The organism is Streptomyces sp. NPDC091287, from assembly GCF_044768525.1.
Taxonomy (GTDB): domain Bacteria; phylum Actinomycetota; class Actinomycetes; order Streptomycetales; family Streptomycetaceae; genus Streptomyces.
In genome coordinates, this window is sequence record NZ_JBIVUV010000032.1 from 1 (window position 1) to 57,671 (window position 57,671).

The window sequence follows — 57,671 nt, forward strand, 5'->3', positions numbered from 1 at the left end:
ACCCGGAAGCTAAGCCTTTCAGCGCCGATGGTACTGCAGGGGGGACCCTGTGGGAGAGTAGGACGCCGCCGAACAATTTTTCCGGGAAAGCCCCGTGCCTTGTGGCACGGGGCTTTCCTGCGTTCACGACTCGACCGGCACCTGCGCCGAGGAGAATCAGGAGAACGCGAGCTGGAGCAGGCAGGTCCCCGGATACTCCTCGACCGCAGAGTCGGCAGGGCAGGGCGTTGCGCTCTCCGTCAGAGACGGCCTGCGGCCTTCAGGGCCAAGTACGTATCGGCAAGCGTGGGAGCGAGACTCTCCGGAGTGGCGTCCACGACGACAACGCCGTGGCGGCGGAGCCTGTCGGCAGTGCGGCCACGGTCGGCCTGGGCCTGGCCGGCGGCTGCCGCGTCGTACACCGAGTCCACGGTTCCCCGGGCGTGCGCCATTTCCTCGATCCGAGGGTCGGAGACCGCGGCCAGCAGAACGGTGTGGCGCTGGGTGAGTTGGGGCAGCACCGGGAGAAGCCCCTCCTCGATGGGGGCGGCCTCCAACGTCGTGAGGAGGACGATCAGTGAGCCGCGAGGGGCGTCGGTGAGGGCGGCGTTACTCAGGCCGCGGGCGTCCGTCTCGATGAGCTCGGGTCCCAGCGTAGCCAGGGTGTTGATGACGGTGGACAGAATGTTTCCCGTTGCCGTCCGTCCTTGGACCCGGGCTCGGACCTGGCGGTCGTAGGCGAGGAGGCTTACACGGTCGCCCGCCCGGGTGGCGAGCGCGGTGAGAAGGAGTGTGGCGTCCATCGAGGCGTCCAGGCGGGGGACGTCACCCACTCGGCCCGCTGACGTGCGGCCGGTGTCGAGGACGATCAGAATGTGCCGGTCACGCTCGGGACGCCATGTTCGGACCGCTACGGCGGACTGGCGTGCGGTGGCCCGCCAGTCGATGGAGCGGGTGTCGTCCCCGGGCACGTAGGCCCGCAGACTGTCGAACTCCGTGCCTTCACCGCGGGTCAGAACGCTGGTGCGGCCGTCGAGTTCCCGAAGTCGGGCGAGCCGGGAAGGCAGATGCTTGCGGCTGGTGAACGGTGGCAGGACCCGTACGGTCCACGGCGCCCGGTGCTGTCCTTGGCGTGCGGCGAGACCCAGCGGGCCGTACGAGCGGATGGTGATGCGTTCGGCCTGTCGATCGCCGCGACGGGTCGGGCGCAGAACAGTGACCAGACGTCGCTGTTCCCCGGCGGGAATCGCCAGTGTGTGGCGGGAAGCGCGACGTTCGGAGCCCGAGGTCCAGCTGCTGGGGGGCCACGCGTCCCGCAGCTGGGCGCGCAGACGCCGACGCGAGGTGTTGGTCACCGTCAGTTGCACTTCGGCCGCGTCACCGAGTCGAACAGATGTGTCACCGGATCGAGTGAATCGGAGCGTGCGCACTGGCGCGGCCAGGGCGTAGTCACACAGAATTGCCAGTGAGAGCGGTGCGTTGACCGCAAGTATCCCGGCCCAGCTGGGAGCGAGGATGCCTACGGGGAGTGACCCCAGGGCGGCCAGCAACGCGGTACGTCCGGTGAGGGCCATGGTCACCGCCTCATCGGGGTACGGGGACGTGGGCGAGCACTGAGGCGATGACGGAGTCGGGGGTGACTCCTTCCATTTCCGCCTCGGGCCGCAGGTGGATGCGATGACGGAGCGTGGGGAGCGCCAAGGCCTTCACATCGTCCGGGGTGACATAGTCCCGGCCGGTCAGCCAGGCCCAGGCGCGGGCGGTCGACAGCAGTGCGGTGGTGCCTCGGGGGGAGACGCCGAGGGAGAGCGAGGGGGAATCGCGCGTGGCACGGCAGATATCCACTACATAGCCGGCGATCTCGGGGGAGACGGTCGTCTTCGCGACGGCTTCGCGTGCTGCTTCCAGATCGGCGGGCCCGGCGACGGGTCGTATCCCCGCGGCCTTCAGGTCGCGCGGGTTGAAGCCGTCGGCGTGACGCGTGAGGACGTCTATCTCGTCCTGCCGCGAAGGGAGCGGAACCGTCAGTTTGAGCAGGAAGCGGTCCAGTTGGGCTTCGGGGAGGGGATAGGTGCCTTCGTACTCGACGGGGTTCTGGGTCGCGGCGACGAGGAAGGGGTCAGGCAGTGGCCGTGGCGTCCCGTCCACGGTGACCTGCCTTTCCTCCATCGCTTCGAGGAGGGAGGACTGGGTCTTGGGAGGAGTGCGGTTGATCTCGTCGGCGATCAGCAGGTTGGTGAAGACGGGGCCTGGCTGGAACGAGAACTCGGCGGTGCGCGCGTCGTAGACCAGTGAGCCCGTGACGTCGCTGGGCATCAGGTCGGGGGTGAACTGGACGCGCTTCGTGTCGAGTTCGAGTGATGCGGCAAGTGCACGGACCAGCAGCGTCTTGGCTACGCCGGGTACGCCTTCGAGGAGTACGTGTCCCCGGCAGAGCAGCGCGACGACGAGCCCGGTGACGGCGGGGTCCTGGCCGACGACGGCCTTGGCGATCTCGGAGCGCAGAGCCTCCAAGGACGCGCGGGCGCTGTCGGACGGCTCCGGTTCCGCGGGCCTCACGGGGGCCGCTGCGGGCACCGTGGGCTCGGCCGGCTCGGGGGTCGGGGCGCTCATGAAGTGCGTACCTCTCTTTCGAGGGCGTCGAGTTGATCGGCGAGGAGGACCAGGGCGGCGTCGGTGGAGGGAGCCGTACCGAAGAGCAGGGTGCTGAGGTCGTGGTCCGGGGTGGTGATGCGCGCGGACACGGCGGCGAGGAGGGCGTCAGGGGTGTGTGCATCACGGGCGGGCACCCCGGCGAGGGGCGCGATACGTGTGCGGGTGGCGGCTCGGAGGGCGTCGGCGGCACGGTCGCGGGCGTTGACCTTGCGGTAGAGGAGCGCGCGGCCTTCGGCCGATTCGGATGCGCGGATGGCCACCGGCAGGCGTTCCGTCACCAGGGGGCCGAGTCGGCGGGCTCGCCAGACGGCGGCAAGGACTGCGGCAAGGGCGAGTTGGAGCGTTCCCCACAGCCAGCCGGAGGGGACGAGGTCGAGGAAGCTGCTCTCGTCGGACGCGTCGTCACTCGCTCTGTCCTTTGATTGGTCTTCGTTTCCGTCGTCGGGGGAGTCGTCATCGGTTGTCGCGGATGGATCTGTGAGAGAGGGGAGGTACCAGACGAGATGGGGGCGGGAGCCGAGGAGTTGCAGGGCGAGCGAGGCGTTGCCCTGCTGGTCGAGACGCTCGTTGTGGAGGAGGTCGGGGGAGCCGAGGATGACGGTGTCGCCGCCTTCTCCGGTCGGGAGGACGACCAGACTGGGGAGGCCTGCGGCCGGGTAGCAGGTGACGGCGCTGGGGTCCTGTGTCGTGTACCGGGTACCGCCCATGTCCGCTGTGCCGGCCTGCCGGGCGGCGGGGAGCTCGCACGACGGGGCGAGCGCACTGACGGCCTGGTGTGGCTCGGCGTGGACGCCGGGGGCGAGTCGAGCCGTGGCTCCCGGTCCCGGGGCGATCAGCAGGGTGCGTCCTGCGGAGGCGGAGGCCGCCGCGTCCAGTCGGAGCTGCTGCGACCGGGTCAGGAGATTGGGGCTGGCGACGAGGAGCGTGGTGTCGGGGCCGGTCGTGTCGGTGACTTCGTCGAGGGTGGTGGCGACGGTGACGGAGACGCCGCGAGCCTTGAGGAGTTCGGCCACGGCGCGGCTCCCCTTGGGGTCCGTCGAGCGGGGGTCGAGCTGTCCGTGGTTCGTTCCGGAACGTACGACGGCGAACGTGATGCCGGCGACGACGAGGATGAGGGCGACGGCCAGGATGCCTCGGGCGCGGGTCCAGACCTGGCCGGGGGTGGGCGCTGTCGAGGTGGGGGAAGCGGTGGTCGCCGTGGTCATCCGGCGGCTCCTCGGGAGGTTCCGGGCAGCAGCGGTTTTGCCTCGTCGAGTTCGAGGTCGAGGGTGCGCAGGGACAGGTATGTCGGCTGGTCCGCGGTGCGGCCCCCGTACGTCACGTCGTCGAAGGCCCGGGCGGCGGTGCGCAGCCGGGCCGTGTGCTCGGGCAGGGCACGGCCGGCTTCGGCTGCGGCTTCGTCCGCTGTGCGGCCGGGGCGCGGGTCGAGCAGGGCACGTTCCTCTAGGGACCGGACGATGGCACGCATGCGTTCCTGGACGGCCTCGGTCCAGCGCAGAGCCGTGGCGTGTGACTCGGCGGTGGCGCGGTGCTGGGCCGCGCTGCGGGGGCCGTCGTTGTCGAAGAGAGCGTCCGGGCTCCGGGAGGAGCGTTGCGGGGTGCCGAGCCGCCACCAGAGGGCGGCGGCAAGGCCGATGACGAGGACGACCAGGACGACGAGTCCGGCCGGGCCGCCGGGCGCGGCGCCCGCGGCGGCGTCGAATACCCCGGCGACCCAGTCCCAGAACTGGTTCAGGGCGCGCTGGAGGAAGTTGGGGTCGTTCTCGTGGTACATCGGCTTGGACAGCTCGCTCTCCGCCGCCTCCCGTGCGGGGAGACGCGGAGTGTCCACGGGTATGTCGCCCGCTGCCGTGTCCCGCCGTGCTGTGGTGATGCCCCCCGCCCCCGACACCGCATCAGCTCCTGGGGGTGTCGGCGCCGTAGCCGGGCAGACCCGCGGCCCGTGCGAGGTCGAGGTCCAGTGCTTCGCGGCGGATGCGCTGGTCCACGTAGAGGAGGGCCATCACACCGGCGACGAAGGGGTAGATCAGTGTCGAAACGATCACTTCACCGATGCCGGTGACGATCAGGAACGGCCAGCCGAAGGAAGGGGCGGTGCCGCTGAAGAATTCGCTGACGTCGGTTCCGTCGGCGATCACCGCGATGATGCCGAACGGGATGGAGACGAGGAACGTCAGCAGGAAGGTCAGCAGCCAGGTCAGGGCGAGGATCCCGAAGGTGCGCCACCAGGCGCCGCGGACCAGCTTCGCCGACCTGCGCAGCGCGGCGACGACGCTCTGTCGTTCCAGCATCAGGGCTGGGGCGGCGAGCGCGAAGCTGACGTTCAGCCAGAGCATCACGACGCAGGCGGCGGCGAAGCCCAGGAAGGCGAGTGCCGCTCCCGCCTCGGAGCCCAGCAGCAGGCCGGGGCCGATGCCCACGGTCATGATCGCGGCCATGATCAGGGCCACCAGCAAGGTCAGCCCGAGCAGCGGGAGGACCCGGGGGCGGGCTTCTGCCCAGGTGTCGGAGAGTGTGGTGGGACGGCCCAGTACCGAGCGGCTGATGACCACGGTGATGATCGACGCGGTGAAGAGCGTGGCGATCATCATGACGAGGGAGGCCGGGGCCAGGGAGATCAGAGTCGACCGGGCGGAGTCGGTGGCCTGGCGGAGGGCCTCGGTGCCGGTGGCGTTCGGGTCGACGGAGGTCGGTTCCGGCAGCAGATAGCGCTGCATGAGGATGACGGCGATCTGGGTGACCACCGAGACCGCGAGGCTGAAGCCGAGTGCGGTACGCCAGTGGGCGCGCAGGGCGGAGACGGAGCCGTCGAGGATTTCGCCGAGGCCCAGGGGACGCAGCGGGATGACGCCGGGCTTCGCGGCCGGGGGCGGTCCTGCCCAGCCCTGTCGCTGAGGGCCACTGCCCCACCCGGGGGCGGGAGGCCGTGCTCCGGGACCGCTGCCGGGGTTGCTCGGTGGGGACCACTGCCCGGGGGGCGGCTGCTCGGGGGACCACTGTCCCGACGGGCCGCTTCCGTCCTGAGGTTCGGAGGGGCGGGGAATCGCCGTCTCCTTGCCGTCGGAGGGGGCAGATCCGGGCGACGCCCAGCCCGGAGAGTCGTTCATTCTCGCTCCTTCACCGTCCTGACCGCTCATCGGGGCGGCAGGTTGGCAGCCATCGTGCCACGCGTGGGTCCGGGGTGGACCAGCCGCTCTGTCTCCTTGGTGCCTTCAGGTACGGGCGGCTCACCGGGCAGACTGGACGGATGGCTGATCAGGACGCGCAATCGACGGCGGGCTTCGAGCCTCCCGCGCTTTCCGTACTTCGCTGGGACGAGCCCCCGGAGGGTCCCGTGCTGGTGCTTCTCGACCAGACACGGCTGCCCGCCGAGGAGGTCGAGCTGGTGTGCACCGATGTGCCCGCGCTGGTGCGGGCGATCCGGACTCTGGCGGTGCGAGGGGCCCCGCTGCTCGGGATCGCCGGGGGTTACGGGGTGGCGCTCGCGGCGGCGCGGGGCCATGACGTCGCGGAGGCGGCCGGTCTGCTGGAGCGGGCGCGGCCCACCGCGGTGAACCTCGGCTACGGGGTGCGGCGGGTGGCGGCCGCCTACGGGGAAGCCGTCGGCAAGGGGGCGGGCGACGAGGCGGCCGCCGCGGCGGCGCTGGCCGCGGCGCGGACCCTGCACCGGGAGGATGCCCAGGCCAGCGGGCGTATGGCGGAGTACGGCGAGGCGTTGCTGGAGGAGCTGATCCAGGGCCGCGGGTATCAGCTGCTGACCCACTGCAACACCGGGGCGCTGGTCTCCGGGGGCGAGGGGACGGCGTTCGCTGTGGCGTTGCGGGTGCACCGGAAGGGGCGGCTGCGACGGTTGTGGGTGGACGAGACGCGGCCGCTGCTCCAGGGGGCCCGACTGACCGCGTACGAGGCTGCGCGCAACGGTCTGGCGTACAGCCTGCTCACGGACAATGCGGCGGGTTCCCTGTTCGCGGCCGGGGAGGTCGATGCGGTGCTCATAGGGGCGGACCGCATCGCCGCCGACGGTTCGGTGGCGAACAAGGTGGGGAGCTATCCGCTGGCCGTGCTCGCGAAGTATCACCACGTGCCCTTCATCGTGGTGGCGCCGACGACGACCGTGGATCTGGAGACCCCGGACGGCACATCGATCATCGTTGAGCAGCGCCCCGGGCAAGAAGTGACGGAGCTCACATCGTGGCAGGGTGTATCGGCCGACGGTGAAGGCGGGATGGTCGTCGCACCCCTCGGGGCCCCGGCGTACAACCCGGCCTTCGACGTCACACCGCCCGAACTGATCACGGCGATCGTCACCGAGGAGGGCGCTGTTTCGCCGGTCACAGGGGTCGGACTGGCAGAGCTGTGTGCCAGGTCATCGCAGGTAACGATTAGCTAATGGGATGATGTCGATTATGAAGGGACGCGTCCTTGTCGTCGACGACGACACCGCACTGGCCGAGATGCTCGGGATTGTGCTGCGTGGAGAAGGTTTCGAGCCGTCGTTCGTAGCGGACGGCGACAAGGCACTGGCCGCATTTCGTGAGGCCAAGCCGGACCTGGTGCTGCTCGACCTCATGCTGCCCGGAAGGGACGGCATCGAGGTGTGCAGGCTGATCAGGGCCGAGTCCGGTGTGCCGATCGTCATGCTCACTGCCAAGAGCGACACCGTCGATGTGGTGGTGGGCCTGGAATCAGGGGCCGACGACTACATCGTCAAGCCGTTCAAACCTAAGGAGTTGGTTGCCCGGATCAGGGCACGTCTGCGGCGGTCCGAAGAGCCCGCGCCGGAACAGCTGACCATCGGTGACCTGGTCATCGACGTGGCGGGCCACTCCGTGAAGCGGGAGGGGCAGTCCATCGCCCTGACCCCGCTGGAGTTCGACCTGCTGGTCGCGCTCGCCCGCAAGCCGTGGCAGGTCTTCACCCGTGAGGTCCTGCTGGAACAGGTGTGGGGTTACCGCCACGCGGCCGACACCCGCCTGGTGAATGTGCATGTCCAGCGTCTGCGTTCCAAGGTCGAGAAGGACCCGGAACGGCCGGAGATCGTCGTGACGGTCCGAGGCGTCGGCTACAAGGCCGGACCGAGCTGAGATGCCTCGAGGCAGCGCTGCTCCGGGGCCCGGCGAGCCGGGAGTCCGTACGGAGCGGGCTGCCGGCCCGGGACGGAAGGCGTCACGTATGAGCCGTTTCCTGCAGGGCGGTCGGCTGTTCGAGGACCGGACGCCCGGCGGGCCCGTACCGCGGTTGCTGATGCGGTGGGTACGCCGCCCGTTGCTGCCCGCCGTCCGGTTGTGGCGGCGCAATCTGCAGCTCCGCGTCGTCGCGGGCACCCTGCTGATGTCGATCGGTGTCGTGCTGCTGCTCGGCTTCGTCGTCATCGGCCAGGTGCGCAACGGCCTGCTCGACGCCAAGGGCAAGGCCGCCCAGACCCAGGCCGCCGGAGGCTTCGCCGCGGCCCAGGAAAAGGCCAACGCCCCCCTCACCCCCGACGGGCAGGGGAGCGAGCGCACCGACGGCATGACCGGCAGCACCTCCTGGCGCACCGAGCTCGTCGACCAGCTCGCCAGCGGCGGCAAGAACGCCTTCAACGTGGTGGCGCTCAGCGTCGACTCGGTGACCGAGGGTGCGAGCAGCCGTGCCGCGCGCGGTTCGGGCAGCGTCGAGGCGTCCAGCGTCCCTGAGCGCCTGCGGCAGAACGTGAGCAAGGGCCAGGGCGCGTTCCAGACGTACTCCCTGATCCGGTACTCGTACGGCAAGGAGTCGCAGCCCGGGCTCGTCGTCGGCAAGCGGCTGTACGACATCGATCAGCAGCCCTACGAGCTGTACTACCTCTTCCCGCTCACGCAGGAGGAGAAGTCCCTGACACTGGTCAAGACGACCCTGGCGACCGCCGGGCTGTTCGTCGTCGTGCTGCTCGGGGCCATCGCCTGGTTCGTGGTGCGACAGGTCGTCACGCCGGTGCGGATGGCCGCCGGCATCGCCGAGCGGCTTTCCGCCGGCAAGCTCCAGGAACGGATGAAGGTCACCGGCGAGGACGACATCGCCCGGCTCGGCGAGGCCTTCAACAAGATGGCCCAGAACCTCCAGCTGAAGATCCAGCAGCTGGAGGAGCTCTCGCGGATGCAGCGGCGCTTCGTCTCCGACGTATCGCACGAGCTGCGGACCCCCCTCACGACCGTCCGGATGGCCGCCGACGTCATCCACGAGGCGCGGGCCGACTTCGACCCGGTCACCGCGCGCTCCGCCGAGCTGCTCGGCGACCAGCTCGACCGGTTCGAGTCGCTGCTCGCCGATCTGCTGGAGATCAGCCGGTTCGACGCGGGCGCCGCGGCTCTGGAGGCCGAGCCGATAGACCTGCGGACCGTGGTGCACCGGGTGATCGGTGGCGCCGAGCCGCTCGCCGAGCGCAAGGGCACCCGGATCCTGGTCATCGGCGACGACCAGCCGGTGATAGCCGAGGCCGATGCCCGCCGTGTCGAACGCGTCCTGCGCAACCTCGTGGTCAACGCCGTCGAGCACGGTGAGGGCCGGGACGTCGTGGTGCGGATGGGCGTGGCGCAGGGCGCGGTCGCCGTTGCCGTCCGGGACTACGGGGTCGGGCTCAAGCCCGGCGAGGCGACCCGGGTCTTCAACCGGTTCTGGCGTGCGGACCCGGCGCGGGCCCGGACGACCGGTGGGACGGGTCTCGGTCTGTCGATCGCCGTGGAGGACGCCCGGCTGCACGGCGGCTGGCTGCAGGCCTGGGGCGAGCCCGGCGGCGGCTCCCAGTTCAGGCTGACCCTGCCGCGTACGGCGGACGAGCCCCTGCGTGGTTCGCCGATACCGCTGGAGCCCGAGGACTCGCGGCGTAACCGGGGCAACCGGGAACGCGACGAGGCCGGAGCGGGCGCGTCGGACGATCACCGGCTGATGTCCGTGCCGCCCCAGCCCGGGGCCGGCGAGCGTTCGCCGTTGCCTGTCCCCGGTCGGGGCCCCGTCGTCCGCAACGGCGCCCCCTCGTCGGTGCACCCCGCCGCGCTGCCCGGCAACGGGGCACGTGTCGTGGCGCGCCCGGCCCAGGAGCGCCCCGGCGGGCGTTCGGGCAACGGCGTACTGAATTCCGACCAGGAGGACACCACTCGTGGGTACTGACCGCCGTCCGGGCGGCCGAGGACGGGCGGTGCGGATGCTCGCGCTGCTGGGCTGCGGCGTCGTCGTACTGGCCGGGTGCGGCTCGATGCCGGTGACCGGGGACGTCAAGGCGGTCGACGCCTCACAGCCCGGGGACTCCCAGGTGCAGGTGTACGCGGTGGCACCCCGGGAAGGCGCGGCGCCCAGCGAGATCGTCGACGGCTTCCTGGAGTCGATGACCAGCGATGATCCCGCGTTCGCGACCACCCGGAAGTACCTGAGCGCCGACGCCCGGCGCACCTGGCAGCCGGGCGGGGGCATCACGGTGCTCGCCCAGGCCCCCAACCGCAGCGGCCCCCTGCTCCACGACGAGGCCAACCGGGCCACCCGGGACAAGGCGACGACCTACACGCTGACCGGCGAGAAGGTGGCCGCGGTCGACGCCCAGAGTTCCTACCGTCCCTTCGCGCCCAGCGACTACGCCCAGACCCTGCACCTGGTGCAGGAGAAGGGGCCGGACGGGAAGCAGGAGTGGCGCATCGACGTCGTGCCGGACGGCCTGGTCCTCGGGCAGTCCGACTTCAAGCGCCTCTACCGATCCGTGAACAAGTACTACTTCGCCACCGGGCGGACGAACGGTCGGTCGACACTCGTCGCGGACCCCGTCTACGTACGCAACCGTGCGGATCCGGTCACGCGCATGGACACCGCCACGCAGACCGTCAGGACGCTGCTCGCCGGTCCGACGAACTGGCTGCGGCCCGTGGTCGACTCCCGGTTCCCGACGGGGACCGCCCTGCGCAAGGACGTCATCGCGCTGCCGTCGGACGATCAGAACGTCCTGAAGGTGCCGCTCAACCACAAGGCCGACAAGGCGAGCCCCAGCGCCTGCCGGATGATGGCCGCGCAGGTGCTGTTCACGCTCGGGGACCTGACCTCGGCACGGGTCGAGCGGGTGGAGCTGGAGGGCGGAGAGGGTGCCCAGCTCTGCGCACTGGACGCCGACGACGCGCCGGAGTTCTCCGCCGACAACGGCTCCGACGAGGCCGACAGCCAGTACTTCATCAACGACAAGGGCCAGGTGGAGCGGATCCCCGGCGCCACCGACGGCACCGGAACGCCCGAGCCCGTGACCGGCCCGCTCGGTGCGGGCGTCGTCCCGATGAGCGCGGTCGGGGTGGCCCGGGACGAACGACGGGCCGCCGCGATCTCCTCCCACGGTCAGCACCTCTACGTGTCCTCCCTGGAGACGGAAGGGAGTGAACTGGCCGACCCCCTCGTCAGCAGCAAGGCGAAGAAGGCCGCCGACCGGCTGTCGTCGCCGAGCTGGGACGGCCGCGGCGACCTGTGGGTCGCCGACCGCGATCCGGCCGGTCCCCGGCTGCTGCGGCTGACCGGGGGCGCGGGCGAGCCGCAGGAGGTCCGGGTGCCGGGTCTCGACGGCGCCCGTATCGAGGAGCTGCGGATGTCCGCGGACGGGGTGCGGATCGCCTTGCTGCTGCGGAAGGACGGCCGTACGACGCTGAATATCGGCCGGGTCGAGCGCCGGGGCTCCGCTGTGGCGCCCGAGATCTCGGTCGAGGACCTGCGCCAGGCCGCACCGCAGCTCACGGACGTGACGGCCATCTCCTGGTCTGGACGCAGCCGGCTGGTGGTCGTCGGCAAGGAGGAGGGCGGTGTCCAGCAGGTGCGTTACGTACAGGCTGACGGCTCCACGTCGGCCTCGGGGTCGTTGCCCGGGGTGAACCAGGTCCAGTCGGTCGCCGCGGCGGACGACGAACTGCTTCCGCTGATGGCGGAGACCGTCGGCGACGGCATTGTGAAGCTCTCGCCGGGGGACAACTGGCAGACGGTTCTCAAACAGGGCACGTCGTTGGTCTACCCCGGCTGATCCGGCAGCAGTCCGGGCTCCGCCGGACGCCCGGGGTTTTCCACAGGGGTGGTCCGGTCCCGGCGGCCCCGGCACAGTGGGGCCATGCGGAACGCGTGGCAGGAAGGGGCCGGGCTGCTTCTGCCGGTGGCCTGCGCCGGTTGCGGCAGGCCACGCACCGAGCTGTGCACGGCCTGCGGGGTCGCGTTGCACGGTGCGCCCGCCCGCCGGGTCCGGCCATCGCCCCGGCCTCCTGGGCTTCCGGCGGTGTACGCGGCCGCGCCGTACGAGAACGCCGTACGCGCGGTTCTGCTGGCCCACAAGGAACGGGGGGCACTGGGACTGGCCGGGGCGCTCGGGCGGGCCCTGGCGGGTTCTGTACGGGCCTGGGCGGGGCGGCCGGGCGGTGCGGGCCCCCTGCTGCTGGTCCCGGTGCCCTCCGCGCGCTCCTCGACCGCGGCGCGTGGCCATGACCCGGTGCGCAGGATCGCTGTAGCCGCCGCGCGGGACCTGCGGCGCGAGGGCCTGCCGGCCGAGGTGCTTCCGTTGCTGCGGCAGCGTCGCGCGGTCGCCGACCAGACCGGTCTCGGGGCGCGGCAGCGGTGGGCGAATCTGGCCGGCGCGCTGGAGCTCACGGCAGGGGGAGGGCGGCTCCTTGGGCTCGGACTCCTCGGGCAGGGGCCTCTCCGGCACGGTCAGGTGATTCTGGTCGACGATCTGTTGACGACGGGATCGACGCTGGCGGAGGCGGCACGGGCCGTCGGAGAGGCGCGCGGCGCCGGTCGGGAGCCTTCCGTGCACGGAGTGTGCCGAGCGGCGGTCGTCGCAGCCTCTCCCTCCGCCTTCGAAATAAACCGGAACTGACCGAGAACCCGCATCGTTGCAGGTAATGAGAGGGCAATACCCCCTGAACGGAGGTACGTGCCAGTAGCGGGTGCCGAGACCCTGGTGTGCAGGCTATGTTCGGTTGTGAGGAACGGTGAATGCCGGACCTCGATGAATGCACCATCAGGTTTCGGGCAGGTAACTCACCGGTAAGAGAAGCACGCAAGTCGGTGGGGTTGCGACCCTTCCGACGGGGGAGGAGGAGGCGAAAGCCACCGAGTCCGAGGCCCTGGTGATCTCCGGGGCCTGGTGCAAAAGGGAGATGCTCCGCCGCAGAGCGGAGCGATCCGGGAACGGAGTTCTGCGTGGACATCGTCGTCAAGGGCCGCAAGACCGAGGTGCCCGAGCGGTTCCGCAAGCACGTGGCCGAGAAGCTGAAGCTGGACAAGATCCAGAAGTTCGACGGCAAGGTGATCAGCCTCGACGTCGAGGTGTCCAAGGAGCCGAATCCCCGTCAGGCCGACCGTTCCGACCGGGTGGAGATCACGCTCCGCTCCCGGGGACCGGTGATCCGGGCGGAAGCGGCGGCGGGCGACCCTTACGCAGCGCTCGACCTGGCCACCGGAAAGCTGGAGGCCCGGCTGCGCAAGCAGCACGACAAGCGCTACAGCCGCCGAGGCAACGGCCGTCTGTCGGCTGCCGAGGTCGGGGACGTGGTCCCCGGCGTCGCTTCGTTCGACGAGGACGGTGAACTGGTCGGCGACCAGCCGTCGGAGCCCGTCCCCACCACGAAGATCGGCTCGCTCGAAGTACAGGGCGAAGGGCCGCTCGTGATGCGCGAGAAGACCCACACCGCCGCACCGATGTCGCTCGACCAGGCGCTCTACGAGATGGAACTGGTCGGCCACGACTTCTACTTGTTCGTCGACTCCGAGACGAAGGAGCCCAGTGTCGTCTACCGGCGGCACGCCTACGACTACGGCGTCATCCACCTGAGGACCGACCCGCTCGCCGCGGACGAAGCAGGCGGCGCGGGCGGTGCGCTCGGCGGCTGAGGCCACGGCGTCGGGGTGCCCCCGGGGCGTTTCGCGCCACCGGGGGCACCCTCGCACGGGCGCAGGACCACCGTGCCGGTGGCTGGGCATGGAATCATGGCGGCCCGAGCCAATCGGTGTTCTGTGAAGTGCCGTTGGCGAACGACCGACACTTCAGGCCGTGGCCTTCAGGGGGAGGAACGATGGCGGACACCTTCGGGCCCGTGCGCGATGCGAATGACTCCGACGACGACACCGGTGCGTACACCGGCAGCGGGGCGGACGGCGCTTCACGCAAGGAGCCCATCAGGGTCCTCGTGGTCGATGACCACGCGCTCTTCCGCAGGGGCCTGGAGATCGTCCTCGCCCAGGAGGAGGACATCCAGGTCGTCGGCGAGGCCGGGGACGGCTCCGAGGCGGTCGACAAGGCCGCCGACCTGCTGCCCGACATCGTTCTGATGGATGTCCGGATGCCCAAACGCGGCGGCATCGAGGCCTGTACGGCCATCAAGGAGGTGGCTCCCAGCGCGAAGATCATCATGTTGACGATCAGTGACGAGGAGGCCGACCTCTACGAGGCGATCAAGGCCGGCGCGACCGGCTATCTCCTCAAGGAGATCTCCACCGACGAGGTCGCCACGGCCATTCGCGCGGTCGCCGACGGGCAGTCCCAGATCAGCCCCTCCATGGCCTCGAAGCTGCTCACCGAGTTCAAATCGATGATCCAGCGCACCGACGAGCGGCGGCTCGTTCCGGCGCCCCGGCTCACCGAACGCGAGCTGGAAGTGCTGAAACTCGTGGCGACCGGCATGAACAACCGGGATATCGCCAAGGAGTTGTTCATTTCCGAGAACACGGTGAAGAACCACGTCCGCAATATCCTGGAGAAACTGCAGCTGCACTCCCGCATGGAAGCCGTGGTCTACGCCATGCGCGAGAAGATCCTGGAGATCCGGTAGCGGACGGCTCCCGCCCCGGCCCCGGGCACCGGGGGCCGGTCAGCGGTAGGCACGCTGGAGTGCGTGGCCGATCTCCGTCCTGAGCGGCTCGCGCAGCTCCGGGGCGTCCACCCGGTCCACCCGGATGTCCGTGCAGCCCACCCAGGCCGCCGCCTCCACCAGGGCCTCGGCCATCGGGGCCACCGCCTTCGGGCCGACCAGCGACGCCTGCCGGGCGACCAGCGTGGTGCCCTCGCGCGCCGGGTCGACCCGGCCCTGGAGCTTCCCGCCCGCCAGCAACGGCATCGCGAAGTAGCCGTGGACCCGCTTCTGCTTGGGCACGTAGGCCTCCAGCCGATGCGTGAAGCCGAAGATCCGCTCCGTGCGCGCCCGCTCCCAGATCAGGGAGTCGAACGGCGACAACAGTGTCGTACGGTGGCGTCCGCGGACCTCCTTGGCCAGGGCCTCCGGGTCCGCCCAGGCCGGCTTCGCCCAGCCCTCCACCACGACCGGGACCAGCCCCGAGTCGGCCACCACGGCGTTGAACTCCTCGCCCTTCAGCCGGTGGTAGTCCGCGATGTCGCCGCGGGTGCCGACGCCCAGGGACTTGCCCGCCAGCGCCACCAGCCGCCGCCGGCACTCGGCGTCGCTCAGGTCGTCGTGGAGCAACGCATCCGGAATGGCTCGCTCGGCCAGGTCGTAGACCCGCTTCCAGCCGCGCCGCTCGGTGCACACCACCTCGCCGTACATCAGGGCTCGCTCGACGGCGACCTTGGACGCCGACCAGTCCCACCACTCGCCGCCGTTCTTCGCGCCGCCCAGCTCGGTCGCCGTCAGCGGGCCCTCGTCGCGCAGCTGCTTGATCACGGTGTCGTACGAGCCGTCGGGCAGATCGTGGCCCCAGTGCGGGCGGGAGCGGTAGGCGCGGCGGCGGAACGCGAAGTGCGGCCACTCCTCGACCGGCAGGATGCACGCCGCGTGCGACCAGTACTCGAAGGACCGGCCGCCCGACCAGTAGGCGTCCTCCACCGTCCGGCGGCTCACCGGGCCCAGCCGGGCATAGGGGATCAGCTCGTGCGAGCGGGCCAGCACCGAGATCGTGTCCAGCTGGACAGCGCCGAGGTGCCGCAGCACTCCCGGCACCCCTGCCCGGCGGTCCGGAGCCCCCAGGAAGCCCTGGGCGCGCAGCGCTATGCGGCGGGCCTGGTCGGCGGAGAGTTCGACTGCGGGAGGAGGCACAGGCGTCATACGTCGAACCCTAGACGGCGCCACTGACAGTCCAGCCCGGACGCCGTCCGCGGATTCCGTAGTCACCGTTGGGGCTCCGGGGTTCCAACGGGCCGCGGAGCATGCCGCTCGGGGACGTACGGGTGGGAGCCCGCGAGCCCCAGGTCGGACGGGAGCAGGGCCGCCGTCCAGGCGTCGCGCCGCACCCCCTTGTTGAGCAGCCCGGACCGCTGGTCGCCCTCCGGCCGGAACCCCGCCCGCAGGACGACGGCCCGCGAGGCCACGTTGCCGATCTCGGCCCGCCACTCCAGCCGGTCCGCCCCGAGGGAGGAGAAGGCCCAGCGGGCGGAGCCGAGCACCGCCTCGGTGACGTATCCGCGGCCGCGGTGCTCCTTGGTGGACCAGTAGCCGACCTCGTACGTCCCCGGCCGGCTGCGGCGGTCGATGCCGAGCGCACCGACGAGCGTCCCGGTCTCCCGCAGGATCAGGGCGAAGCCGTAGGCGGAGTCGTCCTGCCAGCCCGCCGGGCAGAGCTTCGTGGTGAACAGCTCCGCGTCGGTGAGGCGGTAAGGGGAAGGGATCACCGTCCAGCGCTGGATGTCCGGGTCCTGGCAGGCGGCGTGCACCGGATAGGTGTCCTGCGGGCCGAAGGGCCGCAGCAGCAGTCGTTCGGTGGTGAGAGTGATCGGCTCCATGGACCGATTCTCGTGAGCCGGCATCCTTGATGCGAGCACTTTTGGGGCTTCCCGGCACCTTCCGTGCGTTTGGACCGTTGTCCTATAAGGGTGCGGCGAGGTCCACGCGACGGCAGCCCTCCCGACGCGGTGGTGTCCTCGCTTACGATGGCCGTTGCGGTGGGGCCTACCTGCCGTGCCCGCGCCAGAGTCCATTACACGACCCAGTGCCAGGCCCGACCGGCAAGGAGACCAGCCTCAGTGTCCGTCTTCAACAAGCTCATGCGTGCAGGCGAAGGCAAGATCCTGCGCAAACTGCACCGCATCGCGGACCAGGTCAGCTCCATCGAAGAGGACTTCGTCAACCTCTCCGACGCCGAGCTGCGGGCGCTCACCGACGAGTACAAGGAACGGTACGCGGACGGCGAGAGCCTGGACGACCTGCTTCCCGAAGCGTTCGCCACGGTCCGTGAGGCCGCGAAGCGCGTCCTCGGACAGCGTCACTACGACGTACAGATGATGGGCGGAGCCGCCCTGCACCTCGGTTATGTGGCCGAGATGAAGACCGGTGAGGGCAAGACCCTCGTCGGCACCCTGCCCGCATATCTGAACGCGCTCTCCGGCAAGGGCGTGCACCTGATCACGGTCAACGACTATCTCGCCGAGCGTGACTCCGAGATGATGGGCCGGGTCCACAAGTTCCTCGGCCTGGACGTTGGCTGCATCGTCTCCAACATGACGCCGGCCCAGCGCCGCGAGCAGTACGCCTGCGACATCACGTACGGCACGAACAACGAGTTCGGCTTCGACTACCTCCGCGACAACATGGCGTGGTCCAAGGACGAGCTCGTCCAGCGCGGCCACAACTTCGCGGTGGTCGACGAGGTCGACTCGATCCTCGTCGACGAGGCCCGTACGCCGCTGATCATCTCCGGCCCGGCCGACCAGGCCACCAAGTGGTACGGCGACTTCGCCAAGCTGGTCACGCGCCTCACCAAGGGTGAGGCGGGCAACCAGCTCAAGGGCATCGAGGAGACCGGCGACTACGAGGTCGACGAGAAGAAGCGGACCGTGGCCATCCACGAGTCCGGTGTCGCCAAGGTCGAGGACTGGCTGGGAATCGACAACCTCTACGAGTCGGTGAACACCCCGCTCGTCGGTTATCTGAACAACGCCATCAAGGCCAAGGAACTGTTCAAGAAGGACAAGGACTACGTCGTCATCGACGGCGAAGTCATGATCGTCGACGAGCACACCGGCCGTATCCTCGCCGGCCGCCGCTACAACGAGGGCATGCACCAGGCGATCGAGGCGAAGGAAGGGGTGGACATCAAGGACGAGAACCAGACCCTCGCCACGATCACCCTGCAGAACTTCTTCCGCCTCTACGGCAAGCTCTCCGGCATGACCGGTACGGCGATGACCGAGGCCGCCGAGTTCCACCAGATCTACAAGCTCGGCGTGGTGCCGATCCCGACGAACCGGCCGATGGTCCGCGCCGACCAGTCGGACCTGATCTACCGCACCGAGGTCGCCAAGTTCGCCGCGGTCGTCGACGACATCGCCGAGAAGCACGAGAAGGGCCAGCCGATCCTGGTCGGCACCACCTCGGTCGAGAAGTCGGAGTACCTCTCGCAGCAGCTCTCCAAGCGCGGCGTCCAGCACGAGGTCCTCAACGCCAAGCAGCACGACCGGGAGGCGACGATCGTCGCCCAGGCGGGCCGCAAGGGCGCCGTCACCGTCGCGACGAACATGGCCGGCCGAGGCACCGACATCAAGCTCGGCGGCAACCCGGACGACCTCGCCGAGGCGGAGCTGCGCCAGCGCGGCCTCGACCCGGTGGAGAACGTCGAGGAGTGGGCGGCCGCGCTGCCCGCCGCGCTGGAGCAGGCCGAGCAGGCCGTGAAGGCGGAGTTCGAGGAGGTCAAGGACCTCGGCGGGCTCTACGTGCTCGGCACCGAGCGCCATGAGTCGCGCCGTATCGACAACCAGCTGCGCGGTCGTTCCGGCCGTCAGGGCGACCCGGGCGAGTCCCGTTTCTACCTGTCGCTGGGCGACGACCTGATGCGCCTGTTCAAGGCCCAGATGGTCGAGCGCGTCATGTCGATGGCGAACGTTCCGGACGACGTCCCGATCGAGAACAAGATGGTCACCCGCGCCATCGCCTCCGCACAGTCGCAGGTCGAGCAGCAGAACTTCGAGACGCGTAAGAACGTCCTGAAGTACGACGAGGTGCTCAACCGGCAGCGCGAGGTCATCTACGGCGAGCGCCGCCGCGTTCTGGAGGGCGAGAACCTCCAGGACCAGATCCGGCACTTCATGGATGACACGATCGACGACTACATCCGGCAGGAGACCGCCGAGGGCTTCGCCGAGGAGTGGGACCTCGACCGGCTGTGGGGCGCCTTCAAGCAGCTCTACCCGGTGAAGGTCACCGTCGAGGAGCTGGAGGAGGCGGCCGGGGACCTGGCGGGCGTCACCGCCGAGTTCATCGCCGAGTCGGTCAAGAACGACATCCACGAGCAGTACGAGGAGCGCGAGAGCACCCTCGGCTCCGACATCATGCGTGAGCTGGAGCGACGCGTCGTCCTCTCGGTGCTCGACCGCAAGTGGCGCGAGCACCTCTACGAGATGGACTACCTCCAGGAGGGCATCGGCCTGCGGGCCATGGCGCAGAAGGACCCGCTGGTCGAGTACCAGCGCGAGGGCTTCGACATGTTCAACGCCATGATGGAGGGCATCAAGGAGGAGTCCGTCGGCTACCTGTTCAACCTGGAGGTCCAGGTCGAGCAGCAGGTCGAGGAGGTTCCGGTGCAGGACGGCGCCGAGCGCACCTCGCTGGAGAAGGAGAGCGCCGCCGCTGCCCCGCAGATCCGCGCCAAGGGCCTGGAGGCCCCGCAGCGGCCGGACCGGCTCCACTTCTCCGCTCCCACGGTGGACGGCGAGGGCGGTGTGGTCGAGGGTGACTTCGCCAACGATGACGCCACCGGTGACACGCGGTCCGGTTCCGCCGACGGCATGACGCGTGCGGAGCGCCGCAAGGCGCAGAAGAGCGGTGGCGGCGGCGGTCGCCGTCGCAAGAAGTAGCATCAGCGGCAGTACCCCGGCAGGGGCCGGACACCACGAGGTGTCCGGCCCCTGCCGCGTTCGCGGGGTCACCGGGGGCCCGGGGCGCCAGCCGTGAGGCGTTCGCCGCCCAGTTCCACCGCGGCGCAGCGCCAGCGCTGGTCGGGGCCCTGTTCCAGGCGGAAGGCCATCGCCCGGACCCGGTCGCCCGCGGCGATGCTGGCGAACGCCTCGACCACGCCGGTGGCGGGCTGGGCCCCGCGGCAGTGGCGAAGGACGGGGCGGCTGCCCCGGGTGGCCCCCAGTGGGGTGGTCGGGGCCAGCTCGGCGAGCTGGTCGTAGGCCTCGCCGATGGTGTGGCCGAGCATCCAGTGCACCGGGCGCTGGCCGCTGAGGACCGCGAGCAGGCGCTCGGCGAACCACTGGTGGGGCCGCTGCGGCCGGTGGGGTTGCAGCCTGCGGGACCGCTGCGGAGGTACTGACCGGGGACCACTCTGGTCGCGTCGGCCTGCGGGCCTCGTCCTGTCCGTGCTCATGATCGTCGCCCCCGTTGACCGGGCCCGGTTTCTACCGGACGGTAACTTGTGTTGGGGATCTTCTACGGGTGCGGTCGTCAGCGACGCAAGGGGCCTCTCGGCGTTGAACGGGTGCGGCACGGTTCACCTATCAGTGGCTCGGCCCTTGTGCGGCAAGGGCTGCGGTGAGGGTGACGGGCCGTCGGCGGTGGACGGACGACCCCGGTTGCCGAAACCCGAAAGGGGGCGTTCCCACGTATCCTGAGGACGTTTCCCTCTACGAAAGCGACCTGCCATGCGCGTGTACGTCCCCCTGACCCTCTCCGGTCTCGCAGCGGCGCACGGTGCGGGCGAGGTCGGCCCCGGGCCGCTGACCGCCTACGCGGTGACCCCGGGGCTGCGCGAGTGGTACGTCTCCGACGACATCGAGGAGCTGGAGTACGCGGCGCTCAACCGGGCCGCCGCCGCCTCGCTCCGGATGATCGCCGGGAAGCCGGACGAGGTGCGCCGCCGGGTCGTCGTGGCCGTCGACGTACCGGACGGGGCCGCCGTCGCCGACCCCGACCACGGGCTGAGCGCGGCATCGCTCGGCGAGGTGCGGATCGCCGCCGCGCTGCCGCTGGCCAAGGCGGCGGCGGTGCACGTGGACGCCGACGACGCGGAGAAGGACGTGGCCGCGGCGGCCGCGGTGCTGGGAGCGGCGGACCTCGGCGACGACGACGCGCAGTTCACGGTGGACGGGGCCGAGGACCACGAGCTGCTCTGGTTCGGCGTTCAGGAGATTCCGCAGCTCATCGGCTGAGGGGCGGCGTTGTCGTACCCGGCGGGTATTTTTTCTGTATGACTTCGGGGACGACACGCATTCATCTGGTCTGGGACTGGAACGGCACGCTGCTCGACGACACGCATGCCGTCATCCAGGCGACGAACGCCGCGTTCGCGGAGATCGAGCTGGCGCCGATCACGCTGGAGCAGTACCGGGAGATGTACACGATCCCCATACCCCGGTTCTACGAGCGGTTCCTGGGCCGGCTGCCCACCGAGGCCGAGTGGGAGCGGATGGACGGCATCTTCCACCGGTACTACGCGGAGCAGCGGGCGGGCTGCGGGCTCACCGCAGGGGTGGAGGAGCTGCTGCACCAGTGGCAGCGGGCCGGGCGCAGTCAGTCGCTGCTCAGCATGTACGGGCATGAGCAACTGGTGCCGGTGGTGCGGGGGTACGGAATCGAGCCGCGGTTCGTCCGCGTCGAGGGGCGTACGGGTCCGTCCGGCGGGAGCAAGGCGCTCCACATGGAGCGGCACTTCGAGGCGCTGGCCGGGGTGGACGGGATCGCGCCGCAGAATTCGGTGGTCATCGGGGACGCGCTGGACGACGCGGTGGCGGCGGCGCATGTGGGGGCTCGGGCGGTGTTGTACACCGGGGGGTCGCACGGTCGGAGCAGTCTGGAGGGGGCGGGGGTGCCGGTGGTGGACAGCCTGGGGGAGGCGGTGGCGTTGGCGGAGACGTTTGCCGCGTAGCGGGGGTGCCGGTGCCGGTGCCGTGTGCGGGTGGGCGTGGTGCGGGCTTTTCGGGGCGCTGCCCCGGACCCCGGTCCTCAAGCGCCGGACGGGCTGGAGGTGCGGCCGGACGGGCTGGAAAGGACGTCCTCAAGCGCCGGACAGGCTGGAGGTGCGGCCGGACGGGCTGGAAAGGACGTCCTCAAGCGCCGGACAGGCTGGAAAAGTGTTCTCAAACGCCGGACGGGCTGGAGAGGTGCGGTCGGGCTGGTTGGCGGGTGTTTTCAGGGGGGTGACGGGTGGGTTGACTTGAGTACCTTCAGGAACTCTCGCATCCAGGCCGGGTGGTCCGGCCAGGCTCGGGAGGAGACCACGGTGCCGTCCACGACCGCCTCCGTGTCCTGGAAGGTCGCGCCCGCGCTCTGCATGTCCGGTTCCAGGGCCGGGTAGGCCGTGACGTTGCGGCCGCTGAGGCTGCCGGTGGCGGCGGTGATCAGGGGGCCGTGGCAGATCTGGGCGACCGGGCGGTCCGCGGAGAAGAACGCGCCGACGATCTTCCGCAGTTCGGCGTTGTTGCGGAGGTACTCGGGGGCGCGACCGCCGGGGATCACCAGGGCGATGTACGCCCCGGGGTCGACCTCGGAGAAGGACAGGTCGGCGGGCCAGGTGTAGCCGGGCTTCTCCGTGTACGTGTCGAAGCCGGGCTCGAAGTCGTGGACCACGAAGCGCAGCGTCTTGCGCTCGGGGGCCGCGATGTCGACCTCGTAACCCTCCTCCAGCAGCCGTTGGTACGGATAGAGGACTTCGAGCGACTCGGCTGCGTCGCCGGTGACGATGAGGATCTTCTGCGGCATGGCGGGGCTCCTCGGGGCCGGTGGCCCCGATGGCGTGCCGAGGGCCTGGATCCGTGCGGTACGGACAGACTGCCCCGGTTCTGGGAGTTCGCCAAGGCGGCGCGGCGCACTGTCCAGAGTGTCAAAGTTCGGGGGGTTCTTTTGTACACAAGCAGCTCATGACGCAACGGGGTGCGAGGGCGATAGCCTGGTGCCGTGATCAGCGCGATACGCCTCGGGGGCAGCGAAGCCCCCGGCCGCCGCCCGGAGTGCCACAGCACCCGGGCGATCCGCGATCTCCCGACTCCGGACCGGCTGCCGAAAATGGCCAATTTGGTCCCGGGTATCTCTCGAAGCGGCATAGCGTCGACCCAGACCGGAAACCCCGCGTCGTGGCGGTACGCCGCTTTTCTCACCTACGTCACGCAACGGCGCGCGACAGGAGCCAGAGGACATGCAGACCAAGCTGGACGAAGCCAAGGCCGAGCTGCTCGCAGGGGCCGCCAAGGTAGCTGAAAACGGTCCGGGCGGTGGTGTCGGTGGCCCGGGAGGTGCCCCCCGGGCGCGGACTTCCGCTGCCGGGGCCGACGAGAGCGCCCGTCCCGGTCAGGACACGGTGCTCGCCTACCTCCAGCGCTACTACCTGCACACGGCTCCGGAGGACCTCAGCGGCCGTGACCCGGTCGACGTCTTCGGCGCCGCCGCCTCGCACTACCGACTGGCCGAGAACCGTCCGCAGGGCACCGCGAACGTCCGGGTGCACACCCCGACCGTCGAGGAGAACGGCTGGACCTGCAGCCACTCCGTCGTCGAGGTCGTCACCGACGACATGCCCTTCCTGGTGGACTCCGTCACCAACGAGCTGTCCCGGCAGGGGCGCGGCATCCACGTCGTGATCCACCCGCAGGTCACCGTCCGCCGCGATGTCACCGGCAAGCTCATCGAGGTCCTCTCCGGCGGCCCCGGCCTCCCGAAGACCTCCCAGGGCCGGAAGAAGTCCAAGGACGCCAAGGCCGAGCTGCCCCACGACGCGCTCGTCGAGTCCTGGATCCACGTCGAGATGGACCGCGAGACCGACCGCGCCGACCTCCAGCAGATCACCGCCGACCTGCTGCGTGTCCTGTCCGACGTGCGGGAGACCGTCGAGGACTGGGGGAAGATGCGCGACGCCGCCCTCCGGATCGCCGACGACCTGCCCGGCGAACCGCTGGACGACCTCGCCGACGAGGAGGTCGAGGAGGCCCGCGAGCTGCTGCGCTGGCTGGCCGCCGACCACTTCACCTTCCTCGGCTACCGCGAGTACGAGCTGAGGGACAGCGACGCGCTGGCCGCCGTACCCGGCACCGGACTCGGCATCCTGCGCTCCGACCCGCACCACAGCGAGGACGAGGCCCACCCGGTCAGCCCGTCCTTCGACCGGCTGCCCGCCGACGCCCGCGCCAAGGCCCGCGAGCACAAGCTCCTCGTCCTGACGAAGGCCAACAGCCGGGCCACCGTGCACCGCCCCAGCTACCTCGACTACGTCGGCGTGAAGAAGTTCGACGCCAAGGGCAACGTCGTCGGCGAGCGTCGCTTCCTCGGGCTCTTCTCCTCCGCCGCCTACACCGAGTCCGTGCGCCGGGTGCCCGTCATCCGCCGCAAGGTCGCCGAGGTCGTCGAGGGCGCGGGCTTCTCGTACAACAGCCACGACGGGCGCGACCTGCTCCAGATCCTGGAGACCTACCCCCGCGACGAGCTGTTCCAGACGCCCGTCGACCAGCTCCGCTCCATCGTGACCTCCGTCCTCTACCTCCAGGAGCGCCGCCGGCTGCGGCTCTACCTGCGCCAGGACGAGTACGGGCGCTACTACTCCGCGATCGTCTACCTGCCGCGCGACCGGTACACCACCGGCGTACGCCTGCGGCTGATCGACATCCTCAAGGAGGAGCTCGGCGGCAACAGCGTCGACTTCACCGCCTGGAACACCGAGTCGATCCTCTCCCGGCTGCACTTCGTCATCCGCGTCCCGGCCGGCACCGAGCTGCCGCACCTGACGGACGCCGACGCCGACCGCATCGAGGCCCGCCTCGTCGAGGCCGCCCGCTCCTGGGCCGACGGCTTCCAGGAGGCGCTCACCGCCGAGCTGGGCGAGGAGCGCGGCGCGGAACTCCAGCGCCAGTACGGCCACTCGTTCCCCGAGGGCTACAAGGCCGACCACTCGCCGCGCGCCGCCGTCGCCGACCTGGTCCACCTGGAGACCCTCAAGCAGGGCGAGAAGGACTTCGCCCTCAGCCTGTACGAGCCGGTCGGCGCGGGCCCCGGCGAGCGCCGCTTCAAGATCTACCGGACCGGCGAGCAGGTCTCCCTCTCCGCCGTCCTCCCGGCGCTCCAGCAACTCGGCGTCGAGGTCGTCGACGAGCGGCCGTACGAGCTGCGCTGCGCGGACCGCACCCACGCCTGGATCTACGACTTCGGGCTGCGGATGCCACTGGCCAACGGCAACGGCGGTCACCTCGCCGACGACGCCCGCGCCCGCTTCCAGGAAGCCTTCGCCGCCGTCTGGAAGGGCGAGGCGGAGAACGACGGCTTCAACGCCCTGGTCCTCGGCGCCGGGCTGAACTGGCGGCAGGCCATGGTGCTGCGCGCCTACGCGAAATACCTGCGGCAGGCCGGTTCGACCTTCAGCCAGGACTACATGGAGTCCACCCTCCGCAACAACGTCCACACCACCCGGCTGCTCGTCTCGCTCTTCGAGGCCCGTATGTCGCCCGGCCGCCAGAGCGCCGGCACCGAGCTGACCGACGGGCTCCTGGAGGAGCTGGAGGGAGCCCTGGACCAGGTCGCCTCGCTCGACGAGGACCGGATCCTGCGGTCCTTCCTCACCGTCATCAAGGCCACCCTGCGCACCAATTTCTTCCAGCACACGGATGACAGCACGCCGCATTCGTACGTCTCGATGAAGTTCGACCCGCAGGCCATCCCGGACCTGCCCGCGCCCCGGCCGGCGTACGAGATCTGGGTCTACTCGCCGCGTGTGGAGGGCGTCCACCTGCGCTTCGGCAAGGTCGCCCGAGGCGGGCTGCGCTGGTCGGACCGGCGCGAGGACTTCCGTACGGAGATCCTCGGACTGGTCAAGGCGCAGATGGTGAAGAACACCGTCATCGTGCCCGTCGGCGCCAAGGGCGGCTTCGTCGCCAAGCAGCTCCCGGACCCGTCCGTGGACCGCGACGCCTGGTTCGCCGAGGGCATCGCCGCGTACCGTACGTTCATCTCCGCGCTGCTCGACATCACCGACAACATGGTGGTCGGCGAGGTCGTGCCGCCCGCCGACGTCGTCCGGCACGACGAGGACGACACCTACCTCGTCGTCGCCGCCGACAAGGGCACCGCGAGCTTCTCCGACATCGCCAACGAGGTCGCCGTCGCGTACGGCTTCTGGCTCGGCGACGCGTTCGCCTCCGGCGGCTCGGCCGGCTACGACCACAAGGGCATGGGCATCACCGCCCGGGGCGCCTGGGAGTCCGTCAAGCGGCACTTCCGCGAGCTGGGCCACGACACCCAGACCGAGGACTTCACCGTCGTCGGCGTCGGCGACATGTCCGGCGACGTGTTCGGCAACGGGATGCTGCTCTCCGAGCACATCCGTCTCGTCGCCGCCTTCGACCACCGGCACATCTTCATCGACCCGAACCCGGACGCCGCCACCTCGTACGCCGAGCGGCGTCGGCTCTTCGATCTGCCCCGCAGCTCCTGGGCCGACTACGACACGGGCCTGCTCTCGGCGGGCGGCGGGGTCCACCCGCGCAGCGCCAAGTCGATCCAGCTCAACCCGCACGTCCGCGAGGCGCTCGGCATCGACCCCTCGGTGAGCAAGATGACGCCCGCCGACCTGATGCAGACCATCCTCAAGGCCCCCGTCGACCTGATGTGGAACGGCGGCATCGGCACGTACATCAAGGCCGTCTCCGAGTCGAACGCGGACGTCGGTGACAAGGCCAACGACGCGATCCGCGTCAACGGCGAGGACCTGCGGGCCAAGGTCGTCGGCGAGGGCGGCAACCTCGGGGCCACCCAGCTCGGCCGGATCGAGTTCGCTCGCGGCGGCGGCCGGATCAACACCGACGCGATCGACAACAGCGCCGGTGTGGACACCTCCGACCACGAGGTGAACATCAAGATCCTGCTCAACGGTCTGGTCCGGGACGGCGACATGACCGTCAAGCAGCGCAACAAGCTGCTTGCCGACATGACCGACGAGGTCGGCGCGCTCGTCCTGCGCAACAACTACGCGCAGAACGTCGCGCTCTCCAACGCCTCCGCCCAGGCCCCGTCCCTGCTCCACGCCCAGCAGCGCTTCATGCGACGCCTGGAGCGCGACGGTGCTCTCGACCGGGCGCTGGAGTTCCTGCCCGCCGACCGGCACATCCGGGAGCTGCTCAGCAACGAGAAGGGGCTCAGCCAGCCCGAGCTGGCCGTGCTGATCGCCTACACCAAGATCACGACGGCGGACGAGCTGATCTCCACCGTCCTGCCGGACGACCCGCACCTGCAGAAGCTGGTGCACGCCTACTTCCCGAGCGAGCTGCGCGAGCGGTTCCCCGAGGCGGTCGACGGGCACGCGCTGCGGCGCGAGATCATCACGACGGTCCTGGTCAACGACACGGTGAACACCGCCGGTTCGACCTTCCTGCACCGGCTGCGGGAGGAGACCGGGGCGTCGATCGAGGAGATCGTGCGGGCTCAGTTCGCGGCCCGTGAGATCTTCGGCCTGTCCCGGGTGTGGGACGCGGTCGAGGCGCTCGACAACAAGGTCGCCGCCGACGTCCAGACCCGGATCCGGCTGCACTCGCGGCGCCTGGTCGAGCGCGGTTCGCGCTGGCTGCTGGGCAACCGGCCGCAGCCCGTCGCCATCGCGGAGACGATTCGGAGCTTCCGGGACGGCGTCGCGCGGGTCTGGGACGAGCTGCCCAAGCTGGTCAAGGGCGCGGACCTGGACTGGTACCACTCGATCCTGGACGAGCTGACCGGCGCCGGCGTGCCGGACGAGCTGGCGGTCCGAGTGGCAGGGTTCTCCTCCGCCTTCCCGGCGCTGGACATCGTGGCCATCGCCGACCGTACGGGCCAGGATCCGCTGGAGGTCGCCGAGGTCTACTACGACCTCGCGGACCGGCTGCGGATCACCCAGCTGATGGACCGGATCATCGAGCTGCCGCGGGCCGACCGCTGGCAGTCCATGGCCCGCGCCTCCATCCGCGAGGACCTGTACGCGGCGCACGCGGCGCTCACCTCGGACGTGCTGAGTGTGGGGAACGGGTCGTCCACGCCGGAGGAGCGGTTCCGGGCTTGGGAGTCGAAGAACGCGGCGATTCTTGCCCGGTCGCGGTCGACGCTGGAGGAGATCCAGGGGTCGGACGCGTTCGATCTGGCGAATCTGTCGGTGGCCATGCGGACGATGCGGACGTTGTTGCGTACGCACGCGTAGGGGTTGTTGTACGTCTGTGGGGGCCGGCGCCACTTGGTGGTGCCGGCCCCCTCGGCGTGGGGTTCCGTCCTCAAGCGCCGGACGGGCTGGAAAAGATGCCCTCAAGCGCCGGGCGGGCTGGAAAAGATGTCCTCAAGCGCCGGGCGGGCTGGGGGTGGCCGGGCGGGCTGGAAAGGTGCCCTCAAGCGCCGGGGCGGGCTGGGGGTGGTCGGGCGGGCTGGAAAGGTGCCCTCAAGCGCCGGGCGGGCTGGGGGTGGTCGGGCGGGCTGGAAAGGTGCCCTGAAGCGCCGGGCGTGCTGGGGGTGGCCGCGCGGGCTGGGGTGGGGCGAGGCGGTCGGGAGGGTGTCCTCAAGTGCTGGGCGGGCTGGGGGTGGCCGGGTGGGCTGGGGGTGGCTGGGTCTGAGTTGGTTACTTCCGCTTGGTGAAGGCCTCGTACGCTGCCACTACCTCCTTTGCCGGGCCGTCCATCCTCAGCGTGCCCGCCTCCAGCCACAGGGCCCGGTCGCAGGTCTCGGTGATCGATTTGTTGCTGTGGCTGACCAGGAAGACCGTGCCCGCCTCGGCGCGCAGTTCCTTGATGCGGTCCTTGCTGCGGCCCTGGAACTTCGCGTCACCCGTGGACAGCGCCTCGTCGATCAGCAGTACGTCGTGGCTCTTGGCCGCCGCGATGGAGAAGCGGAGCCTCGCGCCCATGCCCGAGGAGTACGTACGCATCGGCAGCGTGATGAAGTCGCCCTTCTCGTTGATGCCGGAGAAGTCGACGATCTCGTCGTAGCGTTCACGGATCTGTTCGCGCGTCATGCCCATCGCGAGTCCGCCGAGCACCACGTTGCGCTCGCCGGTCAGGTCGCCCATCAGTGCCGCGTTCACGCCGAGCAGCGACGGCTGGCCCTGGGTGTGGACCCTGCCCCGGGTCGGTGGGAGCAGACCCGCGACCGCCTTCAGCAGTGTCGACTTGCCCGAGCCGTTGGAGCCGATCAGGCCGATCGCCTCGCCCTTGTACGCGGCGAAGCTGACGCCCTTCACGGCGTGCACCTGGCGTGCGCCGGGGGTGCGGCGGCGGGTGGTGAGCCGGCTGAGCGCGGAGGTGGCGCTGCCCTTGCCCGTACGGGCGCCGTTGACCGTGTACGTGATGTGGACGTCGTCGACGACGACCGTCGGGACACGGTCGTCCCCGGGGGAATCCTTGAGGTCAGCCACGTCCGTAGGTCTCCTCGGCCTTCCAGAAGTACACAAATCCGGCCACTCCGCACAGCAGCGCCCAGCCCGCCGCCACCGCCCATGCGAACGGCGGCAGCTGCGCCCAGGTGTAGCTGTCGATGAGCGCGTACCGCATGAGGTTGATGAAGAGCGCGGCCGGGTTGTACTCCAGTGCCACCATCACCGCGTGCGGCACCCGTTCCCCCTTGAGCAGGTGGTCCAGGCTCCACATCACGCCGGAGGAGTACATCCAGGTCCGCAGCACGAACGGCGTCAGCTGCGCGATGTCCGGGGTCTTCGCCGTCAGCCGGGCCACGGCCATCGACACCCCGGTGTTGAACACCGCCTGGAGCGCGAGCGCCGGGACGGCCAGCAGCCAGGACGGGCGAGGGTACTGGCCGAACACCAGCAGGATCAGGGTCAGCGCGCCGAGTGAGAACAGCAGTTGCTGCAACTGCTGGAGGGCGAGGGCCACCGGCAGTGAGGCGCGTGGGAAGTGGAGGGCCCGCACCAGGCCGATGTTGCCGCTGATCGCCCGCGTGCCCGCGGTGATCGAGCTGGCGGTGAACGTCCAGATGAAGACCCCGGTGACCAGGAACGGGACGAAGTCCTCCACCCCGTGCTTGGTGTTCATCAGGACGCCGAAGATGAAGTAGTAGACCGTCGCGTTCAGCAGAGGCGTCATGATCTGCCAGATCTGGCCGAGCTTCGCCTGGCTGTACTGGGCGGTCAGTTTGGCCGTCGCGAACGCGGCGATGAAGTGCCGCCGCCCCCACAGCTGCCGGATGTAGGCGGGCAGCGAGGGCCGGGCGCCGCTGACCGTCAGGCCGTGCCGGGCGGCCAGGGCGGCCAGCTCACCGGGTGCGTAGGTGGGGACGTCCTGGGCGGGGGCGCTCACCGGGGACGGCGGAGCTGCTGTCTGGCTCACCACGAACGATCGCTTTCGATGGAAGCGGGAGGGGGATAACGCCGGAACGCCGGAACGCCGGAACGCCGAAGTGGCGGAATGGCGGAACGGTGGGGCAATGCGGCGACGGAACGATACGGTCCCGTGGGGACGCCCTCGTTGGGACGGGACCGTATCGTCGTAACGCTGAGAGTAGGACGCTTCTACGTCGCAACGCAACCGTTTCGTCGCGGCCGACTATCATGCGGGCCATGACCACCGAACGGGGAACCCGCCGCCGCGCCCCCGCAGGCGCCGCCGTCCTGCGTGAGGACGTGACCGACGCCATCCGCGCCGCCGTCTTCGAGGAACTCGCCGCGGTGGGGTTCGCCCGGATGTCCATCGAGGGCATCGCCCGGCGTGCGGGCGTCGGCAAGACCGCCGTCTACCGTCGCTGGAAGTCCAAGCTGGCGCTCGTCCTCGACCTGGTCGCGGCCGTCGCCGCGCAGGGGATGCCCGCCCCGGCCACCGGTTCGCTGTACGGGGACGTGCGCGCCGTCCTGGAACTGGCCGCGTACGCCCTGCGCCACCCGGTCGCCTCGCAGGTCATCCCGGATCTGCTGGTCGAGGCGGCCCGCAATCCGGAGATCTCCGAGGCGATCAAGGCCGCGCTCCTGGACCAGCAGCAGGGCGTCGCCGCCGTGGTGGTGAGGGATGCGGTGGCCCGGGGCGAGCTGCCCGAGGGCAGCGATCCCGACCGGGCGCTCGATCTGATCGTCGGGCCGTTGTACTGGCGGCTCGTCGTGGTCCGCGGCGAACTGCCGAAGGGCTACCTGGACGATCTGGCCGCCTCGGCGGTCGTCGCCCTCCAGCACGGCTGAAGACGCTCAGCCCGCCGGCACCCGCGCCAGCACCTCGCCCGTGGCCGGGCTGAACGCCAGCATCGTCGCGTTCTCGGGCAGGTGCTGGAAGCGGGTCAGCAGCAGCCACCGCACCCCGTAGCGGGCGGTGATCCCGTCCCGCCGGGCCTGCGGGGTCGACGTGTCGAGGTAGGCGGCCACCGCCCGGCTCCTCTCCCGCCGCTCCGCGCGCGCAAGACCCGCGTCCGGCAGCGCGTCGGCCAGCACGTACGCCCCGTGCCCGGCCAGCGCGTACATCGCCGGGCGGCTGTCCGTCAGGACCACCTCGCCCGGCGGCACATACGCGGTCGCCCAGGCGTACGGCTCCCCGGCCGCGCGCACCCCCTCGGCCGCCGGCGGGCCCGTGGTCCGGCCCTCGGCGGGGGTGCGCGGGGCGGTCAGCCCGTTGTAGTACGGCCACAGCGCCGCCACGGCCACCGCGCACACGACGGCGAACGCCCACCGCCACACGGTCGGCCGGATCCGGGTCCGCGTCCGGACCGCGATCAGGGCGAGGCACCCGATCGCCGCGCCGATCGCCGTCGGCGGGTGGACCAGCAGGACGAGTCCGAGCAGTACGCCGATCCCGGCCGCCTCCGCCCACCGGGGCGTCCGGCCGGGCTTCGGGTCACCGGGGCGGGCGGCCCGGGCGGTCACGCGGCCGGTCCACGCCCACAGGTGCAGGGTGACCGCGACCGCGAACGTGCTCGGTGCGCTCCAGCGGGCCGGATCCGCCCAGTGGATCAGGGCCAGGGGCACCAGCACGAGAACCGGAACCCAGCGGTTCGGGGTCAGCAGCCGGGTGAGCCGGCCGATCCCGGTGAGCAGGAGCAGGAGGTTCACCGACGCGGCCACCGCGACGACGGACGGGCCCGAGAGCCCGGTGGCGCGGGCGGCCAGTCCCTGGAGCAGTGCGTACGGGGAGTAGTGCGCGCTCGCCACGGCGGGCAGGTCGGTCATCGGGAACGCCGGGTGCAGCAGGTTCACCCGCAGCCGTTCGACGACCGCCGCCCGGAGCCCGGCCTCGCAGCAGAGCGGAGCCTGCCAGGCCACCGCCGACAGCACCGCCCACAGCAGGCCGCCCAGCACGAGGTACGGCGACGGCAGCCACAGGGGCGGCCGGGCCGTCCCGTCGGCCCCGTCGCCTCCGGTCGCGGCGGGCGGGAGGTCGGATGGCGGGGCGTCGGAGGACGGGGCGGAGGAAGCAGCGGAGAAGAGGGGCACACCTCATGGGTTCCGTGCGGCGGGCCCGCTCTCCCCGCCGCCACCCGTCCGAGGGATTCCGGGCCCCGGCTTCCCGACACCCTCAGGCCGTGTCCGCCAGCAGCCGGTCCGCGACTTGGGCCGCCGCGCCGCCGTCGTCCAGATCGCAGTAGTCGCGGCGGAAGCTCTCGTAGGCGTCGGCGTGCCGGGCCGCCAGCGACCCGGTGTCGCGCAGCGCCTGGGCCACCTCGTCCGTCGTGACCAGCAGCGGCCCCGGCGCCCGGGTCTCGAAGTCCAGGCAGAAGCCGCGCACGGTGTCGCGGTAGTGCTCCAGGTCGTACGTGTGGAAGAGCATCGGCCGGCCCGTCAGCGCGAAGTCGAACATCAGCCCCGCGTAGTCCGTCACCAGGACGTCGGCCACCAGCAGCAGCCCGGCCGCCCCCGGGTGCCGCGAGACGTCGAGCACGCCGGGCCCGTCCTGGTCGCCGCCGGTGACCCGGGGGTGCCGCCGGACCAGCACCGTGTGACCGGGGCCGAGCGCCCGGGCCAGACCACCCGGGTCGAGCGCCGGGTCCCAGCGGTACGGGCCGGGGGCCGTGCGGTCGGCGGACGCCGCCGGGGGATGGGCCAGGTGGTCGCGGTAGGTCGGGGCGTACAGCACGACGCGGTGGTCCTCCGGGATCCCCAGCCCGCGCCGCACCTCCTCGGCGGCCTTGTCCCGGTTCGGCGGGAACAGCACGTCGTTGGCGGGCGACCCGGCCTCCAGCACCTCGCCCTCGTACCCCAGCGACCGGCGCAACCACGGGGTGGCGAAGCGGCTCGGGGAGACCAGCACCGACCACTGGGCCGACCGCCGCGGCAGGGTGGCGAGGTACTGGTGGTCGGCGTAGAGGGTGTCCGCCAGGCAGCCGCCGAACCGGCCGAGCGGGGTGCCGTGCCAGGTCTGGACGACGGTCTGCCCCGGCCGCCGCTCGAACCACCCGGGCAGCTGTTCGTCCGTGACGATCCGGCGGGAGCGGGCCAGCGCCTCGTACCAGGCGACGCTGTGCACGGGGACGGCCCGCGCGCCGGGCGGGACGTGGGTGGTGCGGCCGGGGGTGGTACCGGTGACCCACAGGTGCTCGGTCTCCGTGCCCCGGCGCACGAGTTCGGCGTGGACGGCGCGTGGGGAGTCGCCGCCCGTGTAGAGGACGGTGTCGCGGAGCGGGAGGAGCGTGCGCCCGTCGCGGTAGTGCGCGGCGCGCAGGAGGCGCCTGCCGTACGCGCTCAGCCCGGCGGCCGCCGCTTGCGCATCCGGCCCCGCGACGACGGACAGCCGGTCGCCGTGCCGCCGCTCCGGACGCAGGGCGCTCTCGGCTCCGCCGCGGGGGAGCTGCCCGGCGGCGGAGCTGAGGACGCGTACGGGCCGACCGTCCAGGCGGACCTCCCAGCGGCCTTCCGGGAGCGGCGGGGCGATCAGCACGGAGAACCGGCCCGAGGGGGTCTCTGTGTCGGTCTCCGCGCCGGTCTGTGTGCCGGTCCCGCCGGTGCTATCCGCGCCGGGTTCCGCGAAAATCTCAGCGTCAGCGCCTGCGCCGGTCCCTGCGATGCTTCCCGTGGTGGGTTCCGCGACGGGTTCCGCGACGGTCTCCGCGTCGGCCCCTGCGCCGGTTCCTGCGATGTTTCCCGTGGCGTGCTCCGCGAAGGTCCCCGCGACCGGGACCGTCTCGTGCAGCGTCTCGTGGCGCAGGACGAGCCGGCCGACGGGCGCGGTCGCCGCCCCCGGAGCGGCGGGAACGTACGTCCCCGGAGCGGGGCGAACGTACGTCCCCGAGATCCGCAGGGCCCCCTCCGGCGTGTACTCAACCCGGTCCGCGTACGGAGGCGCCGCCAGGTCCAGCACCAGGTCGCCCGCCGGGTCCGCGCACGCGGGCGGCGGCAGGTCCGGGGAGGCGGGCAGCGGGACCCGGGCGCCGTCGGCGAGCAGCAGCCGGACCCGCCAGCGCTCCCCGCCCGCCGTCTCGACCTCGCGGGGGGCCCGGTGCGGGGCGGGCGGGGCGCCGGCGAGGTCGGCGAGCGGCACCCGCACCGTGAACCCGAACCCGTCCATCCCGCGCCCTCCGCCCGGCGCACTCACCTCGTCCACCGGGACCACCGCACGGGCCCCGTCCGGTTCCCTGCCCCCGCTCGCCGCACGGTTCCCGTCCATCCCGCGCCCCCCGCCCGCCGTACGGGCTTCGTCCACCCCGCCCGCCGCACGGACCCCGTCCGGCCCTCCGTCCCCGGCGGTCTCCGCGTACTCCACCGGGTAGGAGCGCTCCTCGCCCTCCTCGCCCCCTTCGCGTGTCAGCACCAGCGCCGTCGGCCTGCTCCCGCTCCCGCCGAAGTACCGGCCCGTGAGTTCCAGCGGGGCCCCCTCCGTCTCGGCGGTCCGATGGCCCTCGGCCCGTGCTCGCAGGCGCGTCACGGTCAGCCGGAGCCGGCCGCCCCGGTAGTCGAGCACCGCCCGCCGCCCGTCACCCAGGTCGTGGACGAGCGGCTGGTCCGCGCCCGCGTCCGGGGCGCGCACCGCCACTCGACGCACCGCCCCGGGCGCGGCGAGGACCAGACCGACCAGCCAACCGCCGCCGTCCGCCGTCGCGGGCAGCCGGTCCGGGTCGAGGACCATCTCGAAGCCCGCGTGGTCGTAGCCGTGCAGCTCCTGACCGGAGTTCACCGTCGCCTCGGGCGTGCACACGGAGCGCACCGGCACCGGCCGCACCTGCCGGCCCCGCTCCGCCCGGACCATCCCCACCGTGAGCCGCTGCCGGGCGGAGGCGGCGGGAAGGTTGCGCAGATACGCGTACCCGCGCAGCCGCAGCCTCCCGTCCGCGCCCCAGTGCGCCTCCAGCAACCGCGCCACGGCGGGAACGTCCGTGCGCGCGAGCCGGGCGCTCGCGCCGCGCACCCCGGGGTACACGGCCCGCCGCCGCCCCGGGGGCCCCTCGACCGCGAACGTGCCCGCCCCGTTGGCCCGTTCGAAGGCGAGGACCGCCAGCAGTTCCTCCAGGCGCCGCTCCCGCACCAGCGACCACTTGATGCGCAGCTCCACCGGCAGCCCCTTCAGCGCGCCGGGTCCTGCCCGGTCGACGAAGGCCCCGGCGTCCTCCAGGAACGCCGACCGGTACGCCTCGCCGCCCATCGGCAGGCCGTCCAGGAAGTACCCGAAGTCGTCGCGCAGGCAGGACGCGTCGTACGCCCGCCGCTGTGCCGCGTCCCGGCCGCCCAGGAACGCGCTGACCTGCTCGCATGCGGCGATCCGGTCCCGTACGCCCATGACGTCCGTACGCCGCCGGGTGATCGAGCCCTCCCGCACCCGCCAGTAGTAGACGTGCTCGTGCAGGACGTCGACGGACCGGGCGAGATGGTGCGCGGGGATCATCACCGGGGTGTCCTCGTAGAGCTTGCCCACGGGGAAGGCGAAGCCGTGCGCCTCCCAGAACGAGCGCCGGAGCACCTTGTTCCACGCCACCCGGTCGGCCAGCAGGCGCGGGTCCCGGGTGATGTGGGTGCGGGGCCGGGTGGCCGTCAGCCAGCGGTACTGCCACGCCTGCTGCCGTCCCTGCCCCGTCAGCCGCCACACATTGCCGGTCACCAGATCGGAACCGGTCGACTCCAGCGAGGCCGTCATCCGCTCGTACGCGTCGTGCACGACGACGTCGTCGCTGTCGGCGAACGCCAGATAGGGGACGGTGGGGGTGGTGTGCCGGACGCCGGTATTGCGGGCGGCACTCAGACCGGCGTTCCGCTGCCGCACCAGCCGGAAGCGGCTGTCCCGGGCGGCGAACTCCGCCGCGATCCGGGCACTGCCGTCCGTCGAACCGTCGTCGACCATGACCACCTCGATCGCTTCGAGGGTCTGGTCCGCCACCGACCGCAGGCAGTCCTCCAAGTAGGCCTCGACGTTGTGGACGGGGACGACGACGCTGAGGAGTGGTGGCAGTGGTGGCTTCATGTCCTGGTCAACAGGGGGCGGGTCCCGGGGTCACCGGCGCTGACCCGAACGGGTGAACGCGGCTCCTCGGCCGTCCCGACCCGCGATTACGCTCGGCTGCCATGCCCACCCGAGCTTCCGTGAAGCGGTTCGTGCGTCGCCAGGCCATGCGGGCCGCCTACCGCAGCGACCTGCACCGCCCGCTCGACCCGGACCTCGCCGTCTACGGGGCGTACTGGAACCGGGGCGTCGCCTGCAATCCCGCGGCGATCCACGCCAAGGCCCGCGAACTGGTGCCGCACATCCGGGGCGTGTGGGTCGTCTCCTCCCGGCACCGCGACCGGATGGAGCCGGGCGTGCCGTACGTCATCGAGGGCTCGCGCCCCTACTGGCGGGCCATGGCCACCGCCACCTATCTGGTCAACAACTCCAGTTTTCCCGGCGGCTTCACCAAACGGCCCGGTCAGCGCTATCTCCAGACCCACCACGGGACCCCGCTCAAGACCATGGGGCTGGACCAGCGCGCGTACCCCGCCCTCGCCCGGAAGACCGACTTCGCCAAGATCCTCGCCCATGTCGGCCAGTGGGACTTCAGCCTCTCCGCCAACCCGCACAGCACCGGGGTCTGGGACCGCGTCTACCCGGGCGGGTACGAACGGCTCGACCTCGGATACCCACGCAACGACGCCTACTTCACCGCCACTGCCGAGCACATCGCGAAGATCCGCGCCGAACTGGGCATCGCCGAGGGGCAGACCGCCCTGCTCTACGCCCCGACCCACCGCGACTACCGCGACGGCTTCGTACCCGATCTCGATCCGGGACGGCTGGTGCGCGAACTGGGGCCGCAGTACGTGGTGTTGGTCCGCGCCCACTACTTCTACGGGCGGTCCGCCGGCGTCGGCGCGACGGGCGCGGGGCGGGTCGTCGACGTCACCGGGCATTCCCGGGTCGAGGAACTGTGCCTGGCCGCCGACGCGTTGATCGCCGACTACTCCTCCCTGATCTTCGACTACGCCTGCCTGGACCGCCCGATCGTCGTCCACGCCCCCGACTGGGCCGCCTACCGGGCCACGCGCGGGACGTACTTCGACCTGCTCTCCGCACGGCCCGGCGACACCCCCGGCCCCGTCACCACCACCCCGGCCGAGCTGGCCGACGTGTTCCGGACGGGGGAGTGGCGGTCTCCGGAGGCGGACGTGCTGCGCACCGCGTTCCGGGAGCGGTTCTGCCCGTACGACGACGGGCGCGCGGCGGAACGCGTCGTACGGCGGTTCTTCGCCCCGTCCCTGTGACGGGGCCCCGCCCTCGATCTCGGCCGACGCGTCCCGCCACCCGAATGGCCCACGGCGGCCCACCCGCGCCGATTCCTCCGCGCCGCGCGGTCGTTGTGCCCAACAGCCCGCTCACCCCGTCATGTTGGGAGACGCCCATGCACCGGTCCGCCTACGAGCAGATGGAACTCTGCATCAAGGAGTACCTGCCCGTCGAAGGGCCTGCCGAAGGGGCCGCGTCCGGCACCGGGGCCTACCGCGTCGTCGACCTCGGGTCGCGCGTCTCCGGCAAGCAGACCCGTACCCACCGGGCGCTCCTCGCCGACCACCCCATCGACTACTTCGGGGTCGACGTGCAGGACGGCCCCAACGTCGACGCGGTGATGAAGAAGCCGTACCGCATCCCCGCCCGCTCCAACAGCGCCGATGTCGTGCTGTCCGGGCAGGCGTTCGAGCACATCCCGTTCTTCTGGGCGTCGATGCTGGAGATCGCCCGGATCCTGAAGCCGGGCGGACACGCGTTCATCACCGCACCCTCGCGCGGCCACGTCCACGACGCGCAGGACTGCTGGCGGTACTACCCCGACGGGTTCCGCGCGCTCGCCGCCCACTCCCGGCTCGAACTGCGCGAGGCCTACACCGACTTCCCGCCGCGCAAGGGCATCTGGCACGACTACCGGGCCATCGACAAGAAGGCCGCCTACTGGGGCGACTCCGTCGGCGTCTTCCGCAAGCCGGCCCGCTACCCGCGCCTGACCATGTTCGCCGTACGGGAGCTGGCGGTGTGGTGGGCGAACCGGGTCGGCGGCGTGGACGGCGTACCGCTGCCCCGGCCGCTGGACGGCCGTGAGGCGTGCGGACGCCCCGGGACCGTGCCCGCGCAGGAGCCCTCACTCGACCAGGACCCGTCCCGATCAATGGCAGGTTGACGAAAGATGACATGCGGCGCAAACCGCGCGTACTGTCCCGGGGCATGGCTTGGCGCAACGCCGTCAACGGCGTCCTTCAGCAGCTCACCGGATACCAGCTCAGGCGCGTCACGGTGCCCGCCGCCCGTACCGCCCCCGCACCGGCTCCGGCCGCCGCACCCGCCCCCGTAACGGCTCCCGAGCCCAAGGCGAAGAAGCCCGCGCCCGGGTTCCCGGCCGACTACGACGAGGAGGCGCAGGACATCATCCGTGCGGTCAAGCCGTACTCGATGACCTCGCCGGAGCGGCTCAACGCCTTCATCCTCGCCACCCGCTACATCGCCCGGCACAACATCCCCGGTGACATCGTCGAGTGCGGCGTCTGGCGCGGCGGCTCCATGCAGGCCTGCGCCCGGACCCTGCTCTCCGTCGGCGAGAGCGAGCGCGACCTGTACCTCTTCGACACGTACGAGGGCATGACCCCGCCCACCGCCGAGGATCTGCGGCGCGACGGGCGGCCCGCCCAGGAACTGCTGGACGCCCAGGGCAAGGACCGGCCGATCTGGGCGGTCGCCTCGCTGGAGGACGTCAAGGCGGGCTTCGACAACGTCCCGTACCCGAAGGAGCACGTCCACTACGTCCAGGGGCGGGTCGAGGACACCGTCCCCGCGCAGGCCCCCGAGCAGATCTCCATCCTGCGCCTGGACACCGACTGGTACGCCTCCACCAAGCACGAACTGGAGCACCTGTACTCCCGGTTGGCCCCCGGCGGGGTGCTCCTCATCGACGACTACGGCTACTGGCAGGGATCGCGGCAGGCGGTCGACGAATTCCTCGACAAGACCGGTGAGCGGCTTCTGCTGCTGCGAATGGACGAGGGCCGGATCGCCGTGAAGCCCTGACGCGAACCTTCACGGCAGCGCCGAGCACCGAGCCCCGTGCCCTTCCGGTACGGGGCTCGAACGTGCTCCCGGCACGCCCCCGGGGTGCGTGACTCCGCCCTCCGCGTCACCCGAACGGACCCCCTCGGGTGACCCGTCCTTCCGGCGCGGGTTGTACCCCATGGCCCCCGACGGGCCCCACGCCCCGAAGCCCAAGTCCCCCGACGCTCATTGCCCCTGATGTCGTCCGCCCGGAAGGATCGTGCGCCGCGATGGCACCCCGTCTCACCGTCGTCGTCCCCCTCTACAACGTCGAGGAGTACCTCGGTGCCTGCCTGTCCTCGCTCGCCGAGCAGACCATGCCGGATCTGGAGGTCGTCCTCGTCGACGACGGCTCCACGGACAACGGCCCCGCCCTCGCGCAGGAGTTCGCTGACCGCGACCCCCGTTTCCGGCTGATCCGGCAGGAGAACGCCGGGCTCGGCGCGGCCCGCAACACCGGGATCCGTGAAGCTCATTCCGGGGCGGAGTTCCTGACGTTCGTCGACAGCGACGACGTCGTGCCGCCCGGCGCGTACGCCCGGATGCTGGCCGAACTCGACCGCTCCGGTTCCGACTTCGCCACCGGCAACGTGCTCCGGCTGCGGGCCGGCGGGGACCTGGAACAGTCCCCGATGTTCCGCAAGCCGATGGAGAAGGCCCGGCGGGCCACCCACATCACCCGGGACTGGATCCTGCTGGGCGACCGCATCGCCTGCAACAAGGTCTTCCGGCGCACCTTCTGGGACGAGCACGCCTTCGCCTTCCCCACCGGGGTGCTGTACGAGGACATCGCCGTCGTCCTGCCCGCCCACTTCCTGGCCCGCTCCGTCGACGTCGTCGAGGAGCCCGTCTACCACTGGCGCGACCGCGACGGCTCGATCACCACCCGGCGGGCCGTGCCCCGGGGCATCCGCGACCGGGTCACCGCCGTCACCACCGTCAGCCGCTTCCTCGCCGCCCGGCCCGACCTGGCCGGGGCCAAGCGCCGCTACGACGCCCACGCGCTCTCCGGGGACCTGTGGCTGTTCATCGAGGCGCTCGGGGGCGGCGACGCGGAGTTCCACGAGGCGTTCCTGGAGCACGCGGGCGCGTTCGCCGCCACCGTCGAGCCCGGCGTCCTCGCCTCACTGCCCCTGCATCTGCGGGTCAAGTGGCAGCTCATCCGCGAACGCCGGCTCCCCGAACTCCTCGCCCTCCTCGCCGACGAGAAGAAGGACCGGGACACCTTCCACGTCACCGGACTCCTCCGCCCCCGCGCCCACCACCCCGCCGTCCGCGACCCCCTGCCGCCCGCCACGACCGCACTGACCTCCGCCGACCTGCCCGTCCACGCCCACCTCACCGAGGCCGTCTGGCGGGACGGGCTGCTGCACCTGACCGGCCACGCCTACGTACGGAACGCCCCGGGCGGCCCGGTCCGGCTCGGCTGGCTGCGCTCCGGGAAGCGGCTGATCCCCCTGCGGACCCGCCCGGTCCCGGGCGACGAGGCCACCGCCCGCTCCGGCCGTTCCCTGCACCGCTACGACCGCGCCGGGTTCACAGCCGTCGTCGACCCGCGCAGACTCGCCGGGAAGGTGAGCGGCGGGCGCACGACGTGGAAGCTGGAAGCCGTCGTCGTCGGCGCGGGCCGGCCGCGCCGGGGCCCCATGCGGCTCGTCGGCACCCCGGCCCCGCCCGCCGTGACGTACACCGACGAGCGGACCCGTATCGTCCCCGTCCTCTCCGGCAACAAGCTGGAGCTGCGCACCGAACGCGTCGCGGCCGTCCTGACCGGGCAGTCGGCGGTCGAGGACGGCGTGCGCCTGGAGGTGAAGATCCACGGCGACGCCGGGCCGGTCGCCCTCCGGCTCACCGAATGGCGCACCAAGGAGACGCGGGAGTTCGCCCTGCGCGGCTCGCTCGGTTCCCGGGCGGCGGACATCCCGCTCAGCGCCTTCCGGGGACAGGACGACATCTGGGGCGTCCAACTCGTCGGAGAGGGCGCGCCCTTGACGGTGGCCGCCCGGACCGACGGGCAGGACGGACGCTACGCACTGCCCGACGGCCGTGAGCTGTACGCGGCCCCCAACCCCTCGGGCGACCTCGTGCTCACCGACCGGCCCGTCCAGCCCGTCGTCACCTCCGCCGTCCGGGAGGAGTCGGGCGCCCTGATTCTCGACGGGACCTTCCCCGAACCCACGGGCGCCTTCCGGGAACTCGTCCTGCGGCACAGCGGCCACCGGGAGGAGGTGGTCCTCGGTCTGGAGCGGGGAGACGGCGACGGCTTCCGGGCCGTGATCGCGCCCGCCGCCGTCGAGGGGCCCGGCGGGACGCTGCCGCTCGCCGAGGGGCGCTGGCAGCTCTTTCTGCGCGAGCCGGGGGAGCGGGACCCGGAAGCGTACCGACCGCTCCGCCTGAGCACCCCCCTGCACCCCACCCTCCCGACGCAACAGCACATCACCGGCAGGGACTTCACCCTCCAGCGGCGCCACCACGACCGGCTCGTCCTGGAGTCGGCCTCCGCCCTCCCCGTCGATGAGCGGGGCCCGTACGGGCAGCGGATCCAGCGCGAGCGGTACGCCGGACTGCGCGCCGCCACGGTCGACGAACTGCGCCCCGCCGTCCTCTACTCCAGCTTCGACGGCCGCCAGTACTCCGACTCGCCCCGCGCCGTCCACCGCGAACTCGCGGGCCGGAGACGCGACATCGAGCACCTGTGGGTGGTGCGCGACCAGCAGGCGGCCGTGCCCGAAGGCGTCCGCCCCGTCGCCCTGCACAGCGCCGACTGGTACGAGGCGCTGGCCCGCAGCCGGTGGATCGTCACCAACACCCACCTGCCCGAGTGGTTCGAGCGGGCCGAGGGCCAGTGCGTCGTCCAGACCTGGCACGGCACCCCGCTCAAGCGCATCGGCCGCGACCTCGCGGGCACCCCGCACGCCGACGCCGCGTACATGGCGTCCATGGCACACCGGTCCGCCCAGTGGAGCGTGCTCGTCTCCCCGAACAGCTTCTCCACCCCCGTGATGCGCCGCGCCTTCGGCTACTTGGGCGAGGTCCTGGAGTGCGGCTACCCGCGCAACGACCTGCTGTACGCCCCCGACCGGGACAAGACCGCCGCCACCGTACGCGAACGGCTCGCGCTCCCCGAGGGGCGGCGCGTGATCCTGTACGCCCCCACCTGGCGCGAGGACCGCCCACGGCAGGGCGGGCGCCACGGGTTCGACCTCCAACTCGACCTGGAACGGGCCCGGGAGAGCCTCGGCGAGGACCATGTCCTGCTGGTCCGCCGCCACTACCTCGTCGGTGGCAGCGTCCCCGACACCCCCTTCGTCCGGGACGTCTCCCGCCACCCGGACGTCGCCGAACTGCTGCTGATCAGCGACGTCCTGGTCACCGACTACTCCTCGATCATGTTCGACTTCGCGCAGACCGGCCGCCCGATGCTCTTCCACACCCACGACCTGGCCCACTACCGCGACACCCTGCGCGGCTTCTGCTTCGACTTCGAGCAGCGCGCCCCAGGCCCCCTGATCCCCGACCCCGCCGGGATCGTGGCCGCCCTGCGCGACCCGGAAGCCGCGACCGCCGGGCACCGGGAGGCGTACGAGCGGTTCCGGGAGGCGTTCTGCGACCTCGACGACGGGACCGCCGCCGCCGGGGTCGTCGACCGGATGCTCAAGGGGGAGCAGGCATGAGCGACTTCAGCTGTGTGGTCACCGGCGGCGGGGACAGCGAGGGCCCCGGAGGCGCCGACGCCCTGCGCGCCTCCGTGGAGTCCGTGCTCGGCCAGTCGCTGCGCGGAGCCGAGGCCGTCGTGGTCCTCGCCTCCACCGCCGCCCCGGCCGTCCGGACCGCCGCCCGGGCCCTGGCCGACCGGGCCCCGGGGCGGGTCCGCCTCCTCCACGCCGACCCGGCCGCCCGCACCACCGGAGCCCTGCGCAACGCGGGCCTGGACGCGGCGGGCGGCCGGTACGTCCTGGTCCTCGCCACCGGCGAACGCCTCCAGCTCCACGCCTGCCGCAACCTCTGGCAGGCGGGCGAGACCAGCCGCGCCGACCTGATCGCCGGCCGCTGGAGCCGGGTCGCGGACGAGAGCGGCAAAGAACGGGAGCCGTCCTGGCAGGGTGAGCTGTACGCCCGCTCCCGCACCCTCGCCCGCTTCACCGACGCCCCCGAACTCGTCGTCAGGGACGCCCTGGTGACCGGATTCTGTCTGCGCCGCGAGGCCGCCAGGCGGCACGGGCTGCGGTACGAGGAGGACCTGACGCACGGCGAGATCCTCTTCGGCCCGCTCGCCGCCGCCGCGGTCGGCCGGATCGCCCTGGTCCGCCGGCTGATCGTGACCGGCCGGGCCGTCCCCGACCGGGCCCGTGACCTCGCCGCCCTGGTCGAGGCGCACCGCCGGGTCGCCAACACCCTTCTCGCGCGCGGGCTGTCCGAGCTGCGCGAGGAACGGGAGAAGGCGTTCGCCCGCGACCACCTGGTGCCGCTCGCCCGGTCCTTCCCCCGCCTGCCCGCCGCCCGCCGCGACCGGGTCGCCGCGGCCGCCGCCCGTGCGCTGACCGGCTCCTTCCGGGACGGCCTGCCGGGCCTGCCGCCGCTGGAGCGGGTCGCCGTGCGCCTGCTGGCCCGGGGCGACGCCGAAGGGGTCCTCACCGCGGCGTACGCGCTGAGCAGGCCCGCCACCGTGTGCGCGCCGCTGACGACGGGCGCGGACGGCCGGGTGACCTGGGGCGGCGGCGACGCGGAAGGGCCGGGCGTCGACGTCACCGAACTCGGCCACCAGTACCGCACGTTCGGCGACGCGCGGCTGATGAACCGGCTCACCCGCGCCACCGCCGACCGGGGCCGCCTGCTGCTGGAAGGCCGCCTCGTGCTGCCCGGCCACGGCGGGCCCGGCCCCGAGGCCCCCCTCGGCGCGACCCTGGAGTTCCGGGCCCGGGGAGGGGCGCGCGCCGTCGCGTTCCCGGTCGAGGAGATCAGGCACGACGGCAACGGGATCAGCTGGCGCGCGCGGGCCGACGTCGCGCGCCGCCTGCGCCCCGTCGGCGCCCGCGACACGGCGTGGGACGCGCGGCTGACCGTGACCGCGGGGGGCCCCGACGGGCCCCGTTCCGTCAGCGACCTGTTCGCCCCGCAGGACCAGGTGGAAGAGGCCCTCCGGTTCGCCGCCAGGCCCCGGCTCGGGCGGCTCGCCGGGGACACCTGGGAGCCCTACATCACGCTCAAGGACCACTTCGCGCTCCGGCTGACCGCCCGCCGCCGCCCGGCCCGCACCACCCGCCGCCTGGTCCGCTACGCCACCCGCTTCCGGCCCGCCCGCAAGGCGAAGCTCCTCGCCCGGTCGCTGCGCAAGCGCCTGGACCGCTACCGCTCCCGGGGCTTCAAGGTCCCCGTCTACAACACCTGGCTCACCCGGCTCCCCGTCCGCCGCGGCTCCGTCGTCCTTGAAAGCCACATGGGCACCTGCTACGGCGACAGTCCGCGCGCCCTGTACGAGGAGATCCGCCGCCAGGGCCTGAAACTGCGTGCCACCTGGTCCTACGACCCCTCCCCGGCCGGCTTCCCGGACGGCGCGCGCCTCGTGCGCCGCTGGTCCTGGCGCTACCTGTGGGCGCTGGCCCGCGCCGAGTACTGGGTCGACAACCAGGGCTTCCCGCAGCAGCTGCGCAAGCCCCGGCACACCACGTACCTCCAGACCTGGCACGGCTCCGCGTACAAGCGGATGGGCTTCGACGAGACCCGCGTACGGCTCCAGAACGCCACCCAGCGCGAACGGCTCCAGCAGGCCGTGGACCGCTTCGACCACTTCCTCGTCCGCTCCGAGCACGACGTGAACACCCTCGCCCGCGCCTACCGGCTGCCCGAGGAACGGCTCCTGCGCACCGGCTACCCGCGCAATGACGCCCTGATCGCGGAGCGCGACCGGGCCGAGACCGAGGGACGGCTGCCGCGCCCGCCGCTCGCCGGGGCGCTCGGGCTGGACGACCACAAGAAGACCGTGCTGTACGCCCCCACGTTCCGGGGCGGCCCCGGAAAGCAGCGCAGGGCCCGACTCCGCCTGGACGTACGGGAGTTCGCGGAGCGGTTCGGCGACACCCACACCCTGCTCGTACGGGCCCACTACCTGGAGTCCGCCCGGCTGCCGGTCTGTCCGCCCGGGACCGTCGTCGACGTCTCGCGCCACCACGACGTCAGCGAACTCCTGGCCCTCACCGACGTGTTGATCACCGACTACTCCTCCATCATGTTCGACTTCGCCCTCCTCGACCGGCCCGTCGTGCTGTTCGCCCCCGACCTGGAGGCGTACGCGGCCGAGCGCGGCAGCTACTTCGACCTGCGGGAGCACGCCCCCGGGCCGGTGACCGCGACGCAGGACGAGCTGTTCGCGACCCTCGCGGAGCTGAAGAAGTCCGACACCCGGTACGCCGACCGACGCAGGGCGTTCACCCAGCGGTTCGGGCCCTACGACCGGGGCGACGCGGCCCGCAGGACCGTCGCCGCCGTCTTCGGCCACGGAGCTTCCCGGGGCTCCCGGGGCGCCCGCCACACCATCGACCACGACCGGGGGGCCGGCCGATGAGCCGCGACGTCTTCATCGTCTCCAACAGCACCGACGAACTCGGCGGCGTCACCGGCTGGATGCACCAGACCGCCCGCCTCCTCTCCGGCCAGGGCCACCGCGTCCACACCATCGGCATCCACGCGTCCGACCTCAAGATGGCGCTGCCCGCGGAGCCTGCCCACCCCGTCACCGCCCTCTACCCCGCCCACCCCCCGACCCCCTGGACGCCCCACGGCGTCCGCGACCGCTTCCGCCTCCCCTCCCGGCGCAGGGAGGCGGCCCGGGTCGCCGCCAAGAAGCAGGCGGTCGCCCGGCTCTCGGAGATCTTCGCGACCGCTCGCCCCGGCGCGGTCGTCATCGTCACCCAGGTCTGGGCGATGGAATGGGTCGGAGAGGCCGACACCACCGGGCTGCGGGTCATCGGGATGAGCCACGAGTCCTACGGCTACTCCCGCGCGAGCCACCGCTACCGGTGGATCAAGAACCACTACAAGGACCTCGACCACTGGCTCGTCCTCACCGAGGAGGACGCCGACCAGTGGGCCGGGGACGGCATGAACAACGTCGGCTTCCTGCCCAACGCCCTCTCCCGCCTCCCCGCCGTGCCCTCCCCGCGCACCGCGCGGACCGTCGCCAGCATCGGCCGGCTCAGCGACCAGAAGGGCATCGACCTGCTCCTGGACACCTGGGCCCTGGTCGCCCCCGCCCGCCCCGACTGGCGGCTGCGCGTCTACGGGGCCGGCGAGGACGAGGCCGCGCTGAAGGAGCAGTGCACCAGCCTCGGCCTCGACGGCTGTGTGGAGTGGATGGGCCGCACCGACGACGTGGAGCGGGCCCTCGCCGAGTCCTCCGTCTTCGTCCAGTCCTCCCGGGGCGAAGGCTTCCCGCTGGCCCTGCTGGAGGCGATGGCGAGCGGTGTGCCCTGCGCCGCCTTCGACTGCGCGCCGGGGGTGCGGGAGATCGTCCGCGACGGCGAGGACGGGCTGCTGGCCCCCGCCGGGGACGTCGCCGCCCTCGCCGACAGGCTGCTGCGGCTCACCGGCAACCCCCGGCTGCGCGACGCGATGGGCGCACGGGCCCGGTCCGGCGTCCAGCGGTTCTCCGAGCCGGAGAACCTGCGCCGCTGGGAGGAGCTGTTCGCGTTCCTGGAACGCTGAGCACGCGCTGAGCACGCGCTGAGCAGGTGCGGAGCACGCGTTGAGCGACCGGCCGGGTCAGCCCATGACGCCCGCCCCGGCCCCGTCCTGCGCCGGAAGGGCCGCGGGCGTCCGGCGCGCGGCGGACGGCATCGGCAGCGGCAGCCCGTCCGTCTCCCCGAGGAAGACCCGCCGCACCACCCGCTCGGCGGCGTGGCCGTCGTCGTACGGACAGAACCGGGCCCGGAACGCGGCCCGCAGCTCCGCCGAGCGGGAACCCCGCCAGTGGTCCGTCGCGAAGATGTCGAACAGCTCGTCCTGGCCCCGGGCCACGATGCCGGGCGGGAACGTCGTGATGTCGAAGTACGTGCCCCGGGCCGCCTCGTACGCCTCGATGTCGGCGAGGTGCAGCACCACCGGGCGGTCCAGGTTGACGTAGTCGAACATCAGCGACGCGTAGTCGGTGATCAGCGCGTCCGACGCGAGCGCCAGTGTCTCCACGGACCGGTGCCCGCTGACGTCGATGATCCGGGGATGCGGCGCCCGGTGGCCGCCGGGGCCCGCGGGGCGCGGCGCCCGGGCCAGCACCACGAACTGCGGGCCCAGGACCCGGACCAGCCGCTCCAGGTCCAGGGCGGGCCGCTGGACACGCCGGTAGTCGCGGTGCGTCGGGGCGTACAGCAGCGCCGTGCTGCCCGCCGGGATCCCCAGCGTCTCGCGCAGCCGCGCCACGTCGGCCGGACCGGTGCGGTGGTACACGTCGTTGCGCGGCGATCCGTACTCCAGCGTCGTGTACGCGGACGGATAGGCCCTCTCCCGTACGAGGGTGGAGTGCGGGTTCGCCGAGAGGGAGAAGTCCCAGGTGTCCACCGAGCGCAGCAGCTGCTCGAAATCGGTGCCCCGGGCGGCGGCGGGCCGGTCCAGCAGATCGGTGCCCACGGTCCGCAGCGGCGTGCCCTCGTGCGTCTGGAGCAGGATCTGGCCCCGGCGCTTGACCAGCCCCCGGTCGAAGGCGGAGTCGTTCACCAGGTACGCGGAGCGGGCCAGCGCCGTCCGGTGGGCGAAGGTGCCGGGCGCGAGGTGCCGGGTGCCGGTCGGCACGGTGTGGGCGTCGACGGGCCGGCAGATCCAGGCCGTCCGCACCCCCGGGACCAGTTCGCGGACCTTCGCCTCGATCGCCGCCGGGCTGCCCGTGTACCCGCCGCCGCCCCGGGCGGCGAACACCGCGTCCCGGGAGCGCAGCGGCAGCCGCAACTGGATCCGGTAGTGCGCCCGCAGCGCAGCGCCCCGCACCGCCCGGCGCACGGCCGCCACCCCCCGGCGCAGCCGGCCGCCCAGGCGCTGGGCCCCCGACAGCGCTTGATAGGTGCGCCGCGCGCCGAGCCGCAACAGGCCGTGCCGCAGCAGAGCGCGACGGGGGACCGGGGCGCCGGGGGTGCGGTAGCGGCGGCAGGACGCGGCCGCCCGGCGGAAGAACGCGGCGCGGCTGTGGAGCGGCAGCCGGTCCCGGGAGGCGAACAGCGCCGAGAAGTGGTCCAGCATCCGGCGGAACATCACCGCCCGCCACAGGGCGAGTTCGGGGCGCGAGTCGATGAACGCGAAGACCCGGTCGTACTGGTCGAAGACGTCGAAGTGCTTCTCGCTGGTGGTGGAGAGGATGTTGCCGCGCCGCCGCTGCCGGTAGGAGACGCAGACCGCGTCCAGCACCGCGATCGACCCGGCCGACATCAGCACCGGGTAGGTCCAGGGGGTGTCCTCGTAGTAGCCGGGCGGGAAGGTGAACCCCTCGGCCTCGATGAACGCGCGGCGGTACGCCTTGTTCCAGACGACCATGAGGAGCTGCAGCAGCTCGGGGCGGTCGGTGAGCCGGAAGCGGTCGGGCCCGCCCTCGTCGAGATGGGCGGCCAGGACGTTGCGCACGCTGCGGCCCGTCCAGTACGTGCGGGCGTAGTCGTACATCAGGACGTCGGGCTCGCCGGTCGTGTCGATCCGGTCGGCGATGGTCTGGAGCGCGTCCGGCAGCAGGGTGTCGTCACCGTCGAGGAAGATCAGGTAGTCGCCGCCCGCCCGGCCCATCCCGGCGTTGCGGGCCGGTCCCAGGCCGGTGTTGCGGGGGAGGTGCAGTGCGGTGACACGGGGGTCCCGGCTGGCGTAGTCGTCGGCGATCGGCCCACAGGCGTCGGGGGAGCAGTCGTCGACCACGACGATCTCGTAGTCCTTGAAGGACTGGGCCAGCACGGAATCCAGACACGCGTGCAGATACGCCTGGACCCGGAATGCGGGCACGATGACGGAGAACCGGGGCACTACACATCCATGGGTCGATCGTTCGCGGGAACCAGGCAGACCGCAAACGTCGGATGGAATGACAGGGTTACGCCGGACGCGGCAATCGGGGGACGGAGACGGCGAAGCGGCCCGGTTCCGGGGAACCGGGCCGCTTCGGGTTGACGTACAGCCGTACGCCTTCGAGGGTGTACGGCCTTGTGGCGAGGGCTACTTGACCGAGCCCGCCATCACTCCGGTCACGAACTGTCGCTGGAAGGCGAAGAACACCACCAGCGGGATCACCATCGACACGAACGCGCCGGGCGCCAGTACGTCGATGTTGTTGCCGAACTGGCGTACCTGCTGCTGGAGCGCCACGGTGATCGGCGGCGACTCGGAGTCCGCGAAGATCAGCGCGACCAGCATGTCGTTCCACACCCACAGGAACTGGAAGATCCCGAGCGAGGCGATCGCCGGACCGCCCAGCGGCATCACGACCCGGACGAAGAGCCGGATCTCGCCCGCCCCGTCGAGCCGGGCGGCCTCCAGCAGCTCGCGGGGGATCTCCGCGAAGAAGTTCCGCAGCAGGAAGATCGCGAACGGCAGGCCGAACGCCGTGTGGAACAGCACCACACCGAGCGTCGTCTCGAAGATCCCGATGGTGCCGAAGAGTTCGGAGACCGGGATCAGCGCGACCTGCACCGGCACCACCAGCAACCCGACGACCAGCAGGAACCACCAGTCGCGGCCGGGGAACTCCATCCACGCGAAGGCGTATCCGGCCAGCGAGCCGATCACCACCACCAGCACCGTGGAGGGCACGGTGATCATGATCGTGCTCACGAGCGAGCCGGTGATCGTCGAATTGTCCAGCAGCCGCTGGTAGTTGTCGAAGGTCATCTCCGACGGGGCGGTGAAGACCTTCCACCAGCCGGTCGCCGCGATGTCCTGCGGCCCGCGCAGCGATGACAGCAGCAGGCCGATCGTGGGCATCAGCCAGAACAGGGCGACCAGGATCAGGAAGACCCGCATCACCCCGCCGCCGGCGCGAGCGGCGATCCGGGCGCCGAGGGACTGCTTGGCCTTGGGCGCTTCGGGGGCGCCGGCCTGCCGGGAAACCGCCTTCTGGCGGCCGATACGCGCGGTGTTCACTTCTGGTGCGCTGCTCATCGGCGTCCCTCCTTCCGGATCCGGCGGATGTTGCTGCGTTCTCCCGGGGGACGACCCCCGGACCCCCAGCCGGGAGGCGGCACGGGGCGGGCGTGGCCCGTCATCGGCGTCCCTCCTTCCGGATCCGGCGGATGTTGAACAGCATCACCGGGATCACCAGCAGCAGCAGGAGCACCGCGATCGCGCTCCCGATCCCCAGGTCCGCGTCCGTGCCGAACGAGGACCTGTACAGCTGGAGCGCCAGCACGTTCGCGTCGTCCTGCGAGGAGCCCGGCGCGATGATGAACACCAGGTCGAAGACCTTCAGCACGTTGATCATCAGTGTCACCAGGACCACCGCCAGCACCGGCGCCAGCATCGGCACCGTGATCCGGCGGAACACCTGCCACTCGTTGGCGCCGTCCACCCGGGCCGCCTCCAGGAGCTCACGCGGCAGACCGGCCAGGCCCGCCGCGATCAGCACCATCGCGAACCCGGCCCACATCCATACGTAGCTGCCGATGATCCCGGGCGTCACGAGGGACGGTCCGAGCCAGTCGACGCCGTTGTACGGCTCGCGGAAGTTGTCGGCGGGCAGGCGCAGTTGGGCCCCGTCCGCCGAGGCGGGCAGGGTGAACACGCCGTCCGCTCCGGCCGTGGCCGTGGCCACGACCTTCCCGTCCTTCACCGCCTCGACCTTCAGGCCCTTCAGCCCCAGCTCCTTCGGGTCGACGACATTCGGCTTCCCGCCGCCGCCCCGGGTGAAGTCCAGCCAGGCGGTCCCGGAGATCCTGTCCCCGGAGGCCGCCGGGGCGCCCTCCGCCGGCCGCGCGTCGCCCGGCATCTTCGCCGGAGCCACACCGATCAGCGGCACCCGCAGCGGCTGGCCCGCCCGGACCGGCTCCTTGGACACGAACGCCCCGCCGTCACCCTTCTCCAACGGGTGCACGGGCAGCGGGCGCGCCTTCGGGAAGACGGAGGACTGGTTGAACGTGTCGTGGACGCCCACCGCCACCGCGTTGGCCACACCCCGCTCGGGAGCCTGGTCGTACACCAGCCGGAAGATGATGCCGGCCGCCAGCATCGAGATCGCCATCGGCATGAAGACGATCAGCTTGAACGCGGTGCCCCAGCGGATCCGCTCGGTCAGCACCGCGAAGATCAGCCCGAGCGCGGTGGCGACCGTCGGGGCGAAGACCACCCAGATCGCGTTGTTCTTCACCGCCGTGACGATGGTGGCGTCGGTGAACAGCGCCTTGTAGTTGTCGAACCCGGCGAAGCCCGTACCGGCCTGGTCGAAGAACGACCGGTAGACCGAGTACCCGATCGGATAGAGCACCAGCGCGCCGAGCAGCACCAGCGCGGGCAGCAGGAACGCCGCCGCGATGACCCTGCGGGTACCGGTCACGCTCCGGCGGGGGCTCTTCGGATCCGGGGGCGGGGAGGGACGGGGATGCGTGTTGTCGGCGGGGGGCGCCGACCCGGCGCCCCCCGCGGTCGCTGTCGTCACGGCGTCAGCTCTTGTACGCCTTGACCGCTTCGGACTCCAGCTGTTTCTGGGTCCCCGCGATGTCCTTCGGGTTCTTCAGGAAGTCCTGGAGGATCTTCCACTCGCCCTTCCCGGGCGTCCCGCCGAACGACTGCGGGGCCTGGTCGGACATGTCGAACCGCACGTCGTCACCGGCGTCGATCAGCGCCTGGGCCATCGTGCGCTGCACGTCGTTCGGGTACGCCTTCAGGTCCAGGCCCTTGTTCGGGGAGATGAACCCGCCCGCCTCGGCCCAGATCTTCGCCGCGTCGGAGGACGCCAGCCAGGTCAGCAGCGCCTGCGCGCCCTTGGTGTCCTTCAGCGCCACCGCCGCGTCGCCGCCGGTCACCACGGGGGAGTCCGCGCCGACCGCCGGGAACGGGAAGACCTTGGCGTCCGTGCCGATCTTCGCCTCGGTCTGCGCGATGTTGATGGAGACGAAGTCGCCCTCGAAGACCATCGCGCCCTTGGGCTGGTCGCCCCCGGTGAACGTCTGGGTCACCGAGGCCGGGAACTCCGTCTGGAGCGCCCCGTCCGCGCCGCCCGCGATCAGCTCCGGCTTCCCCCACAGCCCGGCCAGCGTGGTCAGCGCTTCCTTGACGGACGGGTCGGTCCACGGGATCTCGTGCTTCGCCAGCTGGTCGTACTTCTCCGGCCCCGCCTGGGAGAGGTAGACGTTCTCGAACCAGTCGGTCAGGGTCCAGCCGTCCGCGCCGCCCACCGAGACCGGCGTGACGCCGGAGGCGGAAATGGTCTCCGCGGTCGTCAGGAAGTCCTTCCAGGTCTTCGGCTCGCTCGCCCCCGCGTTGTCGAACGCGGCGGCGTTGTACCAGATCAGGGACTTGTTGGCGGCCTTGAAATACACGCCGTACTGGGTGCCGTCCACCGCGCCGAGGTCCTGCCAGACCTTCGCGAAGTTCTGGCCGAGCTGCGCCCGCGCCTCGGGGCCGACCGGCTTGGCCCACTTCTTCGCGGCCGCCTGCTGGATCGCGCCGACCTGCGGGATCATCGCGACGTCCGGCGGCTGCTTGCCCGCGATCTTGGTGCCCAGGAAGTTGATGATGGGGTCCTGCGCCGGGACGAACGTGACGCTCGCGCCCGTACGCTTCTCGAACTCGTCCAGCACCTTGGTGAAGTTCTCTTGCTCGGGCCCGGTCCAGACCGCGGCGACGGAGATGTCCTCCCCGTCCAGCTTCGGCAGCTTCACCGTGGACGCGCTGTCCGTGCCCTTGCCGGAGCCGTCGTCCGTCTTCTTCTTGCCGTCACCGTCGCCTCCGCAGGCGGTGAGCGCCAGAGCGCCGACCGCCGTGAACACGACCGCGGCCCTGCGTATCGAGAAGGTTGTGCGCATTCCTGCCCCGTCTCTGCTGTACGCGTCCGGCCATGTCCGCATGCCCGGACCACGTCGTCCGTGCGCACAGTCCTACGCCGGGCGCACGGGCCCCGCAATACCGCCGGACGCCCCAACAGGCTGATCGTGATCGCCTCGTGACGTCATGTCAGGGCATGTCGGAAGCCTGCCGGGGCAGGGGGAGGAGCGTGTCGAAAAGGTGGCCGGGTCGGAGGGCGGGGGCGGGCCGGGACGGTGGCCGCGCCGGAGGACGCGTCAGGCCGGGAACGGCACCAGCGCCGGCAGCCGCTCCGCGTTCACCGAACGGGCCGCGCGCTCCAACGCGCTGGCGAGCAGCGCCAGGTCGGTCGGCCCGTTGCCCAGCTCCCGGACCGGGCGCCGGGTCGGCGGATCGCCCATCCGCTCCCACTCCAGCGGGACGACGGTGGGCCGCAGCGTCGCCGTACGCGGGATGCGACCGGTGACCCGGCCCCCCTGGAACGGCGTCACCCGGCCGTCCGGATGCCCCAGCCTGCCCCGGCCGGGGGCCGGCTCGTCCGGGGACGGCGGCAGCACCGGGGCGTCCAGCACGATGCGCAGCCGGGCGCCACGGGCCAGCTCGGTGTCCTCCGTGCGGTCCGGGCGCGCGGAGGTGGCGACCAGATGCACCCCGAGCCGCCCCCCGTCCCGGGCCACGGCCTCCAGCGCCCGCACCACCGAACCGGCGGCCGGCCTGCCGGGACTGCCGAGCGACGGGGCGACCAGCGCGTCGAAGTCGTCGGCGAGGACGACGAGGCGGGGCAGCGGCGACGGGCCCGGGTCCCCCGGCCGGGCGGTGGGGCGTAGCCGCAGGGTGCCGCTGGCCGGGGAGTCCAGATCGCCCTGCCGCTCGGCGCCGCTCGGCGGACGCTGGCCCACGATGCGCGGCGGGCCCTCCTGCTGGGCGTGCCGCTCGTGCCAGGCGGCGAAGTCCAGGTCGCCGAGCAGCTCGGCGCGCCGCTTCAGCTCGCCGCCCAGGGCCTGCGCGAACTCCCGCATCCGGACCGGGTCGCACGCCACGAGGTGGGTGAACACATGCGGCAGCTCCGTACAGGGGAGCAGCCCTTCGCAGCGCTCCCCCCGCTCGCCGCCGGAGCCGTCGACGAGCAGGATGCCGAGCCGGTCGGGCCGGGCGGCGGAGGCGAGCGAGGCGGCGACGGCCCGGAGCAGCTCGGTGCGGCCGCTGCCCGGCGGCCCCTCGATCAGCAGATGCGGCCCCTCGTCGGCGAGATCGACGCTGAGGGGCCCCCGGGGGCCCGCCCCGAGCACGAGGACCGGCCGGCCGGTGTGGGCGGCGGGCCCGGGCGCGCCCCCGTCGCTCCGTTCCCCGGAGCCCTGCCCCGGCCCGGAGCGTCGGCCGCCGAGATAGGGCGTGCGCTCCGAGTCCCGGGAATCCAGCGGCGGATACGGCGTGCGCCCGGAGTCGCGGGCGTCCAGCGGTGGGTACGGGGTGCGGTCCGGGTCGGGGGCGCCCGCGGCCGGGTACGGCGTGCGGCCGGAGTCGCGGTGGGCGGAGGAGGCCGCGGTGCGCTGCGGGCCGACGCGCGGGCCCGCGCTGAGGGTGCGCCCGGAGTTGGGGCTGTCCAGCTCCTGGCGGGGCGCGGGGGCCGCCGTGCCCCGGGGCGCCGAGGCGCCGGGCTGGGCCTCCGCCGTGGACGCCCAGCGGGCCATCAGCGAGGCCGGCGTCGCCCGGGCCAGGCCCAGCTCGTCCAGCAGCCGGGCGGACGGCGGCAACGCCGCGGTCGTCGGACGGCCGGCCAGCGCGGCCGAGCCCTCCTCACGCAGGGGCGCCAGGGCCCGCCCGAACCGCTCGGCCCAGGCCGCCGACACCGCGTCCACGGCGGCCACCGTCCCGTGCCCCGCGGCCTGCCCGCCCGCCGTGCGCAACAGGCGCAACGCCGTGGCGACGTCCCCGCTGAGCATCGCGACCGCCCCGCACTCCCGGAAGGCGATGGACGCCCGGCAGGCGGCCTCGTACGTCGCGGACACCGGGGAGATGGGGGAGGCGGCCGGGGTCTCGGCCAGGCAGATCAGATGGATCCCGGCCGCCGCGCCCGCCCCGGCCAGCCGCGCCGTGGTCTCGCGCAGCATCGCCGTACCGGGGTCGCCGTCCAGGACGACCACCGTGTGCGGACCCGTGTGGGCGCGGGCGGCCTCGGCCACCGAGGCCCGGTCCAGATGCGGCCAGCCGGGACCGAGGGGGCCCTCGTCGAGGCGGCGCACCAGCTCGGCCGTACGGGCGGCCGCCTGCTCACGGTCGTACGCGAGGAGCAGCCGGCAGTCCTGCCCGTGCGTCGGGCGCAGATGCGGCAGCCACCCCAGCCAGGACCACTCGCGCCGCCGCTCCTCCAGCGGGCGGGAGCGGTCCGTGCTGATGAGGACGATCTCCAGGTCGAACGGGGAGTGCAGTGCGGCGAGCTGCGCCACCGTCGCGCGGGCCAGCCCCGCCAGCCGGGCACGCGGACCGGCGAGCCCCAGCGAACCGGCCTCGCGCAGCCCCACGGTCACCGGCACGGCGGGCACCTCGGCCCGGTCGGTCGTGCCGAGCCGCACCACCAGCGCCTCCGGGTGCTCCGGATGCCGCTCCCAGAGCCGGGGCCCGGGACCCAGCGCGGTCAGCAGCACGGTCGCCGGATCCGGCCAGGTGCCCTCGGGGGCGGTGGGCAGCGCGGAGAACGGGGAGCCGGGGGAGGTCGGGGAGGCGAGGTGCCCGGCCCCCGACGGCCCGCCGGACGGATCGTGGGAGCCGCCCGGGAAGTCGTGGGGCCCCGCCGTGGAGCCGTACGCGCCGGGTCCGGGCGCCGATGATCCGTACGCCGATGATCCGGGCGCCGTCGGGCCACCCGGGCCGCCCTGACCGTCCGGGGAGCCGTAGGCCTCGCCCCGCCGCCCGGCGCCGGTCTCCGGGCCCGCCTGCTCGCCCCTCGCGCCGCCCTTGAGCCGCCTCGCCCACGCTCCTATGCCGCGCCGGGGCGCCGGGGTGTCGGCGAACTCCTCGCCACGGGCATGGGTGCCATGTCCCGGGTACGCGCCCGGCCCGGCGTCGGCGTGCTCGGGCCAGGAGGCCTCTTCGAGGGAGGAGCCCGGGGCTCCGGAGCCGCCGTGGGGCCAGGAGGACGCCGGTGGACCGGCGGGAGCGGGGAACGGGGAGGCCGGTGCGCCGTAGCCGTGGCCCGGGCCGCCGTGGTCGGGGGTGTGCGCGGAGAGCGGCGCGCCGGTGCTGTGGTCCGGGGCGGGAGACCCCGTCTCGGCGCGGGCCACCCGCAGGTGCCCCTCGCCGTCCGGGGCGGTCGGCAGCGTCGCCGGACGGGAGCCCGCCGTGAGGCGGAGGGCGGACTCGCCGAGCCGCAGCAGCGCGCCGGGGGCGAGGCGGACCGGCCGCTCACGCACCTCGACGCCGTCCAGGGAGGTGCCGTTCGTCGAACCGAGGTCGGCGACCGAGACCCGGCCGTCGTCGGAGACCGTCACCGCGCAGTGCAGCCGGGAGACGTCCGGGTCGTCGAGCGGGACGTCCGCGTCGGCGGAGCGGCCGATCCGGATCTGCCCGCCGTGCAGCAGGTGGACGCCGCCCGCGTCAGGGCCCGCCACCACGTGGAGCTGGGCCGGAACGGGGTCGTCCGTCGCCTCGTCGTCGCCGGGGACCTGGAGCGAGAGGACCGCGCCGTCCACCAGGGGCGGTTCGCCCAGCGCGACGCGGTGCCCGTCCAGCCGCTCCCGTCCGGCGAAGAACACGATCGCTCCGCCGCCCTGGGAGCTCTCGGGCCCCGCCACGGCGGAGGCCAGGTGGGAGGCGACGGCGGCCAGCGCCGTCCCGGCGGGTGCGGTGACGAGCACGTCGCAGGTGCGCGCCGGGGTCTGGCCGCTGCGCGGCGCGAGGACGGTCAGCCGGATCTGCATCGCCGTCAGCGGTCCCTTCTGCGCGGGGGTGCCCGGCAGGGGAAACGCCCTGTGATTCCCCCCACCCGGCACGGACACGTCGTCCGTACAGGTCGTCACGTACCGCGAGACTCCGACCTCGCAGATCCGTGCTGGAGGCATCCTCGCACCTGCCACTGACAACACGCCCGGCGGTCACCTTTAAATGATCTTGAATGGTCGGCTGTGGGCGCAAAAGTGCCTGCTTGCGTCCGGATCCCGCCGCTGGGACGGGTTTCCCGGCGGTTGCCCGCCGGATGCCGGACGGAAATCCGCTCCCCTGACCGAACGCCTGACCGGCCTGTGATCAGCCGTGCGGCAACCTTCCACCCGGTCCGCGCGTCTTCCCCCGAAACGTGAGCCCCCGGTGCCCCGTTCGGCGGCACTACAGTGGGCCGGAACATTCGGACTGGCCCAGGGAGCGAACAAGACCCCTGGGGGACCGCAAGCACCACGATCAGCAGGGAGCGCATGACGTGCGGCCGGTAGGCAGCAAGTACCTGCTCGAGGAGCCGCTCGGACGCGGCGCCACGGGCACCGTCTGGCGAGCCCGCCAGCGGGAGACCGCGGGCGCCGAGGCAGCCGTCGCGGGTCAGCCCGGCGAGACCGTGGCCATCAAGGTCCTCAAGGAGGAGCTGGCCAACGACGCCGACGTCGTGATGCGGTTCCTGCGGGAGCGCTCCGTCCTGCTGCGGCTCACGCACCCCAACATCGTGCGCACCCGGGACCTCGTCGTCGAGGGCGATCTCCTCGCCCTGGTGATGGACCTGATCGACGGCCCCGACCTGCACCGCTACCTCCGCGAGAACGGCCCGCTCACCCCGGTCGCCGCTTCCCTG

The 57,671-nt window shown here is 72.1% G+C and carries 37 protein-coding genes and 1 rRNA gene (1 of these 38 running past the window's edge); 20 read left to right on the top strand and 18 right to left on the bottom strand.

Going from position 1 to position 57,671, the window contains the following annotated elements; translation table 11 throughout:
- Positions 1 to 74 (top strand): 5S ribosomal RNA (gene rrf / locus ACIQRW_RS36505); the annotation flags it as partial.
- A 165-nt stretch (positions 75 to 239) separates the two neighbouring features.
- On the opposite strand, the gene ACIQRW_RS36510 is transcribed toward rrf, so the two are convergent.
- From ACIQRW_RS36510 to ACIQRW_RS36530, 5 genes are read right to left on the bottom strand one after another with little or no spacing between them, the layout of a single operon-like run.
- Positions 240 to 1,553 carry a DUF58 domain-containing protein gene (locus tag ACIQRW_RS36510; protein ID WP_403769167.1) on the bottom strand — a complete coding sequence of 438 codons (1,314 nt, stop codon included), beginning with the start codon at positions 1,551 to 1,553 and terminating at the stop codon, positions 240 to 242.
- A 10-nt stretch (positions 1,554 to 1,563) separates the two neighbouring features.
- Positions 1,564 to 2,592, bottom strand: coding sequence for an AAA family ATPase (locus ACIQRW_RS36515; protein WP_403769170.1), 1,029 nt, complete (start codon positions 2,590 to 2,592; stop codon positions 1,564 to 1,566).
- Positions 2,589 to 3,839 carry a DUF4350 domain-containing protein gene (locus ACIQRW_RS36520; RefSeq protein WP_403769173.1) on the bottom strand — a complete coding sequence of 417 codons (1,251 nt, stop codon included), beginning with the start codon at positions 3,837 to 3,839 and terminating at the stop codon, positions 2,589 to 2,591. Before ACIQRW_RS36520 ends, ACIQRW_RS36515 begins: the two co-directional genes overlap by 4 nt.
- On the bottom strand, positions 3,836 to 4,525 hold the full coding sequence (locus ACIQRW_RS36525) for a DUF4129 domain-containing protein (protein ID WP_403769176.1): 690 nt from the start codon (positions 4,523 to 4,525) through the stop codon (positions 3,836 to 3,838). Before ACIQRW_RS36525 ends, ACIQRW_RS36520 begins: the two co-directional genes overlap by 4 nt.
- Before the next feature lie 4 nt (positions 4,526 to 4,529).
- Complete coding sequence (locus tag ACIQRW_RS36530; RefSeq protein ID WP_403769179.1) at positions 4,530 to 5,741, bottom strand: glycerophosphoryl diester phosphodiesterase membrane domain-containing protein; 1,212 nt, start codon at positions 5,739 to 5,741, stop codon at positions 4,530 to 4,532.
- A 140-nt stretch (positions 5,742 to 5,881) separates the two neighbouring features.
- Between ACIQRW_RS36530 and mtnA the strand changes: the two genes are divergently transcribed.
- The 7 genes from mtnA (at position 5,882) to ACIQRW_RS36565 (ending at position 14,426) form a co-directional block, all read left to right on the top strand.
- Positions 5,882 to 7,024 (top strand): S-methyl-5-thioribose-1-phosphate isomerase, encoded by a 1,143-nt coding sequence (mtnA, locus tag ACIQRW_RS36535; protein ID WP_403769182.1) that lies wholly within the window; start codon positions 5,882 to 5,884, stop codon positions 7,022 to 7,024.
- 4 nt (positions 7,025 to 7,028) lie between these two features.
- Positions 7,029 to 7,718, top strand: coding sequence for a two-component system response regulator MtrA (gene mtrA, locus ACIQRW_RS36540; RefSeq protein ID WP_007448372.1), 690 nt, complete (start codon positions 7,029 to 7,031; stop codon positions 7,716 to 7,718).
- 1 nt (position 7,719) lies between these two features.
- Positions 7,720 to 9,759, top strand: a complete 2,040-nt coding sequence (mtrB, locus tag ACIQRW_RS36545; RefSeq protein WP_403769185.1) for an MtrAB system histidine kinase MtrB — start codon at positions 7,720 to 7,722, stop codon at positions 9,757 to 9,759.
- 34 nt (positions 9,760 to 9,793) lie between these two features.
- The gene (locus ACIQRW_RS36550; protein WP_403769260.1) at positions 9,794 to 11,629 is read left to right on the top strand and encodes an LpqB family beta-propeller domain-containing protein; all 1,836 of its coding nucleotides are present in this window, start codon (positions 9,794 to 9,796) and stop codon (positions 11,627 to 11,629) included.
- 84 nt (positions 11,630 to 11,713) lie between these two features.
- A complete protein-coding gene (locus tag ACIQRW_RS36555; RefSeq protein WP_403769187.1) occupies positions 11,714 to 12,472 on the top strand; it encodes a ComF family protein in 759 nt (252 codons plus the stop codon).
- Between the two features lie 326 nt (positions 12,473 to 12,798).
- Positions 12,799 to 13,488: a ribosome hibernation-promoting factor, HPF/YfiA family gene (hpf, locus tag ACIQRW_RS36560; protein WP_003968752.1), complete on the top strand. Its 690-nt coding sequence runs from the start codon at positions 12,799 to 12,801 to the stop codon at positions 13,486 to 13,488.
- Between the two features lie 182 nt (positions 13,489 to 13,670).
- Positions 13,671 to 14,426 carry a response regulator transcription factor gene (locus tag ACIQRW_RS36565; RefSeq protein ID WP_265601276.1) on the top strand — a complete coding sequence of 252 codons (756 nt, stop codon included), beginning with the start codon at positions 13,671 to 13,673 and terminating at the stop codon, positions 14,424 to 14,426.
- Positions 14,427 to 14,465: 39 nt separating this feature from the next.
- Here the strand turns inward: ACIQRW_RS36565 and ACIQRW_RS36570 are convergent, their stop codons facing one another.
- Together ACIQRW_RS36570 and ACIQRW_RS36575 are read right to left on the bottom strand one after the other, a co-directional pair.
- On the bottom strand, positions 14,466 to 15,653 hold the full coding sequence (locus ACIQRW_RS36570; protein WP_403769190.1) for a winged helix-turn-helix domain-containing protein: 1,188 nt from the start codon (positions 15,651 to 15,653) through the stop codon (positions 14,466 to 14,468).
- Between the two features lie 62 nt (positions 15,654 to 15,715).
- Positions 15,716 to 16,327, bottom strand: coding sequence for a GNAT family N-acetyltransferase (locus ACIQRW_RS36575; protein WP_403769193.1), 612 nt, complete (start codon positions 16,325 to 16,327; stop codon positions 15,716 to 15,718).
- Between the two features lie 240 nt (positions 16,328 to 16,567).
- On the opposite strand from ACIQRW_RS36575, the gene secA reads away from it, so the two are divergent.
- Complete coding sequence (gene secA / locus ACIQRW_RS36580) at positions 16,568 to 19,393, top strand: preprotein translocase subunit SecA (RefSeq protein WP_403769196.1); 2,826 nt, start codon at positions 16,568 to 16,570, stop codon at positions 19,391 to 19,393.
- A 68-nt stretch (positions 19,394 to 19,461) separates the two neighbouring features.
- Here the strand turns inward: secA and ACIQRW_RS36585 are convergent, their stop codons facing one another.
- Entirely contained in the window at positions 19,462 to 19,908 is a 447-nt protein-coding gene (locus ACIQRW_RS36585; protein WP_265601280.1) for an Rv3235 family protein, read from the bottom strand.
- Positions 19,909 to 20,182: 274 nt separating this feature from the next.
- Here ACIQRW_RS36585 and ACIQRW_RS36590 point away from each other — a divergent pair, with 274 nt between their 5' ends.
- Entirely contained in the window at positions 20,183 to 20,689 is a 507-nt protein-coding gene (locus ACIQRW_RS36590) for a DUF6912 family protein (protein WP_265601281.1), read from the top strand.
- Positions 20,690 to 20,727: 38 nt separating this feature from the next.
- Complete coding sequence (locus ACIQRW_RS36595) at positions 20,728 to 21,405, top strand: HAD family hydrolase (protein ID WP_403769200.1); 678 nt, start codon at positions 20,728 to 20,730, stop codon at positions 21,403 to 21,405.
- A gap of 263 nt (positions 21,406 to 21,668) precedes the next feature.
- On the opposite strand, the gene ACIQRW_RS36600 is transcribed toward ACIQRW_RS36595, so the two are convergent.
- Positions 21,669 to 22,238: a DJ-1/PfpI family protein gene (locus tag ACIQRW_RS36600; RefSeq protein ID WP_403769203.1), complete on the bottom strand. Its 570-nt coding sequence runs from the start codon at positions 22,236 to 22,238 to the stop codon at positions 21,669 to 21,671.
- A gap of 433 nt (positions 22,239 to 22,671) precedes the next feature.
- Here ACIQRW_RS36600 and ACIQRW_RS36605 point away from each other — a divergent pair, with 433 nt between their 5' ends.
- Positions 22,672 to 27,678, top strand: a complete 5,007-nt coding sequence (locus tag ACIQRW_RS36605; protein WP_403769206.1) for an NAD-glutamate dehydrogenase — start codon at positions 22,672 to 22,674, stop codon at positions 27,676 to 27,678.
- Positions 27,679 to 28,086: 408 nt separating this feature from the next.
- Here the strand turns inward: ACIQRW_RS36605 and ACIQRW_RS36610 are convergent, their stop codons facing one another.
- Together ACIQRW_RS36610 and ACIQRW_RS36615 are read right to left on the bottom strand one after the other, a co-directional pair.
- Positions 28,087 to 28,878 carry an ABC transporter ATP-binding protein gene (locus tag ACIQRW_RS36610; RefSeq protein WP_403769209.1) on the bottom strand — a complete coding sequence of 264 codons (792 nt, stop codon included), beginning with the start codon at positions 28,876 to 28,878 and terminating at the stop codon, positions 28,087 to 28,089.
- Complete coding sequence (locus tag ACIQRW_RS36615; RefSeq protein WP_403769263.1) at positions 28,871 to 29,776, bottom strand: ABC transporter permease; 906 nt, start codon at positions 29,774 to 29,776, stop codon at positions 28,871 to 28,873. Before ACIQRW_RS36615 ends, ACIQRW_RS36610 begins: the two co-directional genes overlap by 8 nt.
- Before the next feature lie 260 nt (positions 29,777 to 30,036).
- On the opposite strand from ACIQRW_RS36615, the gene ACIQRW_RS36620 reads away from it, so the two are divergent.
- A complete protein-coding gene (locus tag ACIQRW_RS36620; RefSeq protein ID WP_403769211.1) occupies positions 30,037 to 30,645 on the top strand; it encodes a TetR/AcrR family transcriptional regulator in 609 nt (202 codons plus the stop codon).
- 6 nt (positions 30,646 to 30,651) lie between these two features.
- Here the strand turns inward: ACIQRW_RS36620 and ACIQRW_RS36625 are convergent, their stop codons facing one another.
- Both ACIQRW_RS36625 and ACIQRW_RS36630 read right to left on the bottom strand, forming a co-directional pair.
- Positions 30,652 to 31,887: a hypothetical protein gene (locus ACIQRW_RS36625; protein WP_403769214.1), complete on the bottom strand. Its 1,236-nt coding sequence runs from the start codon at positions 31,885 to 31,887 to the stop codon at positions 30,652 to 30,654.
- Positions 31,888 to 31,969: 82 nt separating this feature from the next.
- Entirely contained in the window at positions 31,970 to 35,839 is a 3,870-nt protein-coding gene (locus ACIQRW_RS36630; protein WP_403769217.1) for a CDP-glycerol glycerophosphotransferase family protein, read from the bottom strand.
- Between the two features lie 101 nt (positions 35,840 to 35,940).
- On the opposite strand from ACIQRW_RS36630, the gene ACIQRW_RS36635 reads away from it, so the two are divergent.
- The 6 genes from ACIQRW_RS36635 to ACIQRW_RS36660 all read left to right on the top strand — a co-directional run bounded on the left by ACIQRW_RS36635 (position 35,941) and on the right by ACIQRW_RS36660 (position 46,624).
- Positions 35,941 to 37,113 carry a CDP-glycerol glycerophosphotransferase family protein gene (locus ACIQRW_RS36635; RefSeq protein WP_403769220.1) on the top strand — a complete coding sequence of 391 codons (1,173 nt, stop codon included), beginning with the start codon at positions 35,941 to 35,943 and terminating at the stop codon, positions 37,111 to 37,113.
- Between the two features lie 137 nt (positions 37,114 to 37,250).
- Positions 37,251 to 38,021: a methyltransferase domain-containing protein gene (locus ACIQRW_RS36640; RefSeq protein WP_403769223.1), complete on the top strand. Its 771-nt coding sequence runs from the start codon at positions 37,251 to 37,253 to the stop codon at positions 38,019 to 38,021.
- A gap of 11 nt (positions 38,022 to 38,032) precedes the next feature.
- Positions 38,033 to 38,902: a TylF/MycF/NovP-related O-methyltransferase gene (locus tag ACIQRW_RS36645; RefSeq protein WP_403769226.1), complete on the top strand. Its 870-nt coding sequence runs from the start codon at positions 38,033 to 38,035 to the stop codon at positions 38,900 to 38,902.
- 251 nt (positions 38,903 to 39,153) lie between these two features.
- Positions 39,154 to 42,597, top strand: a complete 3,444-nt coding sequence (locus ACIQRW_RS36650; RefSeq protein ID WP_403769229.1) for a CDP-glycerol glycerophosphotransferase family protein — start codon at positions 39,154 to 39,156, stop codon at positions 42,595 to 42,597.
- Positions 42,594 to 45,485, top strand: coding sequence for a CDP-glycerol glycerophosphotransferase family protein (locus ACIQRW_RS36655; RefSeq protein WP_403769232.1), 2,892 nt, complete (start codon positions 42,594 to 42,596; stop codon positions 45,483 to 45,485). The genes ACIQRW_RS36650 and ACIQRW_RS36655 overlap by 4 nt, the downstream gene beginning before the upstream one ends.
- The gene (locus ACIQRW_RS36660; RefSeq protein WP_403769235.1) at positions 45,482 to 46,624 is read left to right on the top strand and encodes a glycosyltransferase; all 1,143 of its coding nucleotides are present in this window, start codon (positions 45,482 to 45,484) and stop codon (positions 46,622 to 46,624) included. The genes ACIQRW_RS36655 and ACIQRW_RS36660 overlap by 4 nt, the downstream gene beginning before the upstream one ends.
- 57 nt (positions 46,625 to 46,681) lie before the next feature.
- Here ACIQRW_RS36660 and ACIQRW_RS36665 read toward each other — a convergent pair whose 3' ends face one another.
- The 5 genes from ACIQRW_RS36665 to ACIQRW_RS36685 form a co-directional block, all read right to left on the bottom strand.
- On the bottom strand, positions 46,682 to 48,910 hold the full coding sequence (locus ACIQRW_RS36665) for a CDP-glycerol glycerophosphotransferase family protein (protein WP_403769238.1): 2,229 nt from the start codon (positions 48,908 to 48,910) through the stop codon (positions 46,682 to 46,684).
- Between the two features lie 189 nt (positions 48,911 to 49,099).
- The gene (locus tag ACIQRW_RS36670; protein WP_403769241.1) at positions 49,100 to 50,041 is read right to left on the bottom strand and encodes a carbohydrate ABC transporter permease; all 942 of its coding nucleotides are present in this window, start codon (positions 50,039 to 50,041) and stop codon (positions 49,100 to 49,102) included.
- Positions 50,042 to 50,141: 100 nt separating this feature from the next.
- Complete coding sequence (locus ACIQRW_RS36675) at positions 50,142 to 51,428, bottom strand: carbohydrate ABC transporter permease (protein WP_403769244.1); 1,287 nt, start codon at positions 51,426 to 51,428, stop codon at positions 50,142 to 50,144.
- 106 nt (positions 51,429 to 51,534) lie between these two features.
- Entirely contained in the window at positions 51,535 to 52,899 is a 1,365-nt protein-coding gene (locus ACIQRW_RS36680; protein ID WP_403769247.1) for an ABC transporter substrate-binding protein, read from the bottom strand.
- A gap of 255 nt (positions 52,900 to 53,154) precedes the next feature.
- Positions 53,155 to 56,814: an FHA domain-containing protein gene (locus ACIQRW_RS36685; RefSeq protein ID WP_403769266.1), complete on the bottom strand. Its 3,660-nt coding sequence runs from the start codon at positions 56,812 to 56,814 to the stop codon at positions 53,155 to 53,157.
- A 494-nt stretch (positions 56,815 to 57,308) separates the two neighbouring features.
- Here ACIQRW_RS36685 and ACIQRW_RS36690 point away from each other — a divergent pair, with 494 nt between their 5' ends.
- A protein-coding gene (locus ACIQRW_RS36690; protein WP_403769250.1) for a serine/threonine-protein kinase crosses the window boundary here: on the top strand, positions 57,309 to 57,671 show its 5' end (the start). The gene runs 1,332 nt beyond the window's last position; only the first 363 of its 1,695 coding nucleotides appear in the window; it begins with the start codon at positions 57,309 to 57,311; its stop codon lies beyond the right edge, outside the window.

What these genes read in the sequence shown, in the direction of transcription:
- ACIQRW_RS36510 (WP_403769167.1), bottom strand. Translation starts at nt 1,553, where the DNA reads ATGGCCCTCACCGGACGTACCGCGTTGCTGGCCGCCCTGGGGTCACTC.
- ACIQRW_RS36515 (WP_403769170.1), bottom strand. Translation starts at nt 2,592, where the DNA reads ATGAGCGCCCCGACCCCCGAGCCGGCCGAGCCCACGGTGCCCGCAGCG.
- ACIQRW_RS36520 (WP_403769173.1), bottom strand. Translation starts at nt 3,839, where the DNA reads ATGACCACGGCGACCACCGCTTCCCCCACCTCGACAGCGCCCACCCCC.
- ACIQRW_RS36530 (WP_403769179.1), bottom strand. Translation starts at nt 5,741, where the DNA reads ATGAACGACTCTCCGGGCTGGGCGTCGCCCGGATCTGCCCCCTCCGAC.
- mtnA (WP_403769182.1), top strand. Translation starts at nt 5,882, where the DNA reads ATGGCTGATCAGGACGCGCAATCGACGGCGGGCTTCGAGCCTCCCGCG.
- mtrA (WP_007448372.1), top strand. Translation starts at nt 7,029, where the DNA reads ATGATGTCGATTATGAAGGGACGCGTCCTTGTCGTCGACGACGACACC.
- mtrB (WP_403769185.1), top strand. Translation starts at nt 7,720, where the DNA reads ATGCCTCGAGGCAGCGCTGCTCCGGGGCCCGGCGAGCCGGGAGTCCGT.
- ACIQRW_RS36550 (WP_403769260.1), top strand. Translation starts at nt 9,794, where the DNA reads ATGCTCGCGCTGCTGGGCTGCGGCGTCGTCGTACTGGCCGGGTGCGGC.
- ACIQRW_RS36555 (WP_403769187.1), top strand. Translation starts at nt 11,714, where the DNA reads ATGCGGAACGCGTGGCAGGAAGGGGCCGGGCTGCTTCTGCCGGTGGCC.
- ACIQRW_RS36565 (WP_265601276.1), top strand. Translation starts at nt 13,671, where the DNA reads ATGGCGGACACCTTCGGGCCCGTGCGCGATGCGAATGACTCCGACGAC.
- ACIQRW_RS36570 (WP_403769190.1), bottom strand. Translation starts at nt 15,653, where the DNA reads ATGACGCCTGTGCCTCCTCCCGCAGTCGAACTCTCCGCCGACCAGGCC.
- ACIQRW_RS36575 (WP_403769193.1), bottom strand. Translation starts at nt 16,327, where the DNA reads ATGGAGCCGATCACTCTCACCACCGAACGACTGCTGCTGCGGCCCTTC.
- ACIQRW_RS36585 (WP_265601280.1), bottom strand. Translation starts at nt 19,908, where the DNA reads ATGAGCACGGACAGGACGAGGCCCGCAGGCCGACGCGACCAGAGTGGT.
- ACIQRW_RS36590 (WP_265601281.1), top strand. Translation starts at nt 20,183, where the DNA reads ATGCGCGTGTACGTCCCCCTGACCCTCTCCGGTCTCGCAGCGGCGCAC.
- ACIQRW_RS36595 (WP_403769200.1), top strand. Translation starts at nt 20,728, where the DNA reads ATGACTTCGGGGACGACACGCATTCATCTGGTCTGGGACTGGAACGGC.
- ACIQRW_RS36600 (WP_403769203.1), bottom strand. Translation starts at nt 22,238, where the DNA reads ATGCCGCAGAAGATCCTCATCGTCACCGGCGACGCAGCCGAGTCGCTC.
- ACIQRW_RS36605 (WP_403769206.1), top strand. Translation starts at nt 22,672, where the DNA reads ATGCAGACCAAGCTGGACGAAGCCAAGGCCGAGCTGCTCGCAGGGGCC.
- ACIQRW_RS36620 (WP_403769211.1), top strand. Translation starts at nt 30,037, where the DNA reads ATGACCACCGAACGGGGAACCCGCCGCCGCGCCCCCGCAGGCGCCGCC.
- ACIQRW_RS36630 (WP_403769217.1), bottom strand. Translation starts at nt 35,839, where the DNA reads ATGAAGCCACCACTGCCACCACTCCTCAGCGTCGTCGTCCCCGTCCAC.
- ACIQRW_RS36635 (WP_403769220.1), top strand. Translation starts at nt 35,941, where the DNA reads ATGCCCACCCGAGCTTCCGTGAAGCGGTTCGTGCGTCGCCAGGCCATG.
- ACIQRW_RS36640 (WP_403769223.1), top strand. Translation starts at nt 37,251, where the DNA reads ATGCACCGGTCCGCCTACGAGCAGATGGAACTCTGCATCAAGGAGTAC.
- ACIQRW_RS36645 (WP_403769226.1), top strand. Translation starts at nt 38,033, where the DNA reads ATGCGGCGCAAACCGCGCGTACTGTCCCGGGGCATGGCTTGGCGCAAC.
- ACIQRW_RS36650 (WP_403769229.1), top strand. Translation starts at nt 39,154, where the DNA reads ATGGCACCCCGTCTCACCGTCGTCGTCCCCCTCTACAACGTCGAGGAG.
- ACIQRW_RS36655 (WP_403769232.1), top strand. Translation starts at nt 42,594, where the DNA reads ATGAGCGACTTCAGCTGTGTGGTCACCGGCGGCGGGGACAGCGAGGGC.
- ACIQRW_RS36660 (WP_403769235.1), top strand. Translation starts at nt 45,482, where the DNA reads ATGAGCCGCGACGTCTTCATCGTCTCCAACAGCACCGACGAACTCGGC.
- ACIQRW_RS36670 (WP_403769241.1), bottom strand. Translation starts at nt 50,041, where the DNA reads ATGAGCAGCGCACCAGAAGTGAACACCGCGCGTATCGGCCGCCAGAAG.
- ACIQRW_RS36680 (WP_403769247.1), bottom strand. Translation starts at nt 52,899, where the DNA reads ATGCGCACAACCTTCTCGATACGCAGGGCCGCGGTCGTGTTCACGGCG.
- ACIQRW_RS36685 (WP_403769266.1), bottom strand. Translation starts at nt 56,814, where the DNA reads ATGCAGATCCGGCTGACCGTCCTCGCGCCGCGCAGCGGCCAGACCCCG.